Raw genomic sequence first — 56,693 nt, 5'->3', positions numbered from 1 at the left:
GCCGGCGCCCGGATCATAGCCAGCCAAGGCCAGAAGCGGGAAGGCGATGCCCACCGCGCCCGCGAATGCGAGCTTGGTCGCGAGCGCCCACAGGCCGAGATAGAGCCCTGCGCGCTCCTGTCCCGATGCGGCTGTGTCCACGTCGATGACATCGGCCTGAACGGCCGCCGGCAGCACCACATCGGCGCCGAGCGCAAAGCCTGTCACCACGCACACAGCGGCGAACAGCCAGACCTGGCCCGGGCCCAGCAGCGGCGCGACAGCGAAGGCGGCTGAGGCGAGCAGCATCCCCAACGCCCAGGCGCGGTGCTTGGAGAGGCGGCGCGCCAGCCAGAGCCAGAGCGGCACGCCTGCGACGCCGCACAGGAAATACAGCACCAGCAGCGGCCCCGCGCTGTCGGCGGCGCCCAGCCGATCGGCCACGAAAAACAGAAAGAGGCTGGCGGGCAGGCCATTGGCCAGCGAGTTGATGAAGAAAGCCACCAGCAGACGCCTGAAAGGGCGGTTGGCGCCCAGATGCCCCAGCCCTGTCCGCCAGGGCATTGGCAGCGACAGGCGCGCAACCGGCTCGGGCGTCGACGCCACGGCCAGAACGGCGCCAAGCGGCAGCAGAATGGCGATCAGAATCGCAAGCGCGGCGAGCCCGTCGCGACTCGTGCCGCCGCTCAGCTGGATCAGGGCCGGCAGCAGCAGCGCGATGAGCGTGCCCAGCACCGTGAAGCTCTCGCGGAAGGCCGCGACGCGGGTGCGCCCCTCATAGCTGCGCGAAAGCTCGGCGCCCCAGGCCTGATAGGGCACGGAGAGCGCCGTCCAGGCCAGCGAGAGCGCGCTCGCCCAGAGCAGCAGGTAGAGCGCGCCGGCGCCATCAGGGGGACGCATGACGAACCAGGCGGTGAGCGCGACCAGCGGCGCGGAGGCCAGCACCCAGGCGCGCCGCCGGCCGAAGCCGATCCGCGTGCCGTCCGCCAGCAGGCCCGCCAGAGGATCGGTCACGGCATCGAGCACCCGCACGAGCAACAGGACGAGACCCACCGTGGCGATCGGCACGCCGACCGCGCTCGTGTAGAACTCAGGCACCATCACGTAGAAGGGCAGGCTCAGCGCCGCCACGGGGAGCGCAGGCAGCGCATAGCCGAACAACTGCCGGGCGGAGGGTTCTGATGGGGACATGGCCGCGTCTATCGAAAGAGGAGGCCGCAAGCTGGCCATGCTGTGCTTACGCGCGCCAGCGTGGCTTGGTTCTCTCTGGCGTAATCTCGGCAACATCTGACGGCAGGGCGCGGAAGACAGCCCCGGCCGTGCCTGACAGGATCAGCCGCGGCGAAACACCATCTGCCTCACGTCGATGTTGCCGGAGCGGAAGCCCGCCTCGCAATAGGCGAGGTAATACTCCCACATGCGCCGGAAGCGCTCGTCGAAGCCAAGCGGCATGAGATTGGGCCAGGCAGCGCGGAAGCGGTCGCGCCAGTCCGACAGGGTCTGGGCGTAGTCGAGGCCGAAGGCGCGCTGGTTGACCATGGGCACGTTGAAGCGCTGGCCGAGATCGCGCATGTGCGACAGGGTCGGCAGCATCCCGCCGGGGAAGATGTAGGCGCGGATGAAATCCATCTCGCGCTTGTAATACTGGAAGCTCTCGTCGCGGATCGTGATGACCTGCAGGCCTGCGGTGCCGCCATCGCGCAGCCGGTCGCGCACCTGCTGGAAATAGATCGGCCAGAATTGTTCGCCCACCGCCTCGAACATTTCGATCGAGGCGATTCGGTCATAGGTGCCGGTTTCGTCGCGATAATCCTGGAGCTTGATCGTGACCTTGTCAGACAGACCTGCGGCCGCGATCCGCGCCACCGCGAAATCGTGCTGCGCCCTGGAGATGGTGAGGCCAGTGACGCGGCAGCCGATCTCACGTGCGGCGAACTCGGCGAAGCCGCCCCAGCCGCAGCCGATCTCGAGCACATGGTCGGACGGCCCGATTCCGGTTTCACAGGCAAGCTCGCGATATTTGCGGGCCTGGGCGGAGGAGAGGTCATTGTCGCCGGGCGCGTAGATGCCCGACGAATAGGTCATGCTCTGATCAAGCCAGGATGAGTAGAAGCTGTTGCCCAGGTCGTAATGCGCGTAAATGTTCTTGCGCGATCCGGCCCTGGTGTTGCGGTTGAGAAAATGGCGGATGATCTGCCACAGCCGGGCCAGCGGCTTGCCGTCCAGCATGGTCTGGATGGCCGTGTAGTTGGTGGCGAACAGTTCAAGGAAGTGGGCGAGGTTGGGGGTTTCCCATTCGCCGCGCAGATAGGCCTCGGCGAAGCCGATGTCCCCGCCAGTGGCCAGACGACGAGCGAAGGCAAAATCATTGATCTGGAAGACAGCGTCGCAACCGCGCTGCTGCCCCTGGAAGAGGTAGCGAGCGCCGCCTGGCAGGATCACGGTCAGGCTGCCGCGCTCGATGCGTGTGCCATAGCGGAACGCAGACCGGATGATCGACGGCAGCGAACCGGCGACAGCGTCGAGGTTCTGCGCCGTGACCCGCTGGGCTGCTGCTGCGGGGGCGTGGGGGCGGCTCGATACTTCGCTCATGCAGTTATGTCCAAGTCTCTTCATTTCTGTGGTCACAGCCGGCGCCGGCAAGGGCGCCGTCAGGTCGGCCTTGGCCCGGCGTCGGGGTCCGCATAGGAAACCGGGGGTGGCGGCAACGGCCGGGCATGAAACGCGATGCCCTTGAACCAGAGCTTCATCGCCTCCCAGTGGATGCCGGCGACGACCTTGAGCGTCATCAGCGGCATGGCAAGGCATGCTTTCAGGATTGCGGCCGAGGTCAAGTCCTGCCGCATGCCCGTGAAGGTCGCCGCCAGGATCGGGCCCTCACTGTCCGTCTCGAGGATGCGGACAGAAACCCTCTCATCGGGGGGGCGGATCCGGAACCGGTAGCGCATCGCCTGGTCCATGAACGGAGAAACGTAGAAGAGCTTGTCGCGTTCCTGCCGGATTCCGGCCTCCGACATCTCACCTTCCACGACCGGGCACACATAGGTGTGCATGTCGCCGAAGGTGTTGCGCACCTCGTAGATCATGGCGACAGGGTCCCCGTTGCGGCCGTAGACAAAATAGACCGAGATCGGATTGAAGGCGAAGCCGAGCAGGCGCGGGTAGCAGAGCAGCAGCACGCGGCCGCCGCTCGCATCGACACCTGCGGGGGCCAACAGCGCATCGACATGCGCCCTGAGGCTTCCGCGCACGGAAGCCTCGGCGCCGCCATGATCGCGCGGCTGGAAGGAGAGCAGGTTGAAGCGCCCGACCGAAAACAGCGCGCTCGCGCGGCCGGCCTCATCAAGCCGGTCAAGGTCGAGCAGCACGCAGAACACCTTGTAGGCGAAGCGGTGCGCCTTGGGCTTCATGCGCGCGTGCATAACATCGCCCGGGTAAAGCGCTGCGGCTCCGTCCGGCGGCGCGAAGTCGCCGGGTCGTGCGTCGACGGCAGGCGGGTTCATTCGGCAGCCGCGGCAAGCTGACGCCTGCTGACGCGCCAGGGAATCACTGCGCCAAGCGTCTCGGCGACATCAAGGCCCGACCTCAGGCCGTCCTCGTGGAAGCCATACCCGGTCCAGGCGCCGCAATACCAGGTGTGGTTCTGCCCCTGGAGCGCCGGCAGGGCGCGCTGCCCTTCCGACGCTCCCGTCCTGTATTGCGGATGAGCGTAGGAGAACCGTCCGAAGGTGAGGTCGGCGCGCGGCCGCTTTGGCGGGTTGAGCGTGACGAAAAGCGGCTTGGTGCGATCGATGTTCTGCAGGGCGTTCATCCAGTAGGTGAGGGTGAGTTCCGAGCCATCCCCCGATTGCAGCACGTTCCAGGCAGCCCATGCCGCCTTGCGCCTGGGCATCAGCGCAGGGTCGCGATGCAGCCAGACATCATTGTCGCGGTAGCCGATTGCGCCGAGCACGGCGCGTTCCTCGTCGCTGGGGTCCGCCAGCATGGCCAGCGCCTGATCGGAATGCGCCGCGATCACCACCTGATCGTAGCGTTCGCTCAGTCCGGCTGTGTCGGTGATCGTCACGCCGAGATCGTGCCGCTGCACGCGGCTGACGCCCGCGCCGAGGCGGATCCGGTCGGCGAAGCTCCCGGTCAGCTTCTCGACATAGCGCCGTGAGCCGCCGGTGACGGTGCGCCAGACAGGCCGATTCCAGTGCAGCAGCCGATGATTGTCGAAGAAGCTGATGAAGCTGTCAGCCGGAAAATCGATCAGCGAGGCCGGCGGCATCGACCAGATGGCCGCGCCCATGGGGATCAGATATTCCTCGCGGAAGCGCCGCGAGTAGTTGCCGCGGTCAAGATAGGCGCCGATGCTCTCGGCGGTCAGCCGCCCTGCCGCGCGATCTTCCAGCGCCGTCCTGTTGAAGCGGAACATCTCCCGGATCATGTTGAGGTGAGACCAGGAAACAAGGTTGCGCCGGCGCGCGAACAACCCGTCCAGTATCCCGGTGGCCCGGCCGGCCCACTCCAGCGCGCCGCCATTCGACGAGACCGAGAAGCCCATGTCGGAGGCTTCCGTCTCGACGCCGAGATGGGCGAAAAGCTGGGTCAGATTGGGGTAATTCAGCTCATTGTAGACGATGAAGCCGGTGTCGACCGATAATCTGGCGCCATCATAATCGATGTCGACCGTGGCCGAGTGGCCGCCGATGCGGCTGTCCTTCTCATACACCGTAACCTGATGGGATGAACCGTTGACAAGGGCCCAAGCTGCCGCATTTCCGGCAATGCCGGAGCCGATGACCGCGATGCGCATTCAGTGGTGGTCCTTTTGAAGACAGAAACTGAACGGGATACGCGCCATCTTGCGCTTTGGTTTAAGCTTCATTCAACGCATTTTCGCCGCCCATCTGGCGGAAGGCTTCCAGCGCGCGCGCCCGGGCGAATTCGTGCTGCACCATGGGTTGGGGATAGGTTTCACCGAGGCGAAGGCCAGCCGCGGCGAGGATGGCGGGCGGCGCCGTCCAGGGCTTGTGCACGAGGCTGGCCGGCAGGCGCGACAGGCGAGGCAGCCAATGCTTCACGTAGGCGCCGTCGGGATCGAATTTCTCGCCCTGGAGGATCGGGTTGAAGATGCGGAAATAGGGCGCGGCATCGGCGCCGGTTCCGGCCACCCACTGCCAGCTGGCGGCATTGCTGGCGGGGTCGGCGTCGACCAACGTATCCCAGAACCATTCCTCGCCGCGCCGCCAGTCGATGAGCAGATGCTTCACCAGGAAGGAGCCCACGATCATGCGCACGCGGTTGTGCATCCAGCCCGTGGTCCAAAGCTGCCGCATCCCGGCATCCACGATCGGGTAGCCGGTCAGCCCGCGCTGCCACGCTGCAAGGTTGCGGCCATCGTCGCGCCAGGGAAAGGCATTGAAGCGCGGCGCGTAGTTCGTGCCGGCCAGACCCGGATTGTGATGGAGCAGGTGATAGGAGAACTCGCGCCATCCCAGTTCCTTGAGGAAGGTCTCAAGGTCGCCTTGACTGGCGGCGCCGAGGCTGGCCTGAGCCTGAATGGCGGCGTGCCAGCATTGCCGCACGCTGATTTCGCCGAAGCGCAGGTGCGGAGACAACATCGAGGTGGCGGGCTGGTCGGGGCGATTGCGCGCCTCGGCATAGCCAGCAAGCCCGGCATCGAGAAATGCGTCGAGCCTGGCGCGCGCGCCCAACTCGCCGCGGGTCCATTCCGCCCGCATTCCGCCGGCCCAGTCCGGTGATGTCGGCTCGAATCCGAGCTGCTCCACCGCAAGGGGTTCCATGCCCGCTCCGGTCGGCAGCGAGGCGGCCGCCAGCCTTGACGGCGCGGGCAAGGGTGCGTCCGGCGGCCCGCTTGCCAGCGCGGCGCGCCAGAATGGCGTGAACACCTTCATCGGGCCGCCGGCCTTGCTGGCGATGGTCCAGGGCTCGTGCAGAAGATGGGCGTTGAAGCTGCGTGCCGCGACGCCGCGCTGCAGCAGCGCGGCCTTGATGCCGGCATCGATCTCGGTCTCGGCCCTGACATAGCGGCGGTTCCAGAACACCGCCCGCGCTCCGGTCGCCTCCACCAGGCGCGGAATGATTCTGGCCGGATCGCCGCGCAGCACGGTCAGGCTGCCGCCAAGCGCTCGCAGGGATACAGCCAGCGCACTGAGCGAGCCGGCCAGCCACCATCGCGACGCAGCGCCAAGGGGGCGCAAGCCATCTTGCCCGATCGGATCTATATAGATGCAAAGCACAGGCGCGCCGTTCGCGGCCGCCTCGCTCAGCGCCGGATTGTCGGCCGTGCGCAGATCGTTGCGGAACCAGACGATGATGGGTGGTGAACTGGACATGCCTCCAGACCTAGAATCCTGTCTGGCAAAAGACCAGTGCGCAGCTTCGCCGCATGAGACCCGCCGGGCTGCCCACAAGATTGCTGCGGACAGGCTCCAGATACGAAAAGCCGGACGTCTTGCGACGCCCGGCTCTCGAAACTGGCTCCCGGAGCAGGATTCGAACCTGCGACCAACCGGTTAACAGCCGGTTGCTCTACCGCTGAGCTATCCGGGATCAACGGAATGGGTGCATACAGAGCCGATGCGGTGCTTGCAAGCCCTGTTGCAGACAAAGGCTGAATTCGGTGGGCCATCCCGTTCACCTGCGCTCAACCCATCACTCGGGCGCCCGCACACACGCCGCGCGATTTAGCCGATCATCCCTTGCGGTCCTTGCGCGAGTGCTGCTAAAGCCGGCTCGCGCTTCGGCGCGGCTCGCCCAGACGGCCTCGTGGCGGAGTGGTTACGCAGAGGACTGCAAATCCTTGTACGGGGGTTCGATTCCCTCCGAGGCCTCCAGGCCGATCAGGCAGCCTTCGGCATTCGCGCCGGAGGCGTGCCAGGCCTGCGCCGCGATGGGCCAGGCCGGCTGAGTGCTCAAACCGGGCTTGCGTTTTACCGTTGCGTCGCACAAAACCTCACCGCTGCGCCAGCGCTGCACCCGATCGGCATGAGGGGCTTGATGACACCTGATTTCCTCGCACTTCGCCGCAACATGGTGGACTGCCAGCTCCGTACCTACGACGTGACGGACCGCGCTGTCCTGGCTGCCATGGACAGTGTCGCGCGCGAGCTGTTCGTGCCCGAGGGGCGCCGCCCGATGGCCTATCTCGACCAGCCGGTGGCGCTGGATGAGCTTGGCGCGCCCGGCAGGGCCCTGCTGGCGCCGATGACCTCGGGGCGCATGCTGCAGACGCTGGATGTTCAGCCTGGCGAGAGTTTTCTCGATTACGCCAGCGGCACCGGATACACGGCTGCGCTCGCCGCCGCGATGGGCGCCCGCGCAACGGCCTGCGAAGCATCGGCTGCGCTGCGGGCTGCGGCGCGTCCGGCGCTTGACCAGTCGGGCTTCGCCGATGTCAGCATCGTCGACGCGGCAGGGCAGGGGCCTTTTGACCACATTTTCGTCAATGGCGCCTGCGAGGTGCGGCCCGATGCGCTCGCTGGCCTTCTCGCAGATGGCGGCCGGATGGTCGCGGTCGAGGGACTGGGGCGCTCGGGGCGGGTCATGCTTTACCAAAGGTCCGGCGATGTCGTTGGAGCCAGGGCGATTTTTGACGCCGCGGCGCCGGTTCTGATCGAGTTTCGCAAGCCGCCATCCTTCGTGCTGTGAGACTTGGTGAGATTTCGTTAATTAATAAGGTATTATTTTTTACCGCATCGGCTGACTGATTCAGTGTCAGTGCGAAGGCGATATTGGACTGATTCAGCCGTCAGGCTGGCAATTCATTCGATCAAATCCGATTGCGTGGCGCTTTGCCTCAAGGTAAAGCCACAAGAACGAGGCACCTGTCATGCTTGCGAGTTCCCATCGGTTGACGATGTTGAGTTCTGCCGCCTGCGCATTGCTGGTCGCCGGCTGCCTTGCCGCGGGGTCCGCCCATGCGGCAGAGACGCTCGAAAGCGCGCTGGCCAAGGCTTACGGCTCGAATCCGACGCTGAACGCGCAGCGCGCCTCCCTTCGCGTGTCCAACGAAAACGTTCCTCAGGCTCTGTCCGGCTATCGGCCGCGCATCACCGGCAGCGCCGATATCGGCGGCTCGATCCTTCAGGTCGATAGACCGGGCGCGAACTCGGTAAACCAGCGGCAGCTGCCGCGCGGTGTGGCCCTTCAGGTCGACCAGACGCTGTGGAATGCGGGCCGCACCGGCAACGCCGTAAGCCAGGCCGAGTCGCTGGTGCTGGCCAGTCGGGAGAATCTGCGCGTCGCCGAACAGAACGTGCTGCTGGACGCCGCGACCTCCTACATGAACGTTCTGCGCGACGCCGCGATCCTCAACCTCAACACCAACAACGTCGAGGTTCTGGAAGAGCAACTGCGCCAGACGCGTGACCGGTTCAATGTCGGCGAGGTCACCCGCACGGACGTGGCGCAGTCAGAAGCGCGGCTGGCCGCATCCCGTTCGCAGGCCGCGCTGTCCCTGTCGAACCTCAAGGCGAGCCTCGGGCGCTACCGGCAGATCGTCGGGGTGAGCCCGCGCCGCCTTGCGCCTGCCCGGCCGATCGAACGCAATCTGCCGCGCTCACTGGAGGAAGGCCTGCGCTATTCCCAGACCATCCATCCGGCCGTCGTCGCCTCGCTGCACAATGTCGACGCTGCGGATATTGGCGTGAAGCTGATCGAAGCCGAACTCTATCCCACCATTGGCCTGAGCGGCACTGTGAGCCAGCGGATCGACACCCAGAGCATCAACGACCAGCGATTCTCGGCCTCGGCTGTCGCTCGCCTCACCGTTCCCATCTACGAGGGTGGTCAGGTCTATTCGCGCACCCGGCAGGCCAAGGAACTTGCTGGCCAGCGCCGGCTTGAGGCCGACATCACCCGTGAGCAGGTCCGCGCTCAGGTGGTGGTGGCCTGGGGCGCGCTCGAAGCCTCGCGGGCGCAGACCGTGGCCGCGCAGGCGCAGGTCGCTGCGGCCACGACGGCTCTCAATGGCGTGCGCGAAGAGGCGAAAGTCGGTCAGCGGACCACGCTCGACGTACTCAACGCCCAGCAGGAGTTGCTGGCGGCGCGCTCGTCTCTGGTCAGCGCGCAGCGCGACCGGGTGGTGGCCTCGTACAACGTGCTCTCGAGCGTCGGCCGGCTCAATGCCAGAACGCTGGGGCTGAAGGTGGCGACCTATGATCCGAGCCTGCATTATCAGCAGGTTCGCGACAAATGGCTCGGGACGCAGACGCCTGACGGGCGCTGAGACGACGCTTCAGAATCGGGTCAGCCGGGCTCAGGCCCGGCTTTTTCGTGGCGACAGTGCAGGCAGCACCCGTGACCGACGGCATTTTCCTGTGGGCGCCGTTGGACCCCAGGTTGTGAAACCGCCGGGACGTGCTCTAATCAAGTGGCGCAGGAATTGATTCTTCCCGCGTTTTGGCGCGTGGCACACCGGGTTGATTATGACGGCTCTCGCAAAAGGCAACGAACCCTCCATGGAGGAGATCCTCGCCTCGATCCGGCGCATCATCTCCGATGATGAGCAGGTTGCGGCTGCCGACAAGGAGGAGCCTGCGGCTTTGCCGGCCTCGGTCCCGGCTGCCCCCGACGTTCTTGACCTTGCCGTGGAGGCGAAGCCGTTGGCGCTCGCCGAGGAAAGTCAGGGGCAGGACGACATCGATCTGATGTTCTCCGATGCTGAGCCTGAGCCTGAGCCTGAGCCGGTTCCGCCCCCGCCACCTCCGGTCATGGCCGACATTCCGCCGCCGCCGCCGCCTGCGCCGCCCCCCCAACCGGTGGCTCCTGTTGCGCCCGCAGCCTATGCGGTGCCCGAACCGGCTGGCGAGCTTCTTTCGGCGGCTGCCAGCGCCTCCATCGCCGGCGCCTTCTCGTCGCTGTCGAACACGCTGCTGACGGGCAATGCACGGACGCTCGAGGACCTCGTCAAGGACATGATGAAGCCCATGCTCAAGGCCTGGCTCGACGACAACCTCCCGATGATCGTGGAACGGCTGGTCAAGGCCGAGATCGAGCGCGTGGCGCGCGGCGGGCGCTGAGCCCGGGCGGCGTCCTGACAATGCTCATTGACGAACGCCGCGACCTCGGCTTTTAGGAACGGGCATCGGCAAAGACGATTTCCAGCCGGGCTGAACCAGCCCGGCTTTTCCGTTTCGAGGTCTGCCCCCATGATGGATAACCGTTTCGAGCCGGCTGCGGTCGAGGCGCGCATTGCACAGCGCTGGGCCGAGGCCAACGCCTTCGCCGCCATGCGGCCCGGCCGGGAGCAGGCCGAACCCTATTGCATCGTGATTCCGCCGCCGAACGTCACCGGCTCGCTGCATATCGGGCACGCGCTCAACAACACGCTGCAGGATGTGCTCTGCCGATACTGGCGCATGAAGGGCAAGGATGTGCTCTGGCAGCCAGGCACCGACCATGCCGGCATCGCCACGCAAATGATGGTGGAGCGCAAGCTGGCGTCCGAGAACCGTGCCGATCGTCGCTCCATGGGCCGCGAGGCCTTCCTTGGCGAGGTGTGGAAGTGGAAGGAGGAGAGCGGCGGCACGATCGTGAAGCAGCTCAAGCGCCTTGGCGCATCCTGTGACTGGGGTCGCGAGCGCTTCACGATGGACCCGGGCCTGAGCGAGGCCGTGCTCAAGGTGTTCGTGGACCTGCACTCCAGGGGGCTTATCTACAAGGCGAGGCGGCTGGTGAACTGGGACCCCAGGCTGCTCACGGCCATTTCCGATCTCGAGGTTGAGCCGCGCGAGATCAAGGGGCAGATGTGGTATTTCGACTATCCACTTGCCGATGATCCGTCCGTGACGATCACCGTCGGCACGACGCGGCCCGAGACGATGCTGGGCGACACGGCCATAGCGGTGCATCCCGAGGACGATCGCTGGAAGCCTCTGATCGGCAAGATGGTGCGCCTGCCGCTGGTGGGACGCCTGATCCCGATCGTGGCCGACGCCTATTCCGACCCGGAAAAGGGGTCGGGCGCGGTCAAGATCACGCCGGCGCACGACTTCAACGACTTCGAGGTCGGTAAACGCCACGATCTGCCGCTGGTGAACATTCTCACCGCCGATGCGAAGGTCACGATCCTCGACAATCCCGAGTTCGTCACCGGCATTCCGGGCGGCGTGCTCGCCGACGACCTGCGCCATCTTGACGGGCTCGACCGCTTCGAGGCGCGCAAGCGGGTGGTGGCGTGGTTCGAGGAGAATGGGCTGCTCCGGAAGGTCGAGCCGAACGCCCATGCCGTGCCGCATGGCGACCGGTCCGGCGTGCCGATCGAGCCATGGCTGACCGAGCAGTGGTATGTGGATGTGAAGCCCCTGGCCGAAAAGGCGATGGCCGCCGTCCGGGAACGCCGCACACGGCTGCACCCGCCCGAGCGCGAGAAGATCTTCTTCCAGTGGATGGACAACATCGAGCCGTGGTGCGTCTCGCGCCAGCTCTGGTGGGGCCATCAGATCCCTGCGTGGTATGGGCCTGACGGCGCGCCATTCGTCGCGCTGGATGAACAGTCCGCGGCGGACGCAGCCGAGGCGCATTACGGCGCCAAGGTCACGCTGACGCGCGATCCTGACGTTCTGGACACCTGGTTCTCGTCGGCGCTCTGGCCGTTCTCCACGCTTGGCTGGCCGCAGAACACGCCCGAACTCGCCAAGTTCTACCCGACCAATACGCTCGTCACCGCTGCCGACATCCTGTTCTTCTGGGTGGCGCGCATGATGATGATGGGCGAGGCCTTCATGGGCGGAGCCCCTTTCGCGGATGTGATCCTGCACGGGATCGTCCGCGACGAGAAGGGCAAGAAGATGTCGAAGACGACCGGCAACGTCATCGACCCGCTTACGGTCATCGACCAGTATGGAGCCGATGCGATGCGCTTCACGCTGGCGGCTATGGCCAGCTCCGGGCGCGACATCAAGCTCTCGATGGCGCGCGTCGAGGGCTACCGCAACTTCGCGACCAAGATCTGGAACGCGGCGCGCTTCGCGGAGATGAACGGCTGCGCCCGCGTGGCTGGCTTCGATCCTGCTGCGGTGCGCGAAACCCTGAACCGCTGGGTTCTGGGCGAGGCGGCGAAGGCGGCGCGCGACGTCGGCCAGGCCATAGAGGCCTTCCGCTTCAATGATGCCGCCGACGCGGCTTACCGCTTTGTCTGGGGCACCTTCTGCGACTGGTATGTGGAACTCTCCAAGCCCGTGCTTCAGGCCGAGGGCGAAAGCGCGGCCAAGGATGAGACACGCGCCACCGTGGCCCATGTCATCGATCTGATCGCGACCCTGCTGCATCCGTTCATGCCGTTCATGACCGAGGAACTCTGGGCCGTGAAGGGCGAGCAGGGGCCTGCCCGCGAGAGCTTGCTCTGCCATGCGCCCTGGCCGGCTCTGGACGGGCTCGAGAACGGGGAGGCGGAAGCCGAGATCGGCTTCGTGGTCGATCTGATTTCCGAGATCCGTTCTGTCCGCACCGAGATCAACGTGCCTGGCGGCGCGCAGGTCGAACTCGTGCTGGTGGGCGTCAGCGAGGCGACGCGCGCCATCATGGGCCGCTGGGAGGCCATGATCGCCCGGCAGGCGAGGGCGTCGGCGATCCGCTTCGCCGATGCTGCGCCGGCCCATTCCGCCCAGATCGTGGTCCGCGGCGAGACCGTGGCCATGCCGCTTGCGGGCGTGATCGACCTTGGCGCCGAAACCGCGCGGCTGACGAAGGAACTGGCGAAGCTCGATGGCGAGATTGCCGGCGTCGAGCGCAAGCTCTCGAACGCGGACTTTATCGCCAAGGCGCCTGAAGAGGTGATCGAGGAGAACCGCGAGCGGATTGCCGACGCCCGCGCGCGGCAGGCCAAGATCCGCGAGGCGCAGGCCCGGCTGGGCTGAGCGAGCCCGCTGGCCGTGCGCCGCCGAAACGCGCGTCGCCACGGTTTGGGCCGGGTCCTGAAAGGATGAAATACGGCGCGCCATGCCCGCTTTTTTCTTGCGCAGGCGCCTTGCGCCGCTGGCAAGTTGACCGGCAGTGCGCTATCTCCCGCTCGCCCGCGCTCAACGCGGGCAACCGGGACACCGCCCAAGGCAGCACGCCCGTTCTATCATTCTCGATCCTGCACGGATGTGTCTGCCACCATGCTCAAGCGAGCCTATGACTGGGTTGTGTCCTACGCGAGCCACCCGCGCGCAGTTTGGGTCCTTTTCATTGTCACCTTCCTCGAAAGCTCGGTCAGCCCAATTCCGCCGCTGCCGCTGCTGATACCGATGTGCCTCGCCCGGCCCGAGCGCTCCTGGTACTACGCATTTGTCTGTTCGGTCGGCGCGCTGCTGGGCGGCTATCTTGGTTATGCTATCGGATGGCTGCTCTACGACACGGTGGGGCTGTGGCTGATCACGCTCTACGGGCTCGCCGACCAGGCCAGCACCATGGTGGATAGCTCCAAGCACATCTGGTTCTGGGTGCTGCTCACCAAGGGGCTGACGCCCATCCCGTTCAAGATCGTGACGATCATGTCGGGTTTCATCCACTTCGACCTTACGCTCTTCACGGTCGGCGCCTTCGTCTCGCGCATCACCTTCTTCATGATGTTCGCCGTTGCGCTGCGCTTCTACGGCGAGAACATTCGCCTGTTCATGGAGAAGCATCTGCCGCTCGCGACAGGCATCTTGCTGTTCTTCATCGTGGGCGGCTTCCTGCTGCCCGCGCTGGTTTGAGCGATCGAATTGTTGCAAAACTAGCACAGCCCATAATGATTCAGATTCGGAGGCGCAGACGCTGGCGCCTTGCCCCGATTGCGCCACAAAGCATGAGCTTTGCTGTAGGTCGTAAGGCGTTGATAACCGGACTGTTTACGCGCTCCTCTGCCTGCTCGCGGCCTGATCGTCATCAGTCCGCCAGCGCATCGGTCGTGTTGCCGATTCATCCGCGTTGATGGCAAATGAGCGCCGGCCGAAAAGCGGCTGAACGCAAGACGATGTCTGGGGGACCGAAAAATGAGCGAACGGGTTTTCGACAAGGCCAAGCTGCCCAGCCGCCACGTTTCCGTCGGACCGTCCCGCGCTCCCCACCGCTCCTATTATTACGCGATGGGCATGACCACGAAGCAGATCTCGCAGCCCTTCGTCGGCGTCGCGAGCTGCTGGAACGAGGCTGCCCCCTGCAACATCGCCCTGATGCGCCAGGCCCAGGCCGTGAAGAAGGGCGTCGCCTCTGCTGGCGGCACCCCCCGCGAATTCTGCACCATTTCCGTGACCGATGGCATCGCCATGGGCCACCAGGGCATGAAGTCCTCACTGGCCTCCCGCGAGTGCATTGCGGACTCGGTCGAGCTGACCATGCGCGGGCATTCCTATGATGCGTTGGTGGGGCTTGCCGGCTGCGACAAGTCCCTTCCGGGCATGATGATGGCCATGGTGCGCCTCAACGTGCCGTCGGTCTTCATCTATGGCGGCTCGATCCTGCCGGGTCGCTTCAAGGGCAAGCCCGTGACCGTTCAGGATGTTTTCGAGGCCGTCGGCAAGCACTCGGTCGGCGCCATGTCGGACGAGGACCTGCTGGAGCTCGAGCAGGCTGCCTGCCCCTCTGCCGGCTCCTGCGGTGCCCAGTTCACCGCAAACACCATGGCCACCGTGGCCGAGGCCATCGGCCTCGCCATGCCGTATTCCTGCGGCGCGCCAGCGCCTTACGAAGTTCGTGACACCTTCTGCTACACCGCCGGCGAACTGGTGATGGACCTCATCGCCAGCAATATCCGCCCGCGTGACATCGTGACACTCAAGGCGCTCGAGAACGCCGCGACCGTGGTCGCAGCATCGGGCGGCTCCACCAATGCTGCATTGCACCTGCCGGCCATCGCGCATGAGTGCGGCATCAAGTTCGACCTTTTCGACGTGGCCGAGATCTTCAGGAAGACACCCTACATCGCGGACCTCAAGCCGGGCGGCAAGTACGTCGCCAAGGACATGTTCGAGGTCGGCGGCATTCCGTTGCTGATGAAGACGCTGCTCGACCATGGCTATCTGCATGGCGACTGCATGACCGTGACGGGCCGGACCATGGCGGAGAACATGGCTGCCGTGAAATGGAACGACCAGCAGGATGTGGTCTACCCCGCCAACAAGCCGCTGACCAGGACCGGCGGCGTCGTCGGGTTGCGTGGCAACCTCGCGCCCGAAGGCGCCATCGTGAAGGTGGCCGGCATGCCGCGCTCGGCGCAGAAGTTCTCCGGCCCGGCGCGCTGCTTCGACAACGAGGAAGAGTGCTTCGAGGCGGTGAAGAACAAGCGCTACAAGGAAGGCGACGTGCTCGTGATCCGCTACGAGGGCCCCAAGGGCGGCCCCGGAATGCGCGAGATGCTCGCGACCACGGCGGCACTCTATGGCCAGGGCATGGGCGACAAGGTGGCCCTCATCACCGATGGCCGGTTCTCCGGAGCGACGCGCGGGTTCTGCGTGGGCCATGTCGGACCCGAGGCGGCTGTCGGCGGGCCGATCGCACTCGTGCGCGATGGCGACATCATTGATCTTGATGCCATCAAGGGAACGCTCAAAGTTCGCCTTACGGCCGCCGAATTGCGGGCGCGTAAGAAGGACTGGAAGCCCCGCGGCACGGATTACACCTCCGGCGCACTCTGGAAGTATGCCGATCAGGTCGGGTCGGCGCTGAACGGGGCTGTGACACATCCGGGCGGAGCCCACGAAAAGCATTGCTATGCGGACATCTGACCTTGCACTCATTGTCCTGGTGATCGGGTTCTCTGCTCCCGCGCTGGCGCAGGACAATGCGCTGTCGGTCGTGCAGTCGCCGGCGCTGAAGGCTGCGCCCCGCGCGGTGCTGGCGCCTTCGGCTGGCGCGGCGCAGGCCGTGCCGCTCGCGCCCTTCTCCTCGGTGCGCGACGCCATCAGGTCGGGTGTGAAGGATTACAATGCAGGCGACAAGATCGGCGCCGCCCGGGCGCTGGAGTTCGCGGCGGGGCAGGGGCACGTGCTCGCCCTTTGGAAGCTGGGCAAGATGCACTCCATCGGCGACGGCGTGCCGCATGACGACCTCAAGGCCTTCGAGTATTTCTCCCGCATCGCCGACGAGTTTGTCGACGAAACACCGGGAACGCAGAACGCCCGTGTCGTTTCGTCCGCCTTCACGCAACTTGGCATCTATATGCGTGACGGCATCCAGGGCTCCTATGTGAAGGCGAACGCCGCACGCGCGGTGGAGCTGTTCCAGTATGCGGCGAGCTACTATGGCGACGCGGATGCGCAGTTCGAGCTCAGCCGGCTCTATCTGCAGGGCCGGGGCGTGCCCAAGGATGCGCGGCAGGCGGCGCGCTGGCTCAACCTGTCCTCCGAGAAAGGACATGTCGAATCGCAGGCCCTGCTGGGACAACTCATGCTCACGGGCGCGGCTGGTGTTCCGCGCCAGACGGCGCTGGGCCTGATGTGGCTGACCCTGGCGCGCGATGGGGCTGACCCCGAGCGCCATGCCGAGATCATCGACGCGCACCGCGCCGCCTTCGAGAGCGCGTCGGTCGAGGATCGCGAGGCTGCGCTGCTCTTCCTCCAGCGCCAGGTGAACCGGCGCTGACCGACCCCCGGCGGGCGTTCAGGCCCGCAGTTCCACGCTCACCGGCACATGGTCGGACGGCTTCTCCCAGGCGCGCGTGTGCTTGTGGATGGCCGTCGCCGCCAACCTGTCCGTGGCCTGCGGCGAGAGCAGGATGTGGTCGATTCTGATGCCGTTGTTCTTCTGCCAGGCGCCGGCCTGATAGTCCCAGAAGGTATAGAGCCTGTCTGCGTCGGTGGTGGCGCGCACGGCCTCGGTGAGGCCCACATGCAGCAACTCGCGGAACTTGGCGCGGGTGCCGGGCACAAACAGTGCGTCATTGGCCCAGACGGCCGGGTCGTGGCAGTCGCGCGGCTCGGGGATCACGTTGTAATCGCCGGCGAGAACAAGCGGCTCCTCAAGCGTCAGGAGTTCCCGCGCATGGGCGATCAGGCGATCCATCCAGGCGAGCTTGTAGGGATACTTGTCGGTGCCGACAGGGTTGCCGTTCGGCAGATAGATCGAGGCGAGGCGCAGCACGCCCGAGCCGAAAGGCAGGACGCCCTCCAGATAGCGAGCCTGTTCGTCGGACGGATCGCCGGGCAGGCCGCGGCGCACATCCTCGAGCCTCGCCTTGGACAGGATCGCCACGCCGTTGAAGCCCCTCTGGCCATGGGTGGTTACATGATACCCGGCCGCCTCGATCCCGGCGCGGGGAAAGCCTTCGTCCTGCGTCTTGATCTCCTGCAGGCAGATGGCGTCAGGCTGCGCCTCGCTGAGGAAGGCCAAAAGCTGGTCGAGGCGCTGGCGGACGGAGTTCACGTTCCAGGTGGTGATGCGCATGGCGTGCTTCCGGCAAGGCTGACTGGCAGCCTGTCATAGGAGCGGCGGCGGCTTCGCGCCACCGCAAACTCAGCGCAGCCAGCTCACCAGAACAGGCACGATGAGGGCGGTGATGAGGCCGTTCAGGCCGAGCGCGATGCCGGCGAAGGTGCCCGCCACCGGATCGACCTGGAAGGCGCGGGCGGTGCCGATGCCGTGCGAGGCGACGCCGGCCGCGAAGCCGCGCGCGCGGTAATCGGTGAGCTTCAGCGCGTTCATCAGCGGCGTGACCATGATCGCACCCAGTATGCCGGTGGAGATCACCAGCGTCGCGGTCAGGGATGGATTGCCGCCCAACCCGTCGGAAATGCCCATGGCGATGGCGGCCGTCACGGATTTGGGCGCCAGCGAGGCCAGTACCTCGAAGGGCGCGCCAAAGGCCCAGGCGATGCCGACGGCGGAGATGACGGCGGTGAAGGCGCCGGCCACCAGAGCGGCCGCAATGGGCAGGAAGGCACGCCTCACCACGGGCCAGTTGCGATGGAGCGGGATGGCGAGCGCCACCGTGGCGGGGCCGAGCAGGAAGTGCACGAACTGCGCGCCGTCAAAGTAGACCTTGTAGGGCGTGCCGGTGAGCCAGAGCAGGAGGGCCAGGATCGCCACCGCGATCAGCACGGGGTTGACGACCGGATTGCGGCCTGCCGCCTGCGAAAGGCGATCGGCCAGCGCATAGGCCGCCAGCGTGACAGCAAGCCAGAGGAGCGGGCTTGCAGCGAGATAGACCCACAGGAACTGGGGCTGCATCACTCGTCCCCTGGTGCTCGCGTCATCGCGGCCACCTTGTCGAAGACGAGCGCCGTGACAGCCAGCGTGAGCAGCGTGGAGATCACCAGCGCCGCGATCAGGCCCACCCCGTGCTGGGCCAAGGTGCCCAGATGCGCGACGATGCCCGCGCCGGCCGGCACGAACAGCAAAGACAGATGCGCGATGAGGAAGGCGGAGACGACGCCCAGCGGCAGCGTCTCGACAGCAGCGGCGGCGGGCCGGAGGCGCGAGCGGCCTTGCAGCGCTGCGAAAAGCAAGGCCATGCCCAGCACAGGCCCCGGAATGGGCAGCGTCAGGCCGCGCGCCAGCGCCTCGCCGGCAAGCTGGCAGCCGATCAGGATAAGGATGGCTTCGATCATGGAGGGAAGGCCCTGCGGGAATCGGATGCGAGAACGGCATCCACGCCCATCCTGAGCCTATCGGGCTGCGAACTCCAGCCTCACCGCGCGAGGCCGGTGGTCGTTCACCGCGTCTTCTCGAACAGTTCGCGCCCGATCAGCATGCGGCGGATCTCGCTGGTGCCGGCGCCGATCTCGTAGAGCTTGGCGTCGCGCAGCAGGCGCCCCGTCGGGTAATCATTGATGTAGCCATTGCCGCCCAGCAGCTGGATGGCGTCAAGCGCCATCTGCGTAGCCTTCTCCGCCGCGATCAGGATGGCGCCGGCTGCGTCCTCGCGGGTCGTCTCGCCGCGATCGCAGGCCTTGGCCACGGCGTAGACATAGGCCTTGCAGCTGTTCATCGTGACATACATGTCGGCGACCTTGCCCTGGACGAGCTGGAACTCGCCGATTGCCTTGCCGAACTGCTTGCGCTCATGGATGTAGGGCATGACCACGTCCATGCAGGCCTGCATGATGCCGAGCGAGCCAGCCGCCAGCACCGCGCGCTCGTAGTCGAGCCCGCTCATCAGCACGTTCACGCCCCGGCCGAGCCCGCCCATGATGTTCTCTTCCGGCACTTCGCAATCCTCGAAGACGAGTTCACCGGTCTCCGAGCCGCGCATGCCGAGCTTGTCGAGCTTCTGGGCGATGGAGAAGCCCTTGAAGCCCTTCTCGACCAGAAAGGCAGTGATGCCGCGCGAGCCTGCCTCCATGTCGGTCTTGGCATAGATGATCAGCGTGTCGGCGCCTGGCCCGTTGGTGATCCACATCTTGGAGCCGTTGAGAACGTAATGGTCGCCGCGCTTGTCGGCGCGCAGGCGCATCGAGACGACATCGGAGCCGGCCCCGGGCTCGGACATGGCCAGAGCCCCGAGATGCTCGCCCGAGACGAGTTTGCCCAGATAGCGCTTCTTCTGCGCATCCGTGCCCCAGCGGCGAAGCTGATTCACGCAGAGGTTGGAATGCGCGCCATAGGACAGGCCGACCGAAGCGGATGCGCGCGAGATTTCCTCCATGGCGATGCAGTGCTCCAGATAGCCGAGGCCCGCGCCGCCCCATTCTTCCTCGACCGTGATGCCGTGCAGGCCGAGCGCGCCCATCTCCGGCCACAGATGGCGTGGGAACCAGTCTTCCCTGTCGATCTTCGATGCCAGCGGGGCGATCTGCTCCTGCGAGAAGTCGCGCACGGTCTCGCGGATGGCTTCGGCGGTTTCGCCAAGGTCGAAATTGAAGGGGCGGGGGGCGTTGGCGAGCATGATCATGTCCTCGGGCGCATCTTCCGGGTGATTTGGGTTGTTCTAGCAGGTGAGGCGCATTTGTCATGCCGCGCCGGGACACCACCCTGGTGCGCGAATGCGGCAACCCGAAGCGCGCTGCTTACGCCGGTAACCTTGTCGGGCAGCCGCCTTTCTGCGCCACGCCTAACGGACCTGTTTAAGCGGTAAGGTTTACAGCGAATGAATCTGCCAAGAGCGCTCCCCGCGCATTGCTTCACGGCGCGAATGCTCGCTAGGATCTTTTTACGGACGGCGCGCAAACAGCGCCGCAAAGACGCCCCCGGATGCTCAGGTCCGCCGCATCTCCTGGGAATTCGTGGGCTCGGCCGGTTGGTTGCGGGAGTTTCTGGCCTCCTCAGATCCGCAGCCAACCGGCTTTTTTGCCGTCGTCATGGATGGCGCCGGGCAGGCGAGCCCTTGCCGGTCAGGGCGTCGGTGAACCGCCATTCCTTCAGGCCCGAAACACAAAAAGCGCCCCATGGGAGCGCTTTTCATCATGTTCCAGAATCGCTTGAAGCGAAGTGCTCCCAGATCACTTGATCTTGGCTTCCTTGAACTCGACGTGCTTGCGCGCAACCGGGTCGTACTTCTTTTTCGTCATCTTCTCGGTCATCGTGCGCGAGTTCTTCTTCGTCACGTAGAAATAACCGGTGTCGGCTGTCGACACGAGCCTGATCTTGATCGTCACGGCCTTGGCCATAGGTCACCCGTTCATCTCAATGGCGCGCCGGGAGGGCCGCGCGACAAAAAACGCCGGGACGAGTCCCGACCGAAATCTGGCTGCGTTTTGACCGCGGCAGCCGGCGAAGTCAAGCGATTTTGCTCCGGCATGGGTGCGTCACACCCCGATGTTGTCGATCAGCCGGGTCGAGCCGATGCGGGCCGCGACCAGCAGGCGCAGCGGCGCTTGCGTCACCAGCGCCACCGGCAGCAGGTTCTCCGCTTCACGCAACGCGAGATAGTCAAGGACAAATCCTGCGTTGCAGATGGCCGCCCGGCCGCGCGCCAGCGCCGCCTCGACCGGCTCTCCCGCGCGGATGGCGGCCGCCTCCGTCACCATGGTGCGATGCAGGGTCAGCGCGGTGGTGCGTTCCTGTGCCCCAAGGAACCGGTTGCGCGAGGACATGGCGAGCCCATCGGGATCACGCACCGTTGGCGCGCCGATCACCTGCACGCCAAGATCGAGGTCGCGCGCCATGTGGGTGACGACCTTGAGCTGCTGGAAATCCTTCTCCCCGAACAGAGCGACATGCGGACGGCACTGGGTGAAGAGCTTGCACACCACAGTCGCGACGCCTGCGAAATGGGTCGGTCTGAACGCATCCTCGAGCCCGACCGCGGCGGGACCGGCAAGGCTTACGGTGGTGGCGAAGCCAGCCGGATACATTTCCGTCGCGTCGGGTGCGAAGATCAGGTCAGCCTTGGCCTCTGTCAGCTTGTCGCGGTCGGCGGCGAAGGTGCGGGGATATTTCGAGAGATCCTCGGTGGGCGCGAATTGCGTGGGATTGACGAAGATCGATACGACGACGCGGTGGGCCCGGCGTCTTGCGGCCCTGACCAGCGAAATGTGCCCTTCGTGCAGGGCGCCCATGGTCGGAACCAGCGCCACGCGCTCGCCAGCATGGTTCCAGCCAGCGACAAGCCGGCGAAGCGCCGCGACGCTGCGGACGACAGTGATCTTTGCCAAGGCGACATCCTCCGCCGGCTCCAGCCGGGCCGGCATGACGGGGGCGTAGCAAATTGACCGGGGAAGGCCAATATCTAGCCGACAGCCTTGTCCATATCAGAGGTGATGATGTCGATTCCGACCCGCAAGCCCGCAACAACGCCACCGCCCGGCGTGACGACAGCCGGTACGCTGCCCGGCCCGGCCGGCTCTCGGGCAGACATCGAGAGCTTTCTTGAAACGGCGAAGGCTGTGGCCGCCACCGCGCCTGCGGCCGGGGCGGGCCGGCTGATCTTCGGCATGGATGCAACCATGAGCCGCCAGCCGACCTGGGATCTGGCCTGTTCGCTTCAGGGGCGGATGTTCGAGGCCTGTGCGGGCCTGGGCGGGCTTGGCGTCCAGCTTGTCTATTTCCGGGGGCTCAACGAGTGCCGGGCCTCGGGCTGGGTTGGTGATCCGCGGCGCCTGACCGAGCTGATGTCGCGCATCGACTGCCGGGGCGGACACACGCAGATCGGCAGGGTCCTTGCCCATGTCCGCGATGAGACAAGGCGCGCGCCAGTCCGCGCCTTCATCTTCGTGGGCGACGCAATGGAGGAGCATGCGGACGACCTTTGCGCTGCGGCGGGACAACTCGGGCTGCTCGGCGTGAAGGGCTTCGTGTTCCAGGAGGGCCATGACGCCGCAGCGGCCAATGTGTTCCGCGAAATCGCGCGGCTGACGGGTGGCGCTTATGCGCGCTTCGATTCGGGTGTGGCCCAGCAGCTCCTTGATCTTCTGAACGCGGCGGCGTCCTATGCGGCTGGTGGACGGGCTGCCCTCCAGCAACTCGCCGACAGGGAGACCGGGGCGCGCGGGCTGCTGATGCAAATGAGGAAAGGCGGCTGATGGCCCTGCTCTACGGCTTGGCGACGCTGATCGCGGTGTGGTGGGGCGCGAAGCTGTTCGTCGGCTCCAACCCCGCCCGGCTCGCCGGCCTGATGAAGAAACTCGGAGGAGCCGCTGCCATGGGTGTGGCAGCGCTGCTGATGATGCGCGGCCGCATCGACCTGGCCATGCTCGTGGCCGGATTCGGCGCGTGGCTGCTCGGGTGGGCCTACAGCCATCCGCTGGCGCAATGGACCCGGAGCTGGAAGACCTCGCAGGGGCAACGCTCGACGGTGGCCTCACGCACCCTGTCGATGGAGCTGGATCACGACAGCGGGGCGATGCGCGGTACGGTGCTGGCGGGCTCCTTCACGGGGCGCGAGCTTGACAGCCTGTCGCCGGCCGAGTTGTCGGCCCTGATGGCGGAGGTCGAACAGGCCGACCCCGACGCAGCGCGCCTGCTAGAGGCTTATCTGGACCGCCGGTTTCCCCGAGGGCGTGCTGACGCTCAGCCGGATGGTGACGCGCGGGCGAGCAGCGCGCACCGCTCTGGCGCGATGACCAAACAGGAAGCCTATGACATCCTTGGGCTTCAGCCTGGGGCGGACGAGGAGGCGATCCGGCAGGCCCACAGGAACCTCATGAAGCGGCTGCACCCCGATGCCGGCGGCAGCAGCGCCCTGGCCGCGCGGGTCAACCAGGCCAAGGATGTGCTCTTGACGTGACATTATGCGCGCCTTTCAGGTGCGGGTGGCGAAGCAGGCAAAGCCGCTGCGCTTGAGTTCGCGGCAGGCATTGTTGGCGTCGGACTGATCGCCGAAGCCGGCGAAGCGGGCGCGGAACAGGGTGGAGCCGCCGTGCTCGACGCTCTGGGTGAAGCCACGCGCCGAAGAAAGAGCTGGTGACCTGGCCTTGGCGTTGGACAGAATGCTGCGCGCCTTGCCCTCTTCATCGGTGGCGCCAAGCTGGATCATCCAGCCGCCAGCGAGGCTGCGTTGCGGCGCAGGCTCGGGCTCCGCCTTCGGGGCAGCCTTCGCGATCGATGAGGTGAACTGCACGTTGGCGGGCGGACGCGGGGCGCCGGCGCGGGGCGCAGGCTGGGCGGCGACGGCCTGCACGGGCCGTGCCGCCGGGGCGGGCGCCGCAGCCATCGCCGGAGCGCCCGGCACCGCAGCCGGCGGGCGCACGATCTGCTGCACCGGAACAGGCGTCACACGCATCGGCTCCGCCGCAGGGCGGGCCTCTGGCTGGCGCAACTCGGGCTGGGCTGCGGCAGGCCGCACGAGGGCAGCCTGCGCCACCGTGGCGGGCGGGCGGATCTCGCGGGCGCCGGAAGAGGGAGCGCCCGTTGCCCAGCGCATGGCCTGCTGCGAGGTGGAGCCTGGGGTCGGCGGCGCGAAATAGGTGGAGGCGGCGACGGTGCGCGCCGCTGCAAGGTCGATGGGCCGGGGCACGGGGCGTGCCGCAGGCGACTCGACATTGCGATTGGCTTCCTGACGTGGCTGCTCCTGGACCGCCGCGACCCTGATCGGCTCAGGCCTGGATTCAGGACGCGCTTCCTGACGGATATCGGGGCGTGAATCCTGCCGTATTTCCTGCACGCGTTCGGCCGGAGCTTCTCTGTCAGGCAATTGGGCAACCAGTGTGGTGCGCGGGCCGGCCGAGGCGCGCGGCAGATTCGAGACCACGAGATCGGCCATGATGCGATCGCGAACGGCGCCAGAGCGGCCGCCCAGGACGATGGAGACGATCTGCCGGCCATCGGCCTTGGCCGATGTCATCAGGTTGAAGCCCGACATGCGGGTGTAGCCGGTCTTGATGCCGTCCACGCCTTCGATGCGGCCCAGCAGCTTGTTGTGGTTGCGGTAGGAGCGCCCCGCATAATTGAAGCTGCGGGTCTGGAACAGGCCGTAATGGCGCGGGAACCGCTCTTGAATGGCGCGCGCCAGGATCGTCAGATCCCGTGCGGTCGTCACCTGCTCCTTGTCGGGCAGGCCGGAGGCATTGCGGAAAACCGTGCGGCTCATGCCAAGGGAGCGGGCGCGCCGCGTCATCTGTTCGGCGAAAGCTTCCTCGCTTCCGGCAATGTTCTCGGCCACCACCACGGCGACGTCATTGGCGGATTTGGTGATCAGCGCCTTGATCGCATCCTCCACCTCGATCGTATCGCCGGCGTCCACGCCGATCTTGGATGGTGGCCGGGAGGCGGCGTAGGCCGATACGCGCAGGGGTGAATCCATGCGGAAACGGCCGCGTTCCATCTGCTCGAAGAGCATGTAGAGCGTCATCACCTTGGTGATGGAAGCGGGGTGCCGCAGCGCGTTCTCGTTGACGGCGTGCAGTGTGCGGCCAGTCTTGGCGTCAATCACCAAAGAGGCGTAGGGCGGATTGTAGCCAGCGCCGCGGTGCCGCTTGCGCGCGGCCTCGGCAGGCGACATGCTGGCGGAAAACAGGCTGAGCGCCATTGCGCTCACGCCCAGCGCGACAGACCAACGTCCGCCGCTCACGATACGACTGAAAAACGCCATTCTGGAAACACCCACACACGCAACGCAACTTGGGGCCGATCCGCCACGTTCCGTGGCATTTCGATCACACAGTCAGACGATAGCGGGTTTCGGTTACCGGCTGGTTAAGCATGGCGACTTTCTATTGTGCGTTGCAGCATGGGGCTTGACAACAATGGTGCAATGCACAATATGACGGTCATCAGGTTGCGGTGCAGGATCGAAGCCTGACCAGATGAAACCGGGGCTTCAGCCCCACGAATCAGAGGCGGCTGCCAAGGCCGTGGGGAAAGTGATGATGCAGCAGTTTGAAACCATCCAGAAGACCGGCAAGGAAAACGTCGACGCCGCTCTCAAGTCGTTTGGCGCCGCTTCCAAGGGCCTCCAGACCATTGCCGTTGAGTCCTCGGACTTCGCCAAGAAGTCTTTCGAGCAGGGCACCGCGGTCATCGAGAAGCTCGTCGCCGTGAAGACCATCGACAAGGCCTTCGAAATCCAGGCCGATTACGCCAAGTCCGCCTATGAGAGCTTCGTCGCCCAGACCACGAAGATGGGCGAGATTTACACCGCGATGGCCAAGGACGCATTCAAGCCGTTCGAAGCCGTGATCGCCAAGGTGGCTCCCTCCGTCAAGTGAGCGCGTTGCCCGGATGTCTGCCCGCGGCCATGCCGAGGTGCTTCATCCTTGCTGGCACCCTGTCAAACCCGGCCTTGCGGCCGGGTTTTTCTTTGGCGAGAGCCTCGCGGCGTGGGCTGAGAGCGGGGACCGCGCCTGCGACGTGGCGCTCCGTTGTGGGGTCGTCGAAACGAAAGTGATCGACCTAAGCTGAAACCCTCACTGGCGAAGATGCGTCTGCGGTAATACATTCGGATTGAAGGCTATGCGATTTGGCGATGAGGCTTCCGGAGATTGATGCAGGACGGGTTTGGCGCGATGAAGACGAGGCATGAGCGGGGTGCGCAGCGCGTCTCGGCCATGGCCAATCGCCCGCGCGAGCCAAAGGACGGCAGCGGGGGCAATGGCGCCGGCACGGCCGTCATCACCCGGACCAAGACCCGTACAAAAAAACCCAATCTCTACCGTGTTCTGTTGCTGAACGACGATTACACGCCGATGGAGTTCGTGATTCACGTTCTCGAGCGGTTCTTCAACAAGACCCGTGACGAGGCCACGCAAATCATGCTGCATGTGCATCATAACGGCGTCGGCGAGTGCGGTATCTTCACCTACGAGGTGGCCGAGACGAAGGTCACCAACGTGATGGATTTCGCCCGCAAGCATTCTCATCCGCTGCAATGCGTCATGGAAAAAAACTAGGAGAGCCTCATGCCGAGTTTTTCGCGCAGCCTTGAACAGGCTCTGCACCGGGCGCTGGCGCTGGCCAATGATCGCCGCCACGAATATGCGACGCTGGAGCATCTGCTGCTGGCTTTGGTTGACGATCAGGATGCTGCGTCCGTGATGCGGGCATGCAGCGTCGATCTCGATCTGCTCAAGCGCAACCTCGTCGAATATGTCGAGAACGAGTTGGCCAATCTTGTCCATAACGGCCGGGACGACGCCAAGCCGACCGCCGGCTTCCAGCGCGTGATCCAGCGCGCGGTGATCCATGTGCAGTCGTCGGGACGCGAGGAGGTTACGGGCGCCAATGTGCTCGTGGCCATCTTCGCCGAGCGCGAGAGCCACGCCGCGTATTTCCTGCAGGAGCAGGACATGACGCGCTACGACGCGGTCAACTACATCAGCCACGGCATCGCAAAGCGCCCCGGCGCGTCGGAGCCGCGCCCCGTTCGGGGGGGCGATGACGAGAACGAGAGCCGCGAGAAGCGCGAGGAGCCCGGCCCGACCGAAGCCGGTGATGACAAGAAAAAGAAGAAGGAGGGCGCGCTCGAGAGCTATTGCGTCAACCTGAACGTGAAGGCGCGCGATGGCCGCATCGATCCGTTGATCGGGCGCGAATCGGAGGTGCAGCGCACCATCCAGATCCTTTGCCGCCGCCAGAAGAACAACCCGCTGCTGGTGGGCGATCCGGGCGTGGGCAAGACCGCCATCGCGGAGGGCCTGGCGCGCAAGATCATCATGGGCGAGGTGCCCGAGGTGCTTGCGGACGCGACGGTGTTCTCGCTCGACATGGGCACGCTTCTCGCCGGCACGCGCTATCGCGGCGATTTCGAGGAGCGGCTCAAGCAGGTCATCAAGGAAATCGAGGCTCACCCCAAGGCGATCATGTTCATCGACGAGATCCACACGGTGATCGGCGCTGGCGCGACCTCAGGCGGGGCGATGGATGCTTCGAACCTGCTCAAGCCGGCGCTGTCTGGCGGCACGCTTCGCTGCATCGGATCAACCACCTACAAGGAATACCGGCAGTATTTCGAGAAGGATCGGGCGCTTGTCCGGCGCTTCCAGAAGATCGACGTCAACGAGCCTTCTGTCCCCGATGCGATCGAGATCCTGAAGGGGCTCAAGCCCTATTTCGAGGAGTTCCACAAGCTGCGCTACACCAACGACGCCATCAAGGCGGCGGTGGAACTGTCGGCGCGCTACATCAATGACCGCAAGCTGCCCGACAAGGCGATCGATGTGATCGACGAGACGGGCGCCTCACAGATGCTGCTGCCAGAGACGCGCCGCAAGAAGACCATCGGCGTGAAGGAAATCGAGTCCACGATCTCGACCATGGCGCGCATCCCGCCCAAGACCGTGTCGAAGAACGACGCGGAGGTGCTCGAACATCTGGAGACAACGCTGCGCCGCGTTGTCTATGGCCAGGAAGCCGCCATCACCTCGCTCGCGGCGTCGATCAAGCTGGCGCGGGCCGGCCTGCGCGAGCCGGAGAAGCCGATCGGCTGCTATCTTTTCGCGGGCCCGACCGGCGTGGGCAAGACTGAAGTCGCCAAGCAGCTCGCCAAGGTGCTTGGCGTGGAGATGCTGCGTTTCGACATGTCGGAGTACATGGAGCGGCACACCATCAGCCGTCTCATCGGCGCGCCTCCGGGCTATGTCGGCTTCGACCAGGGCGGGCTGCTGACCGATGGCATCGACCAGAACCCGTATTGCGTGCTGTTGCTCGACGAGATCGAGAAGGCTCATCCGGACCTGTTCAATATCCTCCTGCAGATCATGGACCACGGCAAGCTGACCGACCACAACGGCAAGCAGGTCGATTTCCGGAACGTGATCCTGATCATGACTTCGAACGCCGGGGCGGCCGACATGGCCCGGCCGGCCTATGGCTTCACGCGCACCAGGCGCGAGGGCGATGATGTCGAAGCCATCAGCCGGATGTTCGCGCCCGAGTTCCGGAACCGGCTCGATGCGGTGATCTCGTTCGGCCATCTGCCGCGTCAGGTCATCCGCCAGGTGGTGGACAAGTTCATCGCGCAGCTCGAGGCCCAGTTGGCCGACCGCGCCGTCACGATCGAACTGACGGATGAAGCGCGCGAATGGCTCGCCGACAATGGCTATGACGAGGCGATGGGGGCGCGGCCCATGGGCAGGCTCATCCAGTCGACCATCAAGACGCCGCTGGCCGACGAGGTGCTGTTTGGCCGTCTGAAAAATGGCGGCGCGGTGCGTGTCGTGGTTGTTGCCTCCGAGACGACCGGCCTCAAGGTGCTCGGCTTCGCGTTTCCCGAGGGCCCGGTGACGCCGAAGCCCGAGAAGGATGTCGAGAACGCGGCGACCAAGCGCGGCAAGGGTTCGCGCGCCAGGGGCAAGTCTTCGCCGAAGTCTTCATCTCCGCGCAAGAAAGACCCTGTCAATGACATGTCGAAGTTCTTGCCAGCGCCCGGCAATGCTGACAAACCCCCTGCGCGTAATGTGCGCACGGTGCCGAAGGTCCCGCTCAGCAAGGGCTGACGCCTTCGCCGCACCGGGCTTGCGTCCTGAGGGGGATTATGACGTTGGACAAGGACGCGCAAGGGCAGGCCAAGACGGTCGTCGTGGTCAAGGAAAAGCTGAGCTGGGGTGAAAAGCGCGACCGTCGCCGCCGGCGTCGCAAGATGTTCGAGGAGGTGCTGGGCTGGATCCTCGTCCCGACGCTCATCTACATTGGCTATCTGATCTTTCAGGCCGTGGGCGGCGTTCCCAAGGAATTGCAGGACTTCGCGCGCGAGGTCTTCTCGACCCTGATGAGCGGCCGGTCCTGAGCGCGTCCGTGCGGCGGGCTGGGCGTGCCTTGTCGGAAACTCTGCGACGGGGCGGCGCCTGCCTCGCTGCGCCGCCGGAGGCGAGGCGCATGCGATCCCGCGTTTCGTGCGGACGGGCGGTACGCCCATGGTGACGGCTGCCCTCACCGAAACGGCTTTCTGGCCTTGCCTCAAGGCCGGCATCAGCCGGGCTGCGGGCCTGCCGTCGATCGTGCTGATGTGCTCGCTGATCGGCGTCGGCGGACTGACCCGCGACATCGGCTACCCGATGCTGGCGGGCGTGCTCTCCACTGTGCTGCTCTGGGCCGGGCCTGCGCAGGTCCTGCTGTTCGGCTCGATCGCGGCGGGAGCTTCATTGCCGGCGGTCGCCGTCGCGGTGTCGCTCTCGTCGATCCGCTTCCTTCCCATGACGGTCTCGATCCTTCCGCTGCTGCGAGCCCCGGGCATTGGAACCGGAAAGCTGCTGCTGGCAGCGCATTTCATCGCCGTCACCTCGTGGACGGAAGGTCGCCGGCTGCTGCCGCCACTGAGCCCTGAACAGCGCTATCCCTTTTTCATGGGCTTTGGCCTGATGGTCATGCTCGCGGCCACGGTGGCGACGGGCGCGGGCTACTACCTGATCGGCGCCTTGCCGGCGGCGTTCGCCGCGGCCTTGCTGTTCACGACCCCGATGTTTTTCACGCTCTCGCTGGTGGCCGGTTCGCGGACGGCCGCGGACTGGACGGCGCTTTGCCTTGGCTTCGCGCTGTCTCCGCTCTCCACCTGGATCGCGGGGCAGGATTTCGATCTGCTCATTGTCGGGCTTGTGGGCGGAACGGCCGCCTATGCGCTCCATCGGCTTCGGGACGGGCGCTGATGCTGGCGACGCTGGAGCAGATGAGCGGGGGGCTCTGGCCGTATCTCGTCGTGATCGTGATCGGCTTCCTGCCGACCGAGATCTGGCGCATCGCAGGCGTGTTCGCCGGGCGCAGCCTCGACGAGAACTCCGAGGTTCTCGTCTGGGTCAGGATGGTGGCGACGGCGCTCGTGGCTGGGGTGGTGGCCAAGCTGCTGCTGGCGCCGTCGGGGGCGCTGGCCTTCGTGCCGCTTTGGGGGCGCCTCGGCGCCCTGGTGGCGGGACTGGCGGTTTACGCGCTGGCGCGCCGCTCGGTGCTGGTCGGGCTGCTCGCGGGGGAACTTGTGCTGATCGCCGTCGGGCTCGCTGTCACCTGAAGTCAGGCCGCCGCGAGCGCAGCCTTGATCTTCTCGGCATTGACCATGAGCTGCTCGGCAGGCGCCATCTCCGCAGTGTGGGGCCGCATCGCCGCGCCGTCCCAGCGCGGGATGATGTGCACATGCATGTGGAAGACAACCTGGCCGCCGGCGCTTTCGTTGAACTGCTGGATGGTCAGGCCATCGGCCGCCATGCCGTGCTTGACGGCGCGCGCCACGGTCTGCACCGCGCGGGTCAGGCTGGCGAGCGCGTCTGGCCTGATGTCGAGGATCGTTCGTGCAGGGCTGCGCGGGATCACCAGCGTATGGCCCGGCGCGCGGGGCATGATGTCCATGAAGGCGAGGCAGTCGGCGTCCTCATAGACCCGGTGGCAGGGCAACTCGCCGCGCAGGATGCGGGCGAAGATGTTGGAGGAATCGTAAGCGGTCATGGCGAGGTCCTGGAGCCTTGGCGCGGAGGCGCAAGATAGCGAAGCGTGCGCCAGCAAAGGCCGAGCGGCCGCACGCGGTCAAGGGTCGTCATCAACGCAACCTCGCGCGGGAGGCTGAAAGGCTTTCAATCCGACCGGGTGTCAGGATCGGCCCCGCTGCGGCTCGCGAAGGGCAGGTCGGATCGCATGGCTTCCAGCAGATGGTCGATCTGCGCCGTCTCGTGCTGGAGGAAGTCCGCCACCGCGCGGCGGAAGCCGGGATGGGCGATGGCGTGGCTGGACCGGGTCAGCACGGGCTCGTAGCCGCGGGCGATCTTGTGGTCGCCCTGCGCCCCGGCCTCCACGCGCGCGAGGCCCAGGGACAGCGCATGATCGATGGCCTGATGATAGCAGACTTCGAAATGCAGGAAGGGATGATCCTCCTTGCAGCCCCAATGGCGGCCATAGAGCGCGTCCTGCCCAAGGAAATTGATGGCGCCGGCGATGTAGCGGCCCTCCCGCCGCGCCATGACGAGCACGATGCGGTCCGCCATGCTCTGGCCGATCAGTGAGAAGAAGGCGCGCGCAAGATAAGGCCGGCCCCATTTGCGCGAACCTGTGTCCATGTAGAAGGCGAAGAAATCATCCCAGACCGCTTCGGTGAGGTCGTTTCCGGTCAGCCGCTCGATGGCGATGCCTTGGGCGGGCGCTTCGCGGCGTTCGCGTCGCAGGGCCTTGCGCTTGCGTGAGGCGAGGGCGCCGAGGAAATCCTCATACGTGGCATAGCCGCGATTGAACCAGTGATACTGGACATCGAGCCTTGCCAGCCAGTTTGCCCGCTCCATGCGGTCCCATTCCGGCTTTGGCTGGAAGGTGATGTGCGCCGACGAGGCGTTCATCTGGTCACGCAGGGCGATCACGCCATCAGCCAGCGCTCGCTCGGCGCGCAGCGCATCGGGGCCGGGTGCAGCAAGCAGGCGGCGGCCCGTCGCGGGCGTGAACGGCGCTGCGACCTGAAGCTTGGGGTAATAGCGCCCGCCCGCGCGCTGCAGCGCATCGGCCCAGGCGTGGTCGAAGACATACTCGCCCTGGCTGTGGCTCTTGAGATAGGTCGGCGCGACGCCGACGATGACACCAGACTCATCTTCGGCGACGAGATGGGCGCTGGTCCAGCCGGTTCGCGCGCCGACAGAGCCGGACTGCTCAAGCGCCAGCAGGAAGGCGTGCGAAATGAAGGGATTGGCGGCATCAACCTGAGAGTTCGAATCAGCTTCGCCCGGGCCCGCCCATTGGCTGCAGCGGTCCCAGTCGGCCGCGGCGATCTCACCGAGCGACAGAACAGTGCGCAGCGTGATCGGCCGCGCGCCAGCGGATGCGCCTGCCTGCACGCGGTCGTGCCCGTCGGCTGTCAGGGCACGAAGCCTTCGAAGACCATCTGGTCGGCATGGGCCGCCGCAAGCGCACGTTCGGCCGGTGTCCGGACAGTCCAGGCCATCACCGGCAGCCCCAGCGCGGCGCGGCACAGATGGGGCGCGGCTGTGGGCAGATCACGCACGCGCCAGGAGATGAAGTCCGGGCGACTTTCGGTGAAATGCAGGAGGTTTGCCATGGCGCGCTTCTCTTCGGCTGTGCACTTCGCATAGTCTGGATAGTTGTAATCCGTCATCGCGACGATTCCGCGCGCATGGCCGGGTGTGAGATCCCTCAACGCCGCGACGATGCGCGGATCGAAGGATTTCAGCACGATCGGGGATGGCCAGCCGTTCACGATCCCGGCAACACGCCGCGTGAGCCGCATGTCGCCGTCGAACCGGCTCTTGATCTCGAGCACCAGGGGCACGCGCCCGCCGATGACATCGAGAAAATCCCCGAGCGGCAGGATGGTGTCGGCCGTGCCGCGCAGCCGGGTCGTGCGGAGGGTTGCCGCGGTTTGCGCCGCGACTCGGCCGCTCGCCTCGGTCAGGCGGTCGAGTTCGAAGTCATGAAACACCACGGCTTCGCCATCGGCGGTGAGCTGCACGTCGCATTCGATGGCAAAACCGCCGGCGATGGCGGCGCGCGCCGCCGAGGGCGAGTTCTCGATCACCCCGCGCGCAGCGTCATGCAGCCCGCGATGGGCGATGGGGCGGGCTGTCATCCAGTCCGGCGCCTTCATGGCCATTCTCCCGGTTTTTGCTTCAGTCCGCGATCTCGAACATCGCCTCGACCTCGACCGCAGCGGCGAGCGGCACGATCACGCCTACAGTGCTTCGGGCATGGCGGCCCTTGTCGCCCAGCGCCTCGACCATCAGGTCAGACGCTCCGTTCATGACCTGGGCCAGAGGCTCGTAGTCGGGCAGCGCGTTGATGAAGCCGCCGAGGCGCACGCAGCGGACAACCTTGTCGAGATCGCCGATGGCAGCCTTGACCTGAGCCAGAACATTGATGGCGCACTGCCGGGCCGCTGCCTTGCCCTGTTCCATGGAAACGGTGTCGCCAAGCTTGCCCTTGTGCTCGGGCGCCAGCTTGCCATCTGGGCCGAAGCAGAGCTGGCCGGAGATGACCAGCAGGTTTCCGGTGCGCACGAAGGGCACGTAATTGGCGGCAGGCGCCGTGGGCGAGGGCAGGGTGATGCCAAGGGTGGCAAGGCGTTGTTCGACGGCGCTCATGGAAAACCTCGATGTGGCGGTCTTTCGACCTTGCACGGGTCCCGGAGCCGCGCAAGCCGAAAGCAAAACTTGGAGAGGCCCATTGCTCCAAGGACATGGTGTGCATAGATTCCGGATCAAGTATGCAAGGAGAGCAGCGGATGTTGCACGCGATGAGGCCCGGTCTGACGACTGCGATCATTCTGTTTTCGACAGTCGCGGCCTTCGCGCAGAGTGCGCAGCCGGTCCAGCCGGCCGCGCCGGTGGTTCTGGTCCCTCACCGCGCTGTCTATGACCTCAAGCTCGACATGGCGAAGTCGTCCCGCTCTGTCGACGGAGCCAGTGGACGCATCGCCTTCGATTTCTCGGGCGATGCTTGCGAGGGCTATGCACTGTCGTTGCGGCAGGTGACGGTCATCGACAGCGCTGAGACGGGCTCCCGGCAGATCGATGTGCGCAACAACAATTTCGAGGACGGGGATGGGCGGATGTTCCGCTTCAAGACCCAGAGCTCTGTTGGCGGCCGGCTTCAGGACCGCGTGGACGGGGTCGCCGAGCGGCGCAGTGGCCGGTACTCGGTCCAGATACGCCAGCCCAAGGCGGACCGGTTCGCCTTCGATGGCAGCGTGATCTTCCCCACCGAGCACATGAAGCGGATCATCCAGGCTGCACGCTCCGGAGCCTCGACCTACAATGTCCAAGTCTATAGCGGCTCCGAAAACGGCAAGCAGGTCTATGACACGTTTTCAGTGATCGGGCGCAAGGTCGAGCCGGGGCCGCTTGTGAATCTCGAGGAGGCCGTGCGCAAGCCCGAGATGGAGCAGGCCGCGCGCTGGCCCGTCACGATCAGCTATTTCAAGGCCGGATCGGGTGAAGTGACGCCTTCCTATGCGATCAGCTTCGATCTGTTCGATAACGGCGTGACGCGCGCTCTCGTGCTGGACTACATCGATTTCCGCATGACGGCCGAACTGGTGAAGCTCGACATGGGCAAGCCTAGCGCTTGCGTGAAGTCGCCGGCGCCCGGCCCAGCCCCACGCCCTTGACGACGGCCTCGGCGCCGAACCGGTCGCGCAGCTTTTCCATGGCGCGCTCCACCGCCGCCACGCGCGGGGTCTCGGCATCTGCGAGGTCGCCCTGGTCGGCATCGGAGCCGGCCGAGAGGTCCGCGACACCCACGCCCAGCAGCCGGTAGCGCGCGCCGGCCGGTTCGGCGCGCAGCAGCGCCAGCGCTGAATCATAAAGACGCTTTGCCAGTTGCGTCGGTTCGTTGAGCTGGCGCGAGCGTGTCAGCAGCCTGAAATCTGCAGTCTTGAGCTTGAGGGTCACAGTGCGGCCCGCGAGTTCAGCCTTGCGCAGGCGGCGCGCGGTCTTTTCGGCCATGCGCCAGAGTATGGGCTCAAGCTCGGCATGGTCGGCAATGTCCATGTCGAATGTGGTCTCCGACGACACGCTTCGCGTTTCGTGATCGGGGCTCACTTTCCGTTCGTCGATGCCCCGGCTCAGGCGCTGGAGGCGCGGGCCTTCCTTGCCAAGCAGCGCGAACAGGCGCTCGGGCGGTGCGGCGGCGAGATCGCCAACCTGCCGAAAGCCTGCCTCGGCCAGCCTGTCGGCTGCGGCACGGCCGACCCCGGGCAGGATGGTGACAGGCTTGCCCGCAAGAAATTCCACTGCCTCGGCCTCACCGAGAATGGAGAAGCCGCGCGGCTTGTCCATGTCGGACGCAATCTTGGCCAGAAACTTGGCATAGGAGAGCCCGACCGAGATGGTGATGCCAATCTCGCCTTCGACGCGGCGCGCGAAGCGTGCGAGCGTCACGGCCGGGCTCGCCCTGTGCAGCCTCTCCGTGCCGGTCAGGTCAAGGAAGGCTTCGTCGATGGAGATGGGCTCGACCAGCGGAGTCAACTCCAGCATCAGCGTGCGGACATCGCGGCCGACGCGCGCGTATTTGGCCATGTCCGGCTTGATCACCACCGCGTTCGGGCAGGCCTCCAGGGCCTTGAACATTGGCATGGCAGAGCGGACGCCATAGGTCCGGGCCACATAGCAGCAGGTGGCCACCACGCCGCGGCGGCCTCCGCCGACGATCACCGGCTTGTCGGCAAGCGCGGGGTCGTCGCGTTTCTCGATCGATGCATAGAAGGCATCGCAGTCCACATGAGCGATGGCCAGCGCGTCGCGCTCAGGGTGCGAGATAAGGCGGGGGCTGCCGCAGGCAGCGCAGCGACGGTTGCCGAGGCGAGATTCCGCATCGGCAAGGCAGTCGCGGCAGAGCTGCAGCATGTCGCGCGTCAATCAAAGGCGGGCGGGCCGGCCAGGACATCGCGAGCCTGAGCCAGCGCCTCTGGCTTGAGGCCAAGCTCCGCAGCGATCGCGATGAGCAGCGCCTCGTCGCTCATCACATGTTCGAGAACCCCGGCGAGAAAGCCCGGATCCTGCGCGGCGACGCGGAGATTCTCGGGCCCCAGGCCGGTCGCAGTCAGGAATCGTCCCAGCCGTTCCGCATCGCTGGCGAGCGCACCCAGGGCGCGAATCGCGTTAGCCTCGGCTTGCTGTGATCCGACAAGGCCACGCATCTTAACCTGCCACGCTTTCTGCTGGGTAGTTTGCGTTTCTTAAAGGTGTTTCGCCTAAGAGTCGGGATGTTACGCCGTGGCTCGGGGCGATGACAAGCCGCACGCGGCAGGATGTGATGGATGGCGAAAACTGTTCTCATTGTCGAGGACAACGCGCTCAACATGAAGCTCTTCAACGATCTGTTGGAGGCTCATGGCTATGGGACGTTGAAGACATCGGACGGCATCGAGGCACTGGCGCTGACACGCCAGCATCGTCCCGACCTGATTTTGATGGACATCCAGTTGCCGGAAGTCTCCGGGCTGGATGTGACCCGCTGGATCAAGGAGGACGAGTCCGTCAGCCACATTCCGGTGATCGCCGTCACGGCCTTCGCCATGAAGGGCGACGAGGAGCGGATGCTCAGGGGCGGATGTGAAGCCTACCTCTCCAAGCCCATCTCGGTCGCCAAGTTTCTCGAAACAGTCCGCGCCTATCTGGGCCCAGCGTGACCGGAGCCAATCAATGAGCGCGCGCGTCCTTGTCGTCGACGACATCGCCCCGAACGTCAAATTGCTCGAGGCGAAGCTGTCGGCCGAGTATTTCGATGTGATCACCGCCACCAATGGTCCTGACGCTCTGCGCATCTGCGCGAGCGGCGTGGCCGACATCGTCCTGCTCGACGTGATGATGCCCGGCATGGACGGGTTCGAGGTCTGCCGCAGGATCAAGGCTTCCGCCCAGACCGCGCATATACCCGTGGTGATGGTGACGGCGCTCGATCAGCCGAGCGACCGGCTCAAGGGGCTCGATGCCGGAGCCGATGATTTCCTGACCAAGCCGCTTGACGACACGGCCCTGTTCGCGCGGGTCCGCTCGCTGGCGCGGCTCAAGGCGATGACCGACGAGTTGCGCAACCGCGCGGTGGCATCGCGCTATCTTGGCATCGCCGACCCCATCGCGGCTGCCGCCGGCGACAATGGCGAGAATGCCAGTATCCTGATCGTTGATGACCGCACCTCCTCATCGGAGCGCATGAAGGGCGCGCTGGAAAAGGTGCACCGGGTCGAGATCGAGCCTGATCCGCACAAGGCGCTGGTCCACGCGGCAGAGGCGGCGTCGGAACTGGTGATCGTGTCGCTCGACCTTCAGGGCTTCGACGGGCTCAGGCTCTGCGCCCAGCTTCGCTCGCTCGATCGCACGCGCAATTCAACCGTGCTGATGGTCGGCGAGTCCGATGACCGGATGCGCATCCTCCGCGGACTTGAGCTTGGCGTTCACGACTTCCTCGTGCGGCCGATCGACAGGAACGAGTTGCTGGCGCGCGTCAAGACGCAGGTGAAGCGCAAGCGTTATGCTGATCGCCTCCGCGACGGCGTGCAGACATCGATCGAGATGGCTATCACGGACCAGCTCACCGGGCTGCACAACCGCCGCTATCTCGAAACGCATTTCAGCGGGCTGTTCGATGAATCAGCGTTGCGGGCGCGCGATCTGGCCGTGCTCATGCTGGACATCGACCGGTTCAAGCTCGTCAACGACACCTATGGCCACGATGCCGGCGACGAGGTGCTCCGCGAGTTCGCGCGCCGGGTCAAGGACGCCACCCGTATTGTAGATGTGGTGGCGCGGCTGGGCGGCGAGGAAATCGTGGTGGTGCTGCCAGAGACCGGGCTGCGTGCCGCCGCAGCCGTGGCCGAGCGCATCCGCAGCCGTGTCCAGTCCGAGCCCTTCGTGATCCAGGCCGGCGCCCTCAACATTCCCGTCACGGTCTCGATCGGCGTGGCGAGCCGCCGGGCTGGCGATCAGTCCCCGGCCCAGATGATGAAGCGCGCTGACGAAGCGGTGTATCGGGCCAAGGGCGACGGTCGCAACCGGGTGATCGCCGCCGCGGCCTGACCCATGCCGCTGGCGCGGCGCTCCTGTGCTGCCGGCAGCGCGGGGGCTTGTTTCCAAATCCACTCTTTGTGGAGAACGGGAATGGCCCTAAGGACAGGCCTTCTGCTTATGCATGCAAGGTCAAGGTCATGACACTCTCAGCCCAGACAGGCGGCGTCTTTCCCATCGCCCCAACGCCATTCCTGCCTGACGGCCAGATCGACTGGGCCAGCGTCGACAAGCTCTACAGCCATTACGCTTCCATCGGCTCCGATGGTCTGACGGTGCTCGGCATGATGGGCGAGGCGCCCAAGCTCGAGCCGGCCGAATCGCTTGCGCTGGTGAAGCGCGCGGTGGCGCTGATGGGCGGGCGGCCCGTGATCGTCGGCGTTTCGGCGCCCGGGCTGGCCGCCATGCGCTCGCTGGCGCGCGAGGCGATGGAGGCCGGAGCGGCCGGCGTGATGATCGCGCCGCCGAACACGCTGCGCACGGATGACCAGATAACCGGCTATTATGCACAGGCGGTGGATGCCATCGGCGCCGATGTGCCCTGGGTCATCCAGGATTTCCCGCTGCTGACGAGCGTCATCATGACGGCGGGCGTGATCCGCCGCATCGTCACGGCGCATCCGTCCTGCGTGATGCTCAAGGCCGAGGACTGGCCGGGGCTTGAAAAGATCAGCGCCCTTCGCGGCTTCGAGGCCGATGGCTCCATGCGAGCCATCTCGATCATGGTCGCCAATGGCGGACTGTTCCTCGATTTCGAGATGGAGCGGGGCGCGAGCGGCTCCAACACCGGCTATGCCTTCCCCGAGCTGCTGATCGACGTGGTGCGCCTTTCCAGGGCGGGAAACCGCGATGGCGCCCATGACGCCTTCGATCGGCATCTGCCGCTGCTGCGCTATGAACAGCAGCCCGGCGTCGGCCTCGCCGTCCGGAAATATGTGCTGATGCGGCGCGGGCTCATCGCCCATGACGCCCAGCGCAAGCCTGCCGCAGGTCTGAGCCCGCTGGCGCGGTCGGAGGTGGACTATCTGCTTGGCCGTCTCGCCCGGGTCGACGCCAGGGCGAACCTGCCGCGCTGATGCCGCCGCAGGTCAGGCGATCGTGGCGCTGACCGTGCCGACGCCGGCGATCTGGCCTTCAAGCCGGTCGCCGCGCGTCACGGCTGCTACGCCTTCGGGCGTTCCCGTCATGATGATGTCGCCCGGCACAAGCCTCACGAGGCGGGACAGATAGGCGATCGTCTCGGGCACGCTCCAGATCATCTTGTCGAGATCAGAGGACTGCCGCACCACGCCATTCACCTTCAGCTCGATCAACCCTGTAGCCGGGTGGCCGATGGTGGCCGCAGGCTGGATGTCCCCGATCGGGGCCGAGTGGTCGAAGCCCTTGGCCATGTCCCAGGGGCGGCCTGCCTTCTTGGCTGCGGCCTGGAGGTCGCGGCGCGTCATGTCGAGGCCGGCCGCATAGCCGAATACATGGTCAATAGCGTGCGTTTCCTCGATGTCGGCGCCGCCGGCACCGATGGCGACCACAAGCTCCATCTCGTGATGCAGGTTGGCTGTTCCGGGCGGATAGGGCATGTCGGCGCCGCCGGTCACGATGGCGTCGGCGGGCTTGGTGAAGAAGAAGGGCTCCTCGCGGGTCGGGTCGCCGCCCATCTCGCGGACATGCTCGGCGTAGTTGCGCCCGACGCAAAAGATGCGCCGCACCGGAAACAGGCCGCCGCCGGCAACGGGAACGGCGCTGACCAGAGCAGGTGCGAAGACATAATGCTCCATGGTTAGATCGCCTTTGCGCGTCAGGATTTGCTGGCTTCGTAACGGGCCTTGGTCTCGGCGTTCATGGGATAAAGGCCGGGCAGGGGCACGCCCCTGGCGACCTCGTCCATGATCCAGGCTTCCATGCGCTCCTGCTCGGGGGCGAGCTTGAGCACGTCGTCAAGCAGCGCCTGCGGGATCAGCACCGCGCCGTCATCGTCGACCACCACCACATCGTTGGGGAAGACGGCGACGCCGCCGCAGCCGACGGGCTCCTGCCAGTTCACGAAGGTGAGGCCAGCGACTGAGGCGGGGGCGGCCGCGCCGGAGCACCAGACGGGAAGCCCAGCGCCAAGCACGCCGGCAAGGTCACGCACGACGCCATCTGTCACGAGGCCGCCAACCTTCTTCCTTGCCATGCGGGCGCAGAGGATGTCGCCGAAGATGCCGGCATCGGTCACGCCCATGGCGTCCGCCACCGCGATGCAGCCCTCTGGCATGGCCTCGATGGCCGCACGGGTGGAAATGGGTGAGGACCAGGATTCAGGCGTGGCCAGATCCTCGCGCGCGGGCACGAAGCGCAGCGTGAAGGCGCGTCCGACAAGGCGCTTCTGGCCGGTCCGGATCGGCTTCGGGCCGCGCATCCAGACATTGCGCAAGCCCTTCTTCAGCAGGATCGTGGTGATGGTGGCTGTGGTGACGGCTTCGAGGGTCGCGACCACGGTCGGGTCGAGGGGCGGCGGGGCGATGGTCATGGACGTCCTGTCAGGCTCGATGAGGCTAGATGTTGTTGTCGGTTTGCGGGTCAAAGGCAAATGCGTTTGGCGATGGACGCCTCAGCCGGCGCGTATGAGCCGCACAGCCGCGTCGCGCTCGAACAGATAGAGCAGCAACCTCAGCGCTTCGCCGCGCGGTGAGGCCAGTCCGGGGTCGCGCTCCACGATGAGCCGCGCATCGTCCCGCGCCACGGACAGCAGATCGCCGTCGATCTCCGGCCGGGCGACGCGGAAGCCGGGCATGCCGGATTGGCGTGTGCCGAGAACTTCGCCTTCGCCGCGCAGCTTGAGGTCTTCCTCCGCAATGCGGAAGCCATCTTCCGTCTCGCGCATCACCGCGATGCGCGCTTCGGCGACCGGGCCGAGCGGACCCTTGTAAAGCAGGATGCAGCTTGACGCGGCGGCCCCGCGCCCGATCCGGCCGCGCAGCTGGTGAAGCTGGGCAAGGCCGAAGCGTTCTGCATGCTCGATGACCATCACCGTGGCGTTGGGCACGTCCACGCCCACCTCGATGACCGTGGTCGAGACAAGGATGGCGCTGTCGCCGGCGGCGAAGCTGGCCATGGCAGCATCCTTCTCCCGTGCGGGCATCTGGCCATGCAGCAGGTCCACCCTTGGACCCAGCGCGTCCCGCAGGGCCTCGAACCTCTCGGTGGCGGCGGAGACGTCGAGGCTCTCGCTCTCCTGGACAAGCGGGCAGACCCAGTAGACCTGCGCGCCCGCTTCGATGGCGCGGCCAACCGCTCCCACCACCTCGTCATAGCGATCGAGCGAGACCGCGCGGGTGGTGATCGGCTGGCGGCCGGGCGGCTTCTCCGACAGGACCGAGACATCCATGTCGCCGAACCATGTGAGGGCCAGGGTTCGCGGGATGGGGGTCGCCGTCATCACGAGAACATCCACCGCCTCGCCCTTGGCCCCGATGGCGAGGCGCTGGTGAACGCCGAAGCGGTGCTGCTCATCGACGACTGCAAGGCCGAGATCGTGGAACACCACACGCTCCTGGAACAGCGCATGGGTGCCGACGACGATATCGATCGTGCCATCGGCCAGCGCGGCGAGGATGCGCGCCCGCTCCGCTCCCTTCTCGCGTCCGGTCAACAGCGCGAGGGATAGGCCGATCTGCTTGGCCTGAACGCGCAGCCGCTCGGCATGCTGGCGGGCCAGCAATTCGGTCGGCGCCATCAGCGCGGACTGCCGCCCAGCCTCGGCGGCGCTCGCCATGGCCATCATGGCGACAGCGGTCTTGCCCGAGCCGACATCGCCCTGCAGCAGCCTCAGCATGCGCTCGGGACGCTCCATGTCGGCGCGGATCTGCGCGACCGCCCCGGCCTGGCTCCGCGTGAGCGTGTAGGGCAGGGCCGCTTCAAGCGCCGCCACGAGGCGGCCATCGCCGCTGTTGGCGCGGCCGGGCGTGCGCTTGCGCACGGCGCGCACCAAGGCCAGCGCCAGCTGGCTGGCCAGCAGCTCGTCATAGGCGAGCCTGCGGCGCGCCAGGCTCGACGGCTCGGCCGCTTCGATGTCCGCCGGGCGATGCACGGCCTTGAGCGCGTCGTCGAATGAGGCAAACGCGCTGCGCTCCAGCCAGGCGTGGTCCTGCCACTCCGGCAAAGCGGGGAGCCGCCCCAGTGCGACCTCGACGGCCCGTACGAGCATGCGCGACGAAAGGCCCTCGGTCTGGCCATAGACCGCCTCGACGGATGGCATGCGCTCGAAGGCGGCGCGGTCCATCACCCGGTCGGGGTGAACGATCTGGCGCCGGCCTTCCCACAATTCGATCTTGCCCGAGACGTAGCGCACCTCGCCGATGGGCAGGATCTGTCGCATGCGTCCGGCATCGGCCTTGAAGAAGACCAGGCTGACGTCGCCGCTCTCATCCTCCATCAGAACGCGGTAGGGCGCGCGGCCCTTGCCCTGGGGCGCCGGGCGATGCTCGACCACGCGCGCTGCGAAGGTTGCGATCTCGCCCACCGGCGCGTCGAGGATGGAGCCGGAAGCGCGGCGGTCGATTCCCGCCTGCGGCAGGTGAAACAGCAGATCCAGAATCCGCGCCGGCCTGTCCGGCTCCCCCAGCAGCTTGTCATAAAGCTTCGCAAGCTTCGGCCCGATTCCCGGCAGCGAAGCGGTCGGCGCGAAGAACGGATCGAGCAGGGACGGGCGCATCATGGAGCCATAGCAAGTTTCGCGAGGCCGGCGAAAGCGGCAGCTGCCTAACGCCTGCATGGCGCCAGCGCTTGCGGGACCAGTTTGCCGCTGACTTCCGCACCGTGCGCCGCTATAGAAGGGCCTTGAACCGAGGGCCGGAAACCGGACCCGCGGCGTTTTCCATTGGCAGGGATTGATCATGACCGGAACCACCGTGAGCAGCGCCGATCTTGAGCCGCGTCGTCGGCGAATCCTGTTCAGGGCCTGGCATCGCGGCACGCGGGAGATGGACCTGCTGATGGGATCGTTCACGGACAGCGCCATCGCCACAATGAGCGAAGAGGAACTGGGCGTGTTCGAGACCCTGATCGAAGCGCCGGACCGTGACATCTTCTCGTGGATCACCGGGGCGGTCGAAACGCCGTCCAATTACGACACCGAGATATTCCGCCGCCTCAAGCGCTTTCACACCCACGCGCAGCCCATCCATAGCTGATTTCGCCGCGCGTTGGCATGGCCCGCTCACGGAACCGCCGCGCCGCGCGGCGGGCGCATCCGCCAGTGGCAGTGCCGCGCAGGGCCCTTGGCCAGCACCAGAGACGCTCCAGTGAACAAGCCCGTCAAGCCCACCGCACTCGATCGCGCAGCCGATGCCCTGCTGCGGAAGGACCGTCCCATCCTGGCGGGCGTGCCGGAAGGCTATGACGCGGTTGTCCTGTCCGGTCTGGCCCGCCGGCTCGCGGCGCGGGTCGAGGCACCGGCCGTTGCGGTTTTCGTCTCGCGCGACGGGCAGCGGATGCAGCGGCTTGAGTCTGCGCTGCGCTTTGTCGCGCCCGACATCGAAATCCTGCCGCTGCCGGCATGGGACTGCCAGCCCTATGACCGGGCCTCTCCCAATGCCGCGATCGTGGCGCGACGCATGACGACGCTGGCGCGGCTGGCCCGCTCCCGCTCGGGCGAGGCGCGCCCGCGCGTGCTGCTGACCACCATCAACGCCGCGCTGCAGAGGCTGCCAGCCCGGCAGATGGTCGCAGCGCAGAGCTTCGCGGCCGCGCCAGGCAACGTGGTGGACACGCGGGAACTGGCCGCCTGGCTCGACATGGGCGGCTACATGCGCGCTTCGACCGTGCGAGAAACCGGCGAGTATGCCGTGCGCGGCGGCATCGTGGACCTGTATCCGCCCGGGCTGCCGCAGCCGATCCGCCTCGACTTTTTCGGCGATGCGCTGGAGACCATCCGCACCTTCGATCCGGAAACCCAGCGCTCGCTGGCTTCGATGCGGGCGCTCGACCTGGTCCCCGTCTCCGAAACCCAGTTGACGACGGACACGATCCGCCGCTTCAGGCAGGGCTATCTCGTCGCCTTCGGCGCGCCGGGCCGCGATGACGTGCTGTACGAGACGGTGTCTGAGGGGCGGCGTTTCGCGGGCATGGAGCACTGGTCCCCGCTCTTCCACGAGCGCATGGACACGCTTTTCGACTATTGCGACGGCGCCTCCTGGCTGCTCGACCCGCAACTCGACGATGTGCGCGCTGGCCGTATTTCTCAGATCGAAGAATATTACCAGTCCCGCAAGGAGGCCGTCGACCGGAACGCGGCCGGCACTCCCTACAACCCCCTGCCGCCATCCGCCCTCTATCTCACCGCTGCCGAGTGGACGGAGCGGCTGAACGAGGCCGGGCACGGCAAGCTCACGCCCTTCGCGCAGCCCGACAGCGAGGCCCGCCTCGTCATCGACTGCGGAGCGCGGCAGGGACGCGGCTTCGCGGCCGAGCGCGCCGCCGACGGCAACGTCTTCGACGCTGTGGTGACGCACATCGCCGCGCTGCATAAGGCGGGCAAGCGCGTGTTGATCGCCGGCTGGTCGGAGGGCTCCCGCGAGAGGCTGGCGCATGTGCTGCACGATCATGGCCTTGCCAGCGCCGAGATGGTGGGCTCGCTGGCGGCGGCGCGTCAGCTCAAGCCCGAAGGCGTGGCTTTGGTGGTATGGGGCCTCGAAACCGGTTTCGAGACGTCCAAGCTCGCGGTCATCGGCGAGCAGGACATTCTTGGCGACCGGCTGATCCGGGCCAGGCGCGCCTCCAGGAAGGCCAACGACTACATCACGGAAGCGGCCTCGCTGACGCCGGGCGATCTCGTCGTGCATGTGGACCACGGCATCGGCCGCTTTGTCGGGTTGCAGACCATCGATGTCGCTGGCGCACCGCAGGACTGTCTCGAAATCCACTATAATGGAGGAGACAAGCTCTTCCTGCCGGTGGCCAACATCGAGCTGCTTTCGCGCTATGGCTCGGAGGACACCGAGGTCCAGCTTGACCGGCTCGGCGGGCCCGGCTGGCAGGCGCGCAAGGCGAAGATGAAGCAGCGCATCCGCGAGATCGCGGGCAAGCTCATCCAGATCGCCGCCGCCCGCCTGCTGAAGGACGCGCCGCGCATCACCCTGCCCGAAGGGCTCTATGACGAGTTCGCGGCGCGCTTCCCCTATGAGGAGACCGAGGATCAGCTCAACGCCATCGATGCGGTGATCGACGATCTGGGCCTGGGACGGCCGATGGACCGGCTGGTCTGCGGCGATGTCGGCTTCGGCAAGACGGAGGTGGCGCTGCGCGCGGCGTTCGCTGTGGCGATGGCCGGCAAGCAGGTGGCCGTCGTGGTTCCGACCACGCTCCTGGCGCGCCAGCACCACAAGACATTCGCCGATCGCTTCAAGGGCCTGCCGGTGCAGGTTGGGCAGGCCTCGCGCTTCGTGGGAGCAGGCGATCTCAAGGCGGTGAAGGACGGCATCGCGGACGGGACGATGGACATCGTGGTCGGCACCCACGCGCTGCTCGGCAAGAACGTGAAGTTCAAGGACCTCGGCCTGGTCATCGTCGATGAGGAGCAGCATTTCGGCGTGGCGCACAAGGAGCGGCTGAAGGAGATGCGCGCGGAGGTGCATGTGCTGACCCTCTCGGCTACGCCGATCCCGCGCACGCTGCAACTGGCGATGACAGGGGTGCGTGACCTGTCGATCATCGCGACCCCGCCGGTCGACAGGCTGGCGGTGCGGACCTTCGTCGCGCCGTTTGACGGACTGATCGTGCGCGAGGCTCTGCTGCGCGAGCGCTACCGCGGCGGGCAGAGCTTCTATGTCGTGCCAAGGATCGAGGATCTGGCCACGGTGAAGGACTACCTCGACAAGCAGGTGCCCGAGTGCAAGGTGGCCGTCGCACATGGCCAGATGGCCGCCGGGCAGCTTGAGGATGTGATGACGGCCTTCTACGAGGGCAAGTTCGACATCCTGCTCTCGACGACGATCGTCGAGTCCGGGCTCGACATCCCGACCGCCAATACGCTCATCGTCCACCGCGCTGACATGTTCGGGCTTTCGCAGCTTTACCAGCTGCGTGGGCGGGTGGGCCGCTCCAAGACACGCGCCTACGCGCTGTTCACGCTGCACGAGAAGAAGAAGCTCACCGTGCAGGCCGAGCGGCGGCTGAAGGTGCTGCAATCGCTCGACACGCTCGGCGCGGGCTTCCAGCTGGCCAGCCACGACCTCGACATTCGCGGCGCTGGCAACCTGCTCGGCGACGAGCAATCCGGCCACATCAAGGAAGTGGGCTATGAGCTTTATCAGCAGATGCTGGAGGAGGCGGTGGCGTCGCTCAAGGCCGGCATCACAGAGCCTGCCGAGGATCAATGGTCCCCGTCGATCACCATAGGGACGCCCGTCATGATACCGGACAGCTATGTCGAGGATCTCGTGCTGAGATTGGGGCTCTACAAGCGGCTGTCCACGCTCGAGACGGATCAGGAGATCGAGAGCTTCGGCGCCGAGATGATTGACCGTTTCGGCCCGATGCCCGACGAGGTGCGCCAGTTGCTCGACATCGTGGCGATCAAGGTTCTGTGCCGGCGCGCCAATGTCGAGAAGGTGGAGGCTGGCCCCAAGGGCATCATCGTCGCGTTCCGGGACAATTCCTACGCCAACCCCGATGGGCTGGTGGCCTATGTCACCGAACAGGGCGCCGCCAGCGCCAGGGTGCGGCCCGACATGAAGTTGGTCTTCGTGCGCGAGATGGACAAGCCCGAGCTGCGGCTCAAGACCACGACGCGCCTGATGCGGGATCTGGTGCGGATCGCAGAGCGCAAGAAGGCGGCCTGAGCAGCGCCGGGCGTCACTCCGCCGCGAGCTTTGCCGCCGTGCTCGGCGCGCCCAGCTGCCCGAGCAGGAATAGCAAGGCGCGGTCGTGCAGAACCACCATGCGCTCCCTGGGCTTGAGCCACGCCATGGCTTCGTCGATCGAGGCGGCGTCGACCAGCTTGGCCTGCGCCACTGCCCTGTCGGCCTCGATCTGGCCCCGTTGACGCGGGCTCATGGCCGGCAGCATCGCGGCATGCGCTTCCATCAGCTCCGGGTTCTGATGAAGCGCCAGCAGCCCGTCGGCATCGTCGAAGCGCTGCCGGGCGAACTCCTGTTGCAGGGCGTTGGCGCGCGTCGCGATGGCGGGCGGCGCGCCTTCCTCGGGCGTCAGCAGCAGGCCGCGGCGCTTGAGCCAAAGCCCGATCGCCAGCTGGCCGCTGGCCCATGAGAGCGGTATCGCCAGCAGCAACCCGAGGATCGTGGGCGACATCCAGGCGAAGAGCGATGTCGCGATCATGAAGGCGACGACGCCCGTGAACACGCCAAGCACGGTATGCATGCGGTGCCGCCGCACGATGTCTGCGAAGGGGATGGAGCCATCGTCACGCCGCTGCGGGTTCCAGCCTGTGTCGCGGCCGGCGATGATCTGGAACACGGAGCCGGACTGGATCACCATCATGATGGGCGCGAGCAGCGCCGACATGAAGATCTCCAGGATGGCGGAAATGGTCAGCCTGATGCCGCCGCCGCAGGCGCGGCGCTCAGCATTGTTCACGAGCGTCAGCAGAAAGCCGAAGAGCTTGGGCGCCAGCAGGATGGCCATGGTCAGGCCGAACAGGGCCAGCGACCGCTCCGGGTCGAAGCGCGGCCAGACGGGGACCAGCGTGAACTCGTTGGTGAAGTACTCGGGGCGCGCATACTGCACCTGAAGCACCAGCGCGATGCCGACCACGAGCTGCATGAGCCAGAAGGGCGAGGCCATGTAGGACATGATGCCCGTGGCGAAATGCTGCCGCGTCGGCCATCTCAGCCCCGCCGCGAACATTACGCGGCCGTGCTGGAGATTGCCCTGGCACCAGCGCCTGTCCCGGGCCGAAAGGTCGATGAGCGAGGGCGGGCTTTCCTCATAGGAGCCGTGCAGGTCGGGCAGCATGTAGACTGCCCAGCCTGCCCGGCGGATCAGCGCCGCCTCGACGAAGTCATGGCTCAGGATGTGGCCACCAAACGGGGGCTTGCCCTTGAGGTCGGGCAATCCGCAATGCGCCGCGAAGGCGGCCGTGCGTATGACGGCGTTGTGGCCCCAGTAATTGCAATCGCGGCCAGACCATTGCGCGAGGCCCGTGGCTATGACGGGGCCATAGACGCGGGCGGCGAATTGCTGGAGCCGCGCGAACAGCGTGTTGCGGTTGATGATGAGCGGCAGAGACTGGATGATGCCGGCATCGGGATCGGCCTCCATCGCCGCGGCCAGCCGCACGATGCAGGTGCCGGTCATCAGGCTATCGGCATCGAGCACGACCATGTGCTCGTAACGGCCGCCCCAGCGCGTGACGAAATCGGCGATGTTGCCGGCCTTGCGATGATGGTTCTTCGCCCGGTGGCGATAGTAGAGCCGGTGGTCGGGACCCAAACGCTCCCGCAGCGCCAGAAAGGCGCGCTCCTCCGCCACCCAGATGTCCGGGTTGGTGGTGTCGGAGAGGATGAAATAGTCGAAGTGCGCGCCCAGACCCGTCGCGTCCACCGACTCGCGGATCGCCGCCACCGCCGCGAAGGTGCGCGCCGTCGATTCATTATAGATTGGCATGACGATGACGGTGCGCTGCGAAAGGCTAACCGCGCGCGGCGTGGGGTTGGGCCTGACCGTCAGCGTGATGAAGCCAAGGATCGCCGAGGTGAAGGCCAGCGCGATCCAGGAGAAATTCACGGTGAACAGCGCCAGAAGCAGATATTGCAGCACGGTCGTGCGGCTGACCGACACGACCTCATACATCTCGCGCGCGCCGTAGAGCGTCAGCGCAAGCGCGCCGCCGAACACGAACAGGCGCGGGAGCCAGGGCGTGCGCCAGGCGCCAGGGCGGGCGCGCCGGCGTTCCTCGCTCCGGCTCCATCGGCGCAGCGACTGGGTCGGCATGTCGAGGCGGGCCTCTGCCGGCACAGGAGGCTCTGCGAGCGCCGCCGCGGCGGCGCCTGGGCTCACGGTGTCCATCGGTAGAGCCATGTCTCGGAAAGGGGGCGGCCTTGCGTCTCGAGCTGAAGCCGAAGCTCGCTGGCGTTCTCCGCGCCAGGATCAAGCTCGAAGGCGACCCGCAAGGTCTTGCGGCCCGGATAGGCCCAGAGCCTCACGCCGTGGATGGCACCGGGCGTGGCGCCCAGGTTGATCTTGACGGACTGCGCCAATGCGGGATCGGCGAGGGCGTCGGCCGCGAAGTCCACCAGGAAGCGCCGGCGGCGGCCCTGCGAACCGCGCCCCTGCCGCACGGCGCGCACCATGGCGACAGGCGGCGTCTCGGGCGGCTGCCAGCACCAGAACTGGCGATAGGAAACGGTCGTCTCCGAGCCGGCCGCGATCGGCTGGCGGGGGCGCCAGTGGGCGATGATGTTGTCATTGAGATCGGAATCGGTCGGCACTTCCAGCAACTGCACCGATCCCGCGCCCCAATCGCCCAGAGGCTCGACCCAGATGGAGGGGCGCAGTTCGAAGCGCTGCTCGTCGTCCTGGAAGGCAATGTAGTCGCGCTCGCGCTGCACGAGGCCGAAACCACGCGGGTTATTGTCGACGAAGGCGGAAATCTGGAGCTGCTCGGGGTTGTTGAGCGGCCGATAGAGCCATTCATCCGCGCCGGTGCGCAGCTGCAGGCCCGAAACCTCATGCACGGCGGGGCGAACATCATCAAAAATGCGGCGGCGCTGGGGGGCAAACAGGAAGTTGCCCATCATGCCGCCGAAGCCGACATTTTCGAGCTGGACGCGGGCAAACAGCGTGAGCTCCACATCATTGATGGACATGTCGCCGGGGCGGACCGTCATCCTTGCGGCGGCGGTGGCGCTTTCGGAATCGATCAGGGCATGGATCACGATGGCGTTGGCGGCCGGCCCGGGGCGTTCGATCCAGAAGCCGCGGAAATACGGCACCTCTTCACCGCGCTGCTCGCCGGGCCTGAGCACCAGCGTGCGGGCGATGGCGCCGAACATCTGGCCGCGCGCAATGGCGCGGAAGAAGGTCGCCCCCTGAAAGACGGCGGCCTCCTGCAGCCGGTCACTGCCGAAATGCAGGCGAAAGCCGGAAAAGCCGAGGTCGTTGCCGGTGGCCGGGATCGGCGCCCGACCGTAATCGAAGCTGCCCTTGTCGAAGGCGATGCGGCGAATGGCACCGTCCTCGACGACGAAGATGCTGACCTGATTGCTGAAAACAGCCCCGCGATGCAGCGGCTCGATCGTGAAGCCGCGCTGCTCTCCGGCCCAGATCATGCGCTGGGGTTGCATGCGGATGCTGCCCAGCACATCGAGCGGCAGTGCGCCAAGACCGTCGGGCAATTCGGACGGTGACGGCGCCATGGGCCGGCGGGCCAAGGCCCGCGCCAGTTCGACGACAAGGCCCGGCTCGAAGCGCTGTCCATCGCCGATGGGCCCTGGAAAACCGGCATTGCCGTTCTGCTGGGCCGCGGCAGGATATGCCACGACCGCGCCAAGGGCGGCGCTGCCCGCCAGGAAATCTCGCCGCGTGAGAAAGATGCTCATTGCCCAGCTGGAGTGGTGCCAAAACGAAAGGTCGAGGTTGGCCGCGAGCGCTCTTAGCACGCTTTGTGCCACGCGCCAGCCGTGTTTGAAATCGGGCAGCCCGTAGGATAGTGATTCCGCGCCCGAGCGTGCCGGACCCAGTCCGGGCCTTCGGACCGCGCCTTTCGACCCCGCCCATCAAACCGATACACAAGGCAGCATTATGATCGCCGCTATCAGCTCCGGCCGCAGGTGCCTCGCCATCGTGCTTGCGGCAGGCGAGGGCACACGCATGAAATCGGCGCTGCCGAAGGTGATGCACCCGCTGGCCGGGCGCAGCATGCTGGGGCATGTCATGAGCGCTGTGCTTGAGGCCGGAGCCAGCGAGATTGCCGTGGTGGTGGGGCCAGGCCGCGACGATGTCGCCGCCGAGGCGCGCGCGGTCCTGCCCGGGGCCCGCATCTTCGAGCAGCGGGAGCGGCTGGGCACGGCCCATGCCGTGCTCGCCGCGCGCGAGGCGATCGAGCAAGGCTACGACGAGGTGGTCGTCGCCTTCGCCGACACGCCGCTGCTGACGGGCGCGACCTTTCTTGCCATGCGCGGCGCGCTTGATGCCGGCGTTGCAGTGGTGGCGCTTGCCTTCGAGGCTGAGGACCCGACCGGCTATGGCCGGATGATCCTTGCCGGGGATGGCGCGCTCGCGGCCATTGTGGAGCACAAGGACGCCACTGCCGAGCAGCGCGCGCTGACCTTGTGCAATGCCGGGCTGATCGCGCTCGATGGACGACGCGCGCTCGATATCCTGTCGCGGATCGGCAACGCCAACGCGCAGCGCGAATACTACCTCACGGATGCTCCCGCCATCGCCAGGGCGCTGGGGCTGCGCGCCGCCGTGCTGACCGCGCCGGAGGCCGAGGTGCAGGGCGTCAACGATCGGGTTCAACTCGCCCGCGCCGAGGCCGCGCTACAGGCAAGGCTGCGTGAGCGCGCGATGCGCGCCGGCGTGACGATGATCGATCCCGCCACCGTGTTCCTGCATCACGACACCAGGATTGCGCGCGACGTGACCATCGAGCCCAACGTCTGGTTCGGCCCCGGCGTGGTCATCGAAGAGGGCGGCGTCATCCATGCCTTCTCGCATCTGGAAGGAGCGCATGTAGGTCCGCGCGCCAGCGTAGGACCCTTCGCCAGGCTGCGCCCCGGCGCACAGCTTGGCGAAAAGGCCAAGGTCGGCAATTTCGTCGAGATCAAGGCCTCGACGCTCGGCAAGGGCGCCAAGGTCAGCCATCTCACCTATATCGGCGATGCCTCTGTGGGAGCCGACGCCAATATCGGGGCCGGCACAATAACCTGCAATTACGACGGCTACGCGAAGTTCAGGACCGTGATCGGCGATGGTGCTTTCGTCGGCTCCAATTCGTCACTGGTCGCGCCAGTGACGATCGGCGAGGGGGCCTACATCGGGTCAGGTTCGGTGGTCACCAAGGATGTGGAGCCCGGCTCGCTGACGGTCGCGCGGGCGCGGCAATCGAGCTATCCGGGCTGGGCGGCTGCCTTCCGCGCGCGCAAGAAGGCCGAAAAGAAGGGCTGAACCAGCCGGGTTGCAGCCGAATCGCAGGCTTTTTTCATAGTTGGTCATCCAAAGTGATTGGTGCGCCTTGAGCGGAGCCGCTATCGGGGAAGCTGGCTGCGAAGCCGGCGCGAAGGCGTTGACCAAGAAGGGGCGGACGAAGCGATGTGTGGCATAGTTGGCATTCTGGGCAAGACTCCCGTGGCTCTCGATGTGGTCGAGGCCCTGCGGCGGCTCGAGTATCGGGGCTATGATTCCGCAGGCGTCGCCACGCTGGAGAATGGGCAACTCACCCGCCGCCGCGCCGAGGGCAAGCTGCGCAACCTCGAGGTCGAGCTTTCCAAGCGGCCGCTGGCTGGCCTGGTCGGCATCGGCCATACTCGTTGGGCCACCCATGGCCGGCCCAGTGTGCCGAACGCCCACCCCCACGCCACCGACAAGCTTGCGGTGGTCCACAACGGCATCATCGAGAACTTCGCCGAGTTCCGGGCCGAACTCGAGGCGGAGGGCTTCCGCTTCGAGTCCGAGACCGACACCGAGGTCGTCGCGCATCTGGTGACGCGCGAGATCAACCGCGGGTCCAAGCCGGTCGCCGCGGTCGCCGCCGTCCTGCCGCGGTTGCGCGGCGCCTTCGCGCTGGCCTTCCTGTTCTCGGGCGAGGAAGACCTGCTGATCGGCGCGCGCAACGGACCTCCGCTCGCGGTCGGCATCGGCAACGGCGAAATGTATCTGGGGTCGGATGCATTTGCGCTCGCGCCTTTCACGAACATGATCGCATACCTGGAAGACGGCGACTGGGCCATTCTCCACCGCAACTCCGTCGAGTTCCGCAATGTCGATGGCCAGGTCGTGCACCGCGCGGCGCAGGTGGTCGCGGCCGGCGCGGCTCTCGTCGACAAGGGCAACCACCGCCACTTCATGGCGAAGGAAATCCATGAGCAGCCCGAAGTCATCACCCATACGCTGACCACCTATCTCGACATGGTGTCGGCCAAGGTGAAGCTGCCTTTCGAGCAGCCGCTCGACTGGGCCAAGGTGGAGCGCCTGTCCATGTCGGCGTGTGGCACGGCCTACCTGGCTGGCCTGACCGCCCGCTATTGGTTCGAGAGCATCGCGCGGGTTCCAACCGACATTGATGTCGCCTCCGAGTTCCGTTACCGCGAGCCGCCGCTCCTGGCCAAGAACGGCATCGCGATGTTCCTCTCGCAGTCCGGAGAGACCGCCGACACACTGGCTTCACTGCGTTACGCGAAAAGCCAGAACCAGACGATTCTGTCTGTGGTCAATGTCCCGACCTCGACCATCGCGCGGGAAAGCCACATCGTTGCTCCGATCACGGCAGGCCCCGAGATCGGCGTCGCCTCGACCAAGGCCTTCACCTGCAAGCTGGTCACGCTTGCCAGCATCGCCATCGCGGCCGGCCGGATGCGGGGCGCGATCACCCCTGAACGCGAGAGCGAACTGGTGCACGAATTGATCAGGCTGCCGGGCCTGATGACGCAGGCGCTCAAGAGCGAGGTGCAGATAGAGCGCCTTGCCCACAAGCTGAGCAAGGCGCGCGACGTGCTTTATCTCGGGCGCGGCACCAGCTTTCCGCTGGCGCTGGAAGGGGCGCTCAAGCTCAAGGAAATCTCCTACATTCACGCAGAAGGCTATGCTGCGGGCGAACTCAAGCACGGCCCCATCGCGCTGATCGACGAGGAGATGCCGGTGATCGTGGTGGCGCCGCATGATCATCTGTTCGAGAAGACAGCCTCGAACATGCATGAGGTCGCAGCGCGCGGCGGCCGCATCATCCTGATCACGGACGAGAAGGGCGCGGCCGAAACCACGATCCAGACCGAAGCGACGATCGTCATGCCGACGATGTCGCCGACCTTTTCGGCGATAGTTTACGCCATCCCGGTTCAGCTGATCGCCTACCACACGGCGCTGGTGATGGGCAAAGATGTGGATCAGCCGCGCAATCTGGCCAAGTCCGTCACCGTCGAGTGAGCCTTTTGCGGGAGTAACGACGGCGCCAGACGCCGCGTCGCGCTTCGCCGGGGGCGCTCGCCTTCGCACACGCAAAAAATGCAGCGCCTGCGCTGCGATTCATGCCATGCTTGCAGCCCTGAACCGTCAACAGGACGCCGCCAGACTATGGACCATCGCCCCGACCTGCGCGAGCTTGGCGCGCCGGCCGAAGCCCCGGAACCGGATGCCTCGCGCGGGCAGCGCCTGAGCGCGCGCCTGCGCCGCTATTTTCTGACCGGCGTCGTCATTGCCGGCCCGCTCACCATCACCACCGCTGTGGTGTGGTGGGTGATCACTCTGATCGACGGCTGGGTGAAGCCGCTGATTCCGGCCAGCTATCTGCCCGAGAGCTATCTTCCCTTCGCGATTCCCGGCTTTGGCCTTCTGGTCGCGCTCGTGGGCCTCACTCTGCTGGGCTTTCTCACGGCGAATCTCGCCGGACGAGCCCTTGTGGAGGCTGGCGAGGGGCTGCTGGAACGCACTCCGGTGGTGCGCGGGCTTTACCGTGGCATGAAGCAGATCTTCGCCACGGTCTTCACAGCGAACGGCTCCACTTTCCGCACTGTCGGGCTGGTGCAGTATCCGACGCGCGGCATGTGGTCGATTGTGTTCCTGTCCAAGGAAGCGGCGCCGGAGATTTCGGCCGCCCTGCCGGATCCGGACGAGCATATCGGCGTGTTCCTGCCGTGCAGCCCCAACCCGACCACGGGCTTCTTCTTCTACCTGCCGCGGCGCGAGGTCATCGAGGTCGCCATCAGCGTGGAGGATGCGGCCAAGCTCGTGATGTCGGCCGGCCTGATCCAGCCTGAGGATGTCGGCAGGCGTTCGCGCTGAGCGTTCGGCGCGCAGCGCAGTCGGGGGCTGCCCCCATGCGGCTTGACCTTGCGAAGCCCGCAGCCAAACATGTGCGAGGGCATCCACAAGGGGCTGGGCATGGCGCATCAACTGATCTTGCGCGGCGGCCGGGTGATCGACCCGTCGCAGAACCTCGACGCCATCTGCGACGTGGCCTTCACGGACGGTCAGGTTTCGGGCTGCGGCAAGGATCTGCCCGCAGGACCGGGGACGGAAGCGCGCGATGTGTCGGGCTACATCATCTCGCCAGGGCTCATCGATCTGCACACCCATGTCTATCATGGCGGCACGTCGCTCGGCATTGATGCGGACGCGTTCTGCCGCAGTTCCGGCGTCACGACCTCGGTTGACACGGGCAGCGCCGGGCCAGGCAATTGGGCAGGCTTCCGCAGGCATGTCATCGAGCGCAGCGAGGCCCGGATCCTCGCCTACCTGCATGTCTCGTTTGCAGGCATCTTCGGATTCTCCAAGACCGTGATGGTCGGCGAAAGCGAGAACATCAAGCTCATGGCGCCGGCGGACTGCGCGGCGGTCGCCGACGCCAACCGTGATCTCATCGTCGGCATCAAGGTGCGGGTCGGCCGCGGCTCATCCGGCGACCAGGGCATCGCGCCGCTCGACATTGCGCTTCAGGTGGCTGACCAGGTCGGGATGCCGCTGATGGCGCACATCGATCATCCCCCGCCATCCTATGACGAGGTGGTGGACAGGCTCAGGCCAGGCGATGTGCTGACCCATTGCTTCAGGCCCTTCCCCAATGCGCCCTGCACGGCGCAGGGCACCGTCAAGGCGGCGGTGCTCAACGCGCGCAAGCGCGGCGTGCTGTTCGATGTCGGCCATGGCGGCGGCTCCTTTGCCTTCAAGACGGCGCGTGCCATGCTGGCCAACGGATTTCACCCCGACACGATATCCTCCGACGTGCACACGGTGTGCATCGACGGGCCGGCGTTCGATCAGGTGACGACCATGTCGAAGTTCCTGTGCATGGGCATGAGCCTAAACGACGTGATCAAGGCCTCCACCCTGAATGCCGCGGTCGCGCTTCAGCGCATGGAATATGGCTCGCTCAAGCCCGGCTCGCTGGGGGATGCGACGATCCTGAGCGTGCGTGAGGGCCGCTTTGATTATGTCGATGTTGTGGGCGAACACCTTGTCGGTGACCGCCGCATCGTCTCCGAAGGCGTCGTGCTGAAGGGCAAATGGTGGCATCCGCGCCGCTCCAGCCGTTTTCGCAGAACAAACTGAAGGAGCCCGTCATGTCGGTGGAAGACAACCTCAAGCGGCTTGGGATCACCCTGCCGGATATGCCCGAGCCGATCGCGAACTACGTCCGCTTCAAGCGCGTGGGCGAGCTCGTCTATCTGTCGGGGCAGGGACCGCGCAAGCCTGACGGATCGCAGCACACCGGCAAGGTGGGCGCCGATGTCACCTGGCAGCAGGCGTATGACCACGCAAGGCTGACGGGCCTGGGCCTGCTCGCCGCCATGAAGCAGGCAGCCGGCTCGCTCGACAAGGTGGAGGTGGTGAAGTTGCTCGGCATGGTCAACGCCACCCCGGATTTCGGTGACCATCCCAAGGTCATCAACGGCTGTTCGGACTTGCTGGTAGAGGTGCTGGGCGAGAATGGGCGTCATGCCCGCTCGGCGGTGGGGATGGGCTCGTTGCCCAACAACATCACCGTCGAGATCGAGGCGATCATCCGTATCCTGCCCTGAGGAGCGATCCCGTGGCAGAGCCAGCAGATCGTCCCAACACCATACCGTGGCCGCCGATCCTCTTTCTCGGGGCGCTGCTGGCCGCCAACGCGATGCGCTTGCTCTGGCCGCTCAGTCTGGATGTCGCGCCGATGCTGCGCTTGTTTGGCGGGTTCGTGGCGGTGGCGGCGCTGGGCATAATGGGCTGGGCGTTTCTGGCCTTCAGGGCGCACCAGACTTCGGTGTTGCCGCACCGCCGGGCCGATGCGCTCATCGAGACAGGGCCGTTCGCGTTCTCGCGCAACCCGATCTATCTGTCCGAGTCCGTGCTTCTGACGGGCCTCGGACTGGTCAACGGCTCGGT

At 66.1% G+C, this 56,693-nt stretch carries 49 protein-coding genes, 2 tRNA genes and 1 pseudogene (2 of these 52 running past the window's edge); 28 read left to right on the top strand and 24 right to left on the bottom strand.

Annotated features, from left to right (window positions below; translation table 11 throughout):
* The 6 genes from HEQ16_11975 to HEQ16_11950 all read right to left on the bottom strand — a co-directional run.
* Nucleotides 1-1,170 carry the 5' portion of an MFS transporter gene (locus HEQ16_11975; protein ID MCO4054741.1) on the bottom strand. Its footprint begins 156 nt before the window's first position, so 1,170 of the gene's 1,326 nt are visible here — the first part of the coding sequence; it begins with the start codon at nt 1,168-1,170; its stop codon lies off the left edge, out of view.
* 141 nt (nt 1,171-1,311) lie between these two features.
* Nucleotides 1,312-2,571 carry a class I SAM-dependent methyltransferase gene (locus tag HEQ16_11970; GenBank protein ID MCO4054740.1) on the bottom strand — a complete coding sequence of 420 codons (1,260 nt, stop codon included), beginning with the start codon at nt 2,569-2,571 and terminating at the stop codon, nt 1,312-1,314.
* A gap of 59 nt (nt 2,572-2,630) precedes the next feature.
* Nucleotides 2,631-3,482, bottom strand: a complete 852-nt coding sequence (locus HEQ16_11965) for a DUF1365 domain-containing protein (GenBank protein MCO4054739.1) — start codon at nt 3,480-3,482, stop codon at nt 2,631-2,633.
* Entirely contained in the window at nt 3,479-4,777 is a 1,299-nt protein-coding gene (locus HEQ16_11960; protein MCO4054738.1) for an NAD(P)-binding protein, read from the bottom strand. The genes HEQ16_11965 and HEQ16_11960 overlap by 4 nt, the downstream gene beginning before the upstream one ends.
* 61 nt (nt 4,778-4,838) lie before the next feature.
* The gene (locus HEQ16_11955; GenBank protein MCO4054737.1) at nt 4,839-6,320 is read right to left on the bottom strand and encodes a deoxyribodipyrimidine photo-lyase; all 1,482 of its coding nucleotides are present in this window, start codon (nt 6,318-6,320) and stop codon (nt 4,839-4,841) included.
* Between the two features lie 142 nt (nt 6,321-6,462).
* Nucleotides 6,463-6,537, bottom strand: a tRNA-Asn gene (locus HEQ16_11950).
* A gap of 210 nt (nt 6,538-6,747) precedes the next feature.
* Between HEQ16_11950 and HEQ16_11945 the strand changes: the two genes are divergently transcribed.
* The 8 genes from HEQ16_11945 (at nt 6,748) to HEQ16_11910 (ending at nt 16,533) form a co-directional block, all read left to right on the top strand.
* Nucleotides 6,748-6,821: transfer RNA gene (locus HEQ16_11945), tRNA-Cys, on the top strand.
* A gap of 163 nt (nt 6,822-6,984) precedes the next feature.
* Nucleotides 6,985-7,635 carry a protein-L-isoaspartate O-methyltransferase gene (locus tag HEQ16_11940; GenBank protein MCO4054736.1) on the top strand — a complete coding sequence of 217 codons (651 nt, stop codon included), beginning with the start codon at nt 6,985-6,987 and terminating at the stop codon, nt 7,633-7,635.
* Nucleotides 7,636-7,816: 181 nt separating this feature from the next.
* A complete protein-coding gene (locus tag HEQ16_11935) occupies nt 7,817-9,214 on the top strand; it encodes a TolC family outer membrane protein (GenBank protein MCO4054735.1) in 1,398 nt (465 codons plus the stop codon).
* A 199-nt stretch (nt 9,215-9,413) separates the two neighbouring features.
* Nucleotides 9,414-10,007, top strand: a complete 594-nt coding sequence (locus tag HEQ16_11930; GenBank protein MCO4054734.1) for a DUF2497 domain-containing protein — start codon at nt 9,414-9,416, stop codon at nt 10,005-10,007.
* Between the two features lie 129 nt (nt 10,008-10,136).
* Complete coding sequence (locus tag HEQ16_11925) at nt 10,137-12,845, top strand: valine--tRNA ligase (GenBank protein ID MCO4054733.1); 2,709 nt, start codon at nt 10,137-10,139, stop codon at nt 12,843-12,845.
* Between the two features lie 243 nt (nt 12,846-13,088).
* Entirely contained in the window at nt 13,089-13,667 is a 579-nt protein-coding gene (locus HEQ16_11920) for a DedA family protein (GenBank protein ID MCO4054732.1), read from the top strand.
* A gap of 279 nt (nt 13,668-13,946) precedes the next feature.
* Nucleotides 13,947-15,677 (top strand): dihydroxy-acid dehydratase, encoded by a 1,731-nt coding sequence (gene ilvD / locus HEQ16_11915; protein ID MCO4054731.1) that lies wholly within the window; start codon nt 13,947-13,949, stop codon nt 15,675-15,677.
* Entirely contained in the window at nt 15,664-16,533 is an 870-nt protein-coding gene (locus HEQ16_11910) for a sel1 repeat family protein (protein MCO4054730.1), read from the top strand. The genes ilvD and HEQ16_11910 overlap by 14 nt, the downstream gene beginning before the upstream one ends.
* 18 nt (nt 16,534-16,551) lie before the next feature.
* Here the strand turns inward: HEQ16_11910 and xth are convergent, their stop codons facing one another.
* The 6 genes from xth to HEQ16_11880 form a co-directional block, all read right to left on the bottom strand.
* Nucleotides 16,552-17,334 (bottom strand): exodeoxyribonuclease III, encoded by a 783-nt coding sequence (gene xth / locus HEQ16_11905; protein ID MCO4054729.1) that lies wholly within the window; start codon nt 17,332-17,334, stop codon nt 16,552-16,554.
* A 69-nt stretch (nt 17,335-17,403) separates the two neighbouring features.
* Nucleotides 17,404-18,117: an LrgB family protein gene (locus HEQ16_11900; protein ID MCO4054728.1), complete on the bottom strand. Its 714-nt coding sequence runs from the start codon at nt 18,115-18,117 to the stop codon at nt 17,404-17,406.
* Nucleotides 18,117-18,497, bottom strand: a complete 381-nt coding sequence (locus HEQ16_11895; protein ID MCO4054727.1) for a CidA/LrgA family protein — start codon at nt 18,495-18,497, stop codon at nt 18,117-18,119. Before HEQ16_11895 ends, HEQ16_11900 begins: the two co-directional genes overlap by 1 nt.
* Before the next feature lie 104 nt (nt 18,498-18,601).
* Nucleotides 18,602-19,774, bottom strand: a complete 1,173-nt coding sequence (locus HEQ16_11890) for an isovaleryl-CoA dehydrogenase (protein MCO4054726.1) — start codon at nt 19,772-19,774, stop codon at nt 18,602-18,604.
* 553 nt (nt 19,775-20,327) lie between these two features.
* Complete coding sequence (gene rpmG / locus HEQ16_11885; GenBank protein ID MCO4054725.1) at nt 20,328-20,495, bottom strand: 50S ribosomal protein L33; 168 nt, start codon at nt 20,493-20,495, stop codon at nt 20,328-20,330.
* Nucleotides 20,496-20,633: 138 nt separating this feature from the next.
* On the bottom strand, nt 20,634-21,518 hold the full coding sequence (locus HEQ16_11880; protein ID MCO4054724.1) for a pantoate--beta-alanine ligase: 885 nt from the start codon (nt 21,516-21,518) through the stop codon (nt 20,634-20,636).
* 117 nt (nt 21,519-21,635) lie between these two features.
* Between HEQ16_11880 and HEQ16_11875 the strand changes: the two genes are divergently transcribed.
* Both HEQ16_11875 and HEQ16_11870 read left to right on the top strand, forming a co-directional pair.
* Nucleotides 21,636-22,349, top strand: a complete 714-nt coding sequence (locus HEQ16_11875) for a VWA domain-containing protein (protein ID MCO4054723.1) — start codon at nt 21,636-21,638, stop codon at nt 22,347-22,349.
* Nucleotides 22,349-23,053 carry a DnaJ domain-containing protein gene (locus HEQ16_11870; GenBank protein ID MCO4054722.1) on the top strand — a complete coding sequence of 235 codons (705 nt, stop codon included), beginning with the start codon at nt 22,349-22,351 and terminating at the stop codon, nt 23,051-23,053. The genes HEQ16_11875 and HEQ16_11870 overlap by 1 nt, the downstream gene beginning before the upstream one ends.
* Nucleotides 23,054-23,461: 408 nt before the next feature.
* On the opposite strand, the pseudogene HEQ16_11865 reads toward HEQ16_11870, so the two are convergent.
* A pseudogene (locus HEQ16_11865) lies at nt 23,462-24,793 on the bottom strand (D-alanyl-D-alanine carboxypeptidase).
* Between the two features lie 337 nt (nt 24,794-25,130).
* Between HEQ16_11865 and HEQ16_11860 the strand changes: the two are divergent.
* The 6 genes from HEQ16_11860 (at nt 25,131) to HEQ16_11835 (ending at nt 30,199) form a co-directional block, all read left to right on the top strand.
* Nucleotides 25,131-25,472 carry a phasin family protein gene (locus HEQ16_11860; GenBank protein ID MCO4054721.1) on the top strand — a complete coding sequence of 114 codons (342 nt, stop codon included), beginning with the start codon at nt 25,131-25,133 and terminating at the stop codon, nt 25,470-25,472.
* A gap of 339 nt (nt 25,473-25,811) precedes the next feature.
* Nucleotides 25,812-26,153: an ATP-dependent Clp protease adapter ClpS gene (clpS, locus tag HEQ16_11855; protein ID MCO4054720.1), complete on the top strand. Its 342-nt coding sequence runs from the start codon at nt 25,812-25,814 to the stop codon at nt 26,151-26,153.
* Nucleotides 26,154-26,162: 9 nt separating this feature from the next.
* Nucleotides 26,163-28,697: an ATP-dependent Clp protease ATP-binding subunit ClpA gene (gene clpA, locus HEQ16_11850; GenBank protein ID MCO4054719.1), complete on the top strand. Its 2,535-nt coding sequence runs from the start codon at nt 26,163-26,165 to the stop codon at nt 28,695-28,697.
* Nucleotides 28,698-28,735: 38 nt separating this feature from the next.
* On the top strand, nt 28,736-28,987 hold the full coding sequence (locus HEQ16_11845) for a hypothetical protein (protein MCO4054718.1): 252 nt from the start codon (nt 28,736-28,738) through the stop codon (nt 28,985-28,987).
* A 127-nt stretch (nt 28,988-29,114) separates the two neighbouring features.
* Nucleotides 29,115-29,843 carry an AzlC family ABC transporter permease gene (locus HEQ16_11840; protein ID MCO4054717.1) on the top strand — a complete coding sequence of 243 codons (729 nt, stop codon included), beginning with the start codon at nt 29,115-29,117 and terminating at the stop codon, nt 29,841-29,843.
* Nucleotides 29,844-29,863: 20 nt separating this feature from the next.
* Nucleotides 29,864-30,199 (top strand): AzlD domain-containing protein, encoded by a 336-nt coding sequence (locus HEQ16_11835; protein ID MCO4054716.1) that lies wholly within the window; start codon nt 29,864-29,866, stop codon nt 30,197-30,199.
* A gap of 2 nt (nt 30,200-30,201) precedes the next feature.
* Here HEQ16_11835 and HEQ16_11830 read toward each other — a convergent pair whose 3' ends face one another.
* The 4 genes from HEQ16_11830 to HEQ16_11815 all read right to left on the bottom strand — a co-directional run bounded on the left by HEQ16_11830 (nt 30,202) and on the right by HEQ16_11815 (nt 33,257).
* The gene (locus tag HEQ16_11830) at nt 30,202-30,630 is read right to left on the bottom strand and encodes an HIT family protein (protein MCO4054715.1); all 429 of its coding nucleotides are present in this window, start codon (nt 30,628-30,630) and stop codon (nt 30,202-30,204) included.
* Nucleotides 30,631-30,755: 125 nt separating this feature from the next.
* The gene (locus HEQ16_11825; protein ID MCO4054714.1) at nt 30,756-31,997 is read right to left on the bottom strand and encodes an N-acetyltransferase; all 1,242 of its coding nucleotides are present in this window, start codon (nt 31,995-31,997) and stop codon (nt 30,756-30,758) included.
* A gap of 20 nt (nt 31,998-32,017) precedes the next feature.
* On the bottom strand, nt 32,018-32,764 hold the full coding sequence (locus HEQ16_11820; protein MCO4054713.1) for a glycerophosphodiester phosphodiesterase: 747 nt from the start codon (nt 32,762-32,764) through the stop codon (nt 32,018-32,020).
* A 22-nt stretch (nt 32,765-32,786) separates the two neighbouring features.
* Nucleotides 32,787-33,257, bottom strand: a complete 471-nt coding sequence (locus HEQ16_11815; protein ID MCO4054712.1) for a RidA family protein — start codon at nt 33,255-33,257, stop codon at nt 32,787-32,789.
* A gap of 140 nt (nt 33,258-33,397) precedes the next feature.
* Between HEQ16_11815 and HEQ16_11810 the strand changes: the two genes are divergently transcribed.
* Nucleotides 33,398-34,282, top strand: coding sequence for a cell envelope integrity EipB family protein (locus HEQ16_11810; protein ID MCO4054711.1), 885 nt, complete (start codon nt 33,398-33,400; stop codon nt 34,280-34,282).
* Here HEQ16_11810 and HEQ16_11805 read toward each other — a convergent pair.
* Nucleotides 34,233-35,519: a DNA polymerase IV gene (locus HEQ16_11805; protein ID MCO4054710.1), complete on the bottom strand. Its 1,287-nt coding sequence runs from the start codon at nt 35,517-35,519 to the stop codon at nt 34,233-34,235. The genes HEQ16_11810 and HEQ16_11805 overlap by 50 nt on opposite strands.
* A gap of 8 nt (nt 35,520-35,527) precedes the next feature.
* On the bottom strand, nt 35,528-35,812 hold the full coding sequence (locus HEQ16_11800) for a DUF3572 domain-containing protein (protein ID MCO4054709.1): 285 nt from the start codon (nt 35,810-35,812) through the stop codon (nt 35,528-35,530).
* A gap of 120 nt (nt 35,813-35,932) precedes the next feature.
* Between HEQ16_11800 and HEQ16_11795 the strand changes: the two genes are divergently transcribed.
* The 3 genes from HEQ16_11795 (at nt 35,933) to HEQ16_11785 (ending at nt 38,755) form a co-directional block, all read left to right on the top strand.
* On the top strand, nt 35,933-36,304 hold the full coding sequence (locus HEQ16_11795) for a response regulator (protein MCO4054708.1): 372 nt from the start codon (nt 35,933-35,935) through the stop codon (nt 36,302-36,304).
* A 13-nt stretch (nt 36,305-36,317) separates the two neighbouring features.
* The gene (locus tag HEQ16_11790; GenBank protein ID MCO4054707.1) at nt 36,318-37,691 is read left to right on the top strand and encodes a PleD family two-component system response regulator; all 1,374 of its coding nucleotides are present in this window, start codon (nt 36,318-36,320) and stop codon (nt 37,689-37,691) included.
* 128 nt (nt 37,692-37,819) lie between these two features.
* Nucleotides 37,820-38,755, top strand: a complete 936-nt coding sequence (locus HEQ16_11785) for a dihydrodipicolinate synthase family protein (GenBank protein MCO4054706.1) — start codon at nt 37,820-37,822, stop codon at nt 38,753-38,755.
* Nucleotides 38,756-38,767: 12 nt separating this feature from the next.
* On the opposite strand, the gene HEQ16_11780 is transcribed toward HEQ16_11785, so the two are convergent.
* From HEQ16_11780 to recG, 3 genes are all read right to left on the bottom strand, one after another.
* Nucleotides 38,768-39,454 (bottom strand): fumarylacetoacetate hydrolase family protein, encoded by a 687-nt coding sequence (locus HEQ16_11780; GenBank protein ID MCO4054705.1) that lies wholly within the window; start codon nt 39,452-39,454, stop codon nt 38,768-38,770.
* Nucleotides 39,455-39,474: 20 nt separating this feature from the next.
* Nucleotides 39,475-40,188: a ribonuclease activity regulator RraA gene (locus HEQ16_11775; GenBank protein MCO4054704.1), complete on the bottom strand. Its 714-nt coding sequence runs from the start codon at nt 40,186-40,188 to the stop codon at nt 39,475-39,477.
* Between the two features lie 81 nt (nt 40,189-40,269).
* Nucleotides 40,270-42,372 carry an ATP-dependent DNA helicase RecG gene (gene recG / locus HEQ16_11770; protein ID MCO4054703.1) on the bottom strand — a complete coding sequence of 701 codons (2,103 nt, stop codon included), beginning with the start codon at nt 42,370-42,372 and terminating at the stop codon, nt 40,270-40,272.
* Between the two features lie 181 nt (nt 42,373-42,553).
* Here recG and HEQ16_11765 point away from each other — a divergent pair, with 181 nt between their 5' ends.
* Together HEQ16_11765 and mfd are read left to right on the top strand one after the other, a co-directional pair.
* A complete protein-coding gene (locus HEQ16_11765; protein ID MCO4054702.1) occupies nt 42,554-42,850 on the top strand; it encodes a succinate dehydrogenase assembly factor 2 in 297 nt (98 codons plus the stop codon).
* Nucleotides 42,851-42,907: 57 nt separating this feature from the next.
* A complete protein-coding gene (mfd, locus tag HEQ16_11760; protein MCO4054701.1) occupies nt 42,908-46,498 on the top strand; it encodes a transcription-repair coupling factor in 3,591 nt (1,196 codons plus the stop codon).
* A 13-nt stretch (nt 46,499-46,511) separates the two neighbouring features.
* Here the strand turns inward: mfd and mdoH are convergent, their stop codons facing one another.
* Both mdoH and HEQ16_11750 read right to left on the bottom strand, forming a co-directional pair.
* A complete protein-coding gene (gene mdoH / locus HEQ16_11755; GenBank protein MCO4054700.1) occupies nt 46,512-48,683 on the bottom strand; it encodes a glucans biosynthesis glucosyltransferase MdoH in 2,172 nt (723 codons plus the stop codon).
* Nucleotides 48,671-50,101, bottom strand: a complete 1,431-nt coding sequence (locus HEQ16_11750; GenBank protein ID MCO4054699.1) for a glucan biosynthesis protein — start codon at nt 50,099-50,101, stop codon at nt 48,671-48,673. Before HEQ16_11750 ends, mdoH begins: the two co-directional genes overlap by 13 nt.
* A 316-nt stretch (nt 50,102-50,417) precedes the next feature.
* On the opposite strand from HEQ16_11750, the gene glmU reads away from it, so the two are divergent.
* The 6 genes from glmU to HEQ16_11720 form a co-directional block, all read left to right on the top strand.
* Nucleotides 50,418-51,785, top strand: a complete 1,368-nt coding sequence (glmU, locus tag HEQ16_11745) for a bifunctional UDP-N-acetylglucosamine diphosphorylase/glucosamine-1-phosphate N-acetyltransferase GlmU (protein ID MCO4054698.1) — start codon at nt 50,418-50,420, stop codon at nt 51,783-51,785.
* A 144-nt stretch (nt 51,786-51,929) separates the two neighbouring features.
* Nucleotides 51,930-53,759 carry a glutamine--fructose-6-phosphate transaminase (isomerizing) gene (glmS, locus tag HEQ16_11740; protein MCO4054697.1) on the top strand — a complete coding sequence of 610 codons (1,830 nt, stop codon included), beginning with the start codon at nt 51,930-51,932 and terminating at the stop codon, nt 53,757-53,759.
* Between the two features lie 147 nt (nt 53,760-53,906).
* Entirely contained in the window at nt 53,907-54,614 is a 708-nt protein-coding gene (locus tag HEQ16_11735; protein MCO4054696.1) for a DUF502 domain-containing protein, read from the top strand.
* A 99-nt stretch (nt 54,615-54,713) separates the two neighbouring features.
* Nucleotides 54,714-55,880: an amidohydrolase/deacetylase family metallohydrolase gene (locus HEQ16_11730; protein ID MCO4054695.1), complete on the top strand. Its 1,167-nt coding sequence runs from the start codon at nt 54,714-54,716 to the stop codon at nt 55,878-55,880.
* A gap of 11 nt (nt 55,881-55,891) precedes the next feature.
* Complete coding sequence (locus HEQ16_11725) at nt 55,892-56,350, top strand: RidA family protein (protein ID MCO4054694.1); 459 nt, start codon at nt 55,892-55,894, stop codon at nt 56,348-56,350.
* Nucleotides 56,351-56,361: 11 nt separating this feature from the next.
* Nucleotides 56,362-56,693, top strand: partial view of an isoprenylcysteine carboxylmethyltransferase family protein gene (locus tag HEQ16_11720; GenBank protein MCO4054693.1) — the 5' portion only. 136 nt of this gene lie beyond the right edge of the window; the window shows 332 of its 468 coding nt (coding positions 1-332); its start codon is at nt 56,362-56,364; the stop codon falls past the right edge of the window.

The sequence above is a fragment of the Bosea sp. (in: a-proteobacteria) genome (genome assembly GCA_023910605.1).
Classification (GTDB): domain Bacteria; phylum Pseudomonadota; class Alphaproteobacteria; order Rhizobiales; family Beijerinckiaceae; genus Allobosea.
The sequence above is the reverse complement of the archived record's forward strand: the minus strand, read 5'-3'. Positions and strand labels throughout refer to the sequence as shown.

Excerpts from the sequence above, each read along its gene's own strand:
- HEQ16_11970 (MCO4054740.1), bottom strand. The coding sequence starts at position 2,571 with ATGAGCGAAGTATCGAGCCGCCCCCACGCCCCCGCAGCAGCAGCCCAG.
- HEQ16_11965 (MCO4054739.1), bottom strand. The coding sequence starts at position 3,482 with ATGAACCCGCCTGCCGTCGACGCACGACCCGGCGACTTCGCGCCGCCG.
- HEQ16_11960 (MCO4054738.1), bottom strand. The coding sequence starts at position 4,777 with ATGCGCATCGCGGTCATCGGCTCCGGCATTGCCGGAAATGCGGCAGCT.
- HEQ16_11955 (MCO4054737.1), bottom strand. The coding sequence starts at position 6,320 with ATGTCCAGTTCACCACCCATCATCGTCTGGTTCCGCAACGATCTGCGC.
- HEQ16_11940 (MCO4054736.1), top strand. The coding sequence starts at position 6,985 with ATGACACCTGATTTCCTCGCACTTCGCCGCAACATGGTGGACTGCCAG.
- HEQ16_11935 (MCO4054735.1), top strand. The coding sequence starts at position 7,817 with ATGCTTGCGAGTTCCCATCGGTTGACGATGTTGAGTTCTGCCGCCTGC.
- HEQ16_11930 (MCO4054734.1), top strand. The coding sequence starts at position 9,414 with ATGACGGCTCTCGCAAAAGGCAACGAACCCTCCATGGAGGAGATCCTC.
- HEQ16_11925 (MCO4054733.1), top strand. The coding sequence starts at position 10,137 with ATGATGGATAACCGTTTCGAGCCGGCTGCGGTCGAGGCGCGCATTGCA.
- HEQ16_11920 (MCO4054732.1), top strand. The coding sequence starts at position 13,089 with ATGCTCAAGCGAGCCTATGACTGGGTTGTGTCCTACGCGAGCCACCCG.
- ilvD (MCO4054731.1), top strand. The coding sequence starts at position 13,947 with ATGAGCGAACGGGTTTTCGACAAGGCCAAGCTGCCCAGCCGCCACGTT.
- HEQ16_11910 (MCO4054730.1), top strand. The coding sequence starts at position 15,664 with ATGCGGACATCTGACCTTGCACTCATTGTCCTGGTGATCGGGTTCTCT.
- xth (MCO4054729.1), bottom strand. The coding sequence starts at position 17,334 with ATGCGCATCACCACCTGGAACGTGAACTCCGTCCGCCAGCGCCTCGAC.
- HEQ16_11900 (MCO4054728.1), bottom strand. The coding sequence starts at position 18,117 with ATGCAGCCCCAGTTCCTGTGGGTCTATCTCGCTGCAAGCCCGCTCCTC.
- HEQ16_11895 (MCO4054727.1), bottom strand. The coding sequence starts at position 18,497 with ATGATCGAAGCCATCCTTATCCTGATCGGCTGCCAGCTTGCCGGCGAG.
- HEQ16_11890 (MCO4054726.1), bottom strand. The coding sequence starts at position 19,774 with ATGCTCGCCAACGCCCCCCGCCCCTTCAATTTCGACCTTGGCGAAACC.
- rpmG (MCO4054725.1), bottom strand. The coding sequence starts at position 20,495 with ATGGCCAAGGCCGTGACGATCAAGATCAGGCTCGTGTCGACAGCCGAC.
- HEQ16_11880 (MCO4054724.1), bottom strand. The coding sequence starts at position 21,518 with ATGCCGGCCCGGCTGGAGCCGGCGGAGGATGTCGCCTTGGCAAAGATC.
- HEQ16_11870 (MCO4054722.1), top strand. The coding sequence starts at position 22,349 with ATGGCCCTGCTCTACGGCTTGGCGACGCTGATCGCGGTGTGGTGGGGC.
- HEQ16_11860 (MCO4054721.1), top strand. The coding sequence starts at position 25,131 with ATGATGCAGCAGTTTGAAACCATCCAGAAGACCGGCAAGGAAAACGTC.
- clpS (MCO4054720.1), top strand. The coding sequence starts at position 25,812 with ATGGCCAATCGCCCGCGCGAGCCAAAGGACGGCAGCGGGGGCAATGGC.
- clpA (MCO4054719.1), top strand. The coding sequence starts at position 26,163 with ATGCCGAGTTTTTCGCGCAGCCTTGAACAGGCTCTGCACCGGGCGCTG.
- HEQ16_11845 (MCO4054718.1), top strand. The coding sequence starts at position 28,736 with ATGACGTTGGACAAGGACGCGCAAGGGCAGGCCAAGACGGTCGTCGTG.
- HEQ16_11840 (MCO4054717.1), top strand. The coding sequence starts at position 29,115 with ATGGTGACGGCTGCCCTCACCGAAACGGCTTTCTGGCCTTGCCTCAAG.
- HEQ16_11835 (MCO4054716.1), top strand. The coding sequence starts at position 29,864 with ATGAGCGGGGGGCTCTGGCCGTATCTCGTCGTGATCGTGATCGGCTTC.
- HEQ16_11830 (MCO4054715.1), bottom strand. The coding sequence starts at position 30,630 with ATGACCGCTTACGATTCCTCCAACATCTTCGCCCGCATCCTGCGCGGC.
- HEQ16_11820 (MCO4054713.1), bottom strand. The coding sequence starts at position 32,764 with ATGAAGGCGCCGGACTGGATGACAGCCCGCCCCATCGCCCATCGCGGG.
- HEQ16_11815 (MCO4054712.1), bottom strand. The coding sequence starts at position 33,257 with ATGAGCGCCGTCGAACAACGCCTTGCCACCCTTGGCATCACCCTGCCC.
- HEQ16_11810 (MCO4054711.1), top strand. The coding sequence starts at position 33,398 with ATGTTGCACGCGATGAGGCCCGGTCTGACGACTGCGATCATTCTGTTT.
- HEQ16_11805 (MCO4054710.1), bottom strand. The coding sequence starts at position 35,519 with ATGCTGCAGCTCTGCCGCGACTGCCTTGCCGATGCGGAATCTCGCCTC.
- HEQ16_11800 (MCO4054709.1), bottom strand. The coding sequence starts at position 35,812 with ATGCGTGGCCTTGTCGGATCACAGCAAGCCGAGGCTAACGCGATTCGC.
- HEQ16_11795 (MCO4054708.1), top strand. The coding sequence starts at position 35,933 with ATGGCGAAAACTGTTCTCATTGTCGAGGACAACGCGCTCAACATGAAG.
- HEQ16_11790 (MCO4054707.1), top strand. The coding sequence starts at position 36,318 with ATGAGCGCGCGCGTCCTTGTCGTCGACGACATCGCCCCGAACGTCAAA.
- HEQ16_11785 (MCO4054706.1), top strand. The coding sequence starts at position 37,820 with ATGACACTCTCAGCCCAGACAGGCGGCGTCTTTCCCATCGCCCCAACG.
- HEQ16_11780 (MCO4054705.1), bottom strand. The coding sequence starts at position 39,454 with ATGGAGCATTATGTCTTCGCACCTGCTCTGGTCAGCGCCGTTCCCGTT.
- HEQ16_11775 (MCO4054704.1), bottom strand. The coding sequence starts at position 40,188 with ATGACCATCGCCCCGCCGCCCCTCGACCCGACCGTGGTCGCGACCCTC.
- recG (MCO4054703.1), bottom strand. The coding sequence starts at position 42,372 with ATGCGCCCGTCCCTGCTCGATCCGTTCTTCGCGCCGACCGCTTCGCTG.
- HEQ16_11765 (MCO4054702.1), top strand. The coding sequence starts at position 42,554 with ATGACCGGAACCACCGTGAGCAGCGCCGATCTTGAGCCGCGTCGTCGG.
- mdoH (MCO4054700.1), bottom strand. The coding sequence starts at position 48,683 with ATGGACACCGTGAGCCCAGGCGCCGCCGCGGCGGCGCTCGCAGAGCCT.
- glmU (MCO4054698.1), top strand. The coding sequence starts at position 50,418 with ATGATCGCCGCTATCAGCTCCGGCCGCAGGTGCCTCGCCATCGTGCTT.
- glmS (MCO4054697.1), top strand. The coding sequence starts at position 51,930 with ATGTGTGGCATAGTTGGCATTCTGGGCAAGACTCCCGTGGCTCTCGAT.
- HEQ16_11735 (MCO4054696.1), top strand. The coding sequence starts at position 53,907 with ATGGACCATCGCCCCGACCTGCGCGAGCTTGGCGCGCCGGCCGAAGCC.
- HEQ16_11730 (MCO4054695.1), top strand. The coding sequence starts at position 54,714 with ATGGCGCATCAACTGATCTTGCGCGGCGGCCGGGTGATCGACCCGTCG.
- HEQ16_11725 (MCO4054694.1), top strand. The coding sequence starts at position 55,892 with ATGTCGGTGGAAGACAACCTCAAGCGGCTTGGGATCACCCTGCCGGAT.